At 64.7% G+C, this 56,593-nt stretch carries 51 protein-coding genes (2 of these 51 running past the window's edge); 16 read left to right on the forward strand and 35 right to left on the reverse strand.

Annotated elements, in window-relative coordinates:
* The 10 genes in view from KIH45_RS04420 to KIH45_RS04465 are tightly spaced (at most 57 nt apart) and all read right to left on the reverse strand, a layout consistent with a single transcriptional unit that may run on beyond the window.
* Positions 1–1,650, reverse strand: partial view of a TonB-dependent receptor gene (locus KIH45_RS04420; protein WP_213174804.1) — the 5' portion only. 912 nt of this gene lie to the left of the window's left edge; 1,650 of the gene's 2,562 nt are visible here — the first part of the coding sequence; its start codon is at positions 1,648–1,650; its stop codon lies beyond the left edge, outside the window.
* A gap of 49 nt (positions 1,651–1,699) precedes the next feature.
* On the reverse strand, positions 1,700–2,656 hold the full coding sequence (locus KIH45_RS04425; RefSeq protein WP_225899677.1) for a catechol 2,3-dioxygenase: 957 nt from the start codon (positions 2,654–2,656) through the stop codon (positions 1,700–1,702).
* Complete coding sequence (locus KIH45_RS04430) at positions 2,634–3,062, reverse strand: GlcG/HbpS family heme-binding protein (RefSeq protein ID WP_213174805.1); 429 nt, start codon at positions 3,060–3,062, stop codon at positions 2,634–2,636. The genes KIH45_RS04425 and KIH45_RS04430 overlap by 23 nt, the downstream gene beginning before the upstream one ends.
* Positions 3,059–3,427 carry a 2Fe-2S iron-sulfur cluster-binding protein gene (locus KIH45_RS04435; RefSeq protein WP_213174806.1) on the reverse strand — a complete coding sequence of 123 codons (369 nt, stop codon included), beginning with the start codon at positions 3,425–3,427 and terminating at the stop codon, positions 3,059–3,061. The genes KIH45_RS04430 and KIH45_RS04435 overlap by 4 nt, the downstream gene beginning before the upstream one ends.
* Positions 3,428–3,484: 57 nt before the next feature.
* The gene (gene dmpG / locus KIH45_RS04440) at positions 3,485–4,558 is read right to left on the reverse strand and encodes a 4-hydroxy-2-oxovalerate aldolase (protein WP_213174807.1); all 1,074 of its coding nucleotides are present in this window, start codon (positions 4,556–4,558) and stop codon (positions 3,485–3,487) included.
* A complete protein-coding gene (locus KIH45_RS04445) occupies positions 4,558–5,481 on the reverse strand; it encodes an acetaldehyde dehydrogenase (acetylating) (RefSeq protein WP_213174808.1) in 924 nt (307 codons plus the stop codon). Before KIH45_RS04445 ends, dmpG begins: the two co-directional genes overlap by 1 nt.
* The gene (locus tag KIH45_RS04450) at positions 5,478–5,693 is read right to left on the reverse strand and encodes a tautomerase family protein (RefSeq protein WP_213174809.1); all 216 of its coding nucleotides are present in this window, start codon (positions 5,691–5,693) and stop codon (positions 5,478–5,480) included. The genes KIH45_RS04445 and KIH45_RS04450 overlap by 4 nt, the downstream gene beginning before the upstream one ends.
* A 29-nt stretch (positions 5,694–5,722) precedes the next feature.
* Complete coding sequence (locus KIH45_RS04455) at positions 5,723–6,508, reverse strand: 2-keto-4-pentenoate hydratase (RefSeq protein ID WP_213174810.1); 786 nt, start codon at positions 6,506–6,508, stop codon at positions 5,723–5,725.
* Positions 6,501–7,337, reverse strand: coding sequence for a fumarylacetoacetate hydrolase family protein (locus KIH45_RS04460; protein WP_213174811.1), 837 nt, complete (start codon positions 7,335–7,337; stop codon positions 6,501–6,503). Before KIH45_RS04460 ends, KIH45_RS04455 begins: the two co-directional genes overlap by 8 nt.
* Positions 7,337–8,839, reverse strand: a complete 1,503-nt coding sequence (locus KIH45_RS04465) for a 2-hydroxymuconic semialdehyde dehydrogenase (RefSeq protein WP_213174812.1) — start codon at positions 8,837–8,839, stop codon at positions 7,337–7,339. The genes KIH45_RS04460 and KIH45_RS04465 overlap by 1 nt, the downstream gene beginning before the upstream one ends.
* 127 nt (positions 8,840–8,966) lie before the next feature.
* Between KIH45_RS04465 and KIH45_RS04470 the strand changes: the two genes are divergently transcribed.
* Positions 8,967–9,893 (forward strand): LysR substrate-binding domain-containing protein, encoded by a 927-nt coding sequence (locus tag KIH45_RS04470; protein WP_213174813.1) that lies wholly within the window; start codon positions 8,967–8,969, stop codon positions 9,891–9,893.
* Position 9,894: 1 nt separating this feature from the next.
* On the opposite strand, the gene KIH45_RS04475 is transcribed toward KIH45_RS04470, so the two are convergent.
* Both KIH45_RS04475 and KIH45_RS04480 read right to left on the reverse strand, forming a co-directional pair.
* A complete protein-coding gene (locus tag KIH45_RS04475) occupies positions 9,895–10,617 on the reverse strand; it encodes an NAD(P)H-dependent oxidoreductase (protein WP_213174814.1) in 723 nt (240 codons plus the stop codon).
* A 90-nt stretch (positions 10,618–10,707) separates the two neighbouring features.
* A complete protein-coding gene (locus KIH45_RS04480) occupies positions 10,708–14,295 on the reverse strand; it encodes a hydantoinase B/oxoprolinase family protein (RefSeq protein WP_213174815.1) in 3,588 nt (1,195 codons plus the stop codon).
* Between the two features lie 104 nt (positions 14,296–14,399).
* Here KIH45_RS04480 and KIH45_RS04485 point away from each other — a divergent pair, with 104 nt between their 5' ends.
* From KIH45_RS04485 to KIH45_RS04495, 3 genes are read left to right on the forward strand one after another with little or no spacing between them, the layout of a single operon-like run.
* Positions 14,400–17,771 carry a transglutaminase family protein gene (locus tag KIH45_RS04485; RefSeq protein WP_213174816.1) on the forward strand — a complete coding sequence of 1,124 codons (3,372 nt, stop codon included), beginning with the start codon at positions 14,400–14,402 and terminating at the stop codon, positions 17,769–17,771.
* A gap of 11 nt (positions 17,772–17,782) precedes the next feature.
* Entirely contained in the window at positions 17,783–20,287 is a 2,505-nt protein-coding gene (locus KIH45_RS04490; RefSeq protein ID WP_213174817.1) for a circularly permuted type 2 ATP-grasp protein, read from the forward strand.
* On the forward strand, positions 20,284–21,174 hold the full coding sequence (locus tag KIH45_RS04495; RefSeq protein WP_213174818.1) for a transglutaminase family protein: 891 nt from the start codon (positions 20,284–20,286) through the stop codon (positions 21,172–21,174). Before KIH45_RS04490 ends, KIH45_RS04495 begins: the two co-directional genes overlap by 4 nt.
* A 9-nt stretch (positions 21,175–21,183) precedes the next feature.
* On the opposite strand, the gene KIH45_RS04500 is transcribed toward KIH45_RS04495, so the two are convergent.
* Positions 21,184–22,461 (reverse strand): sulfotransferase family protein, encoded by a 1,278-nt coding sequence (locus KIH45_RS04500; protein WP_225899678.1) that lies wholly within the window; start codon positions 22,459–22,461, stop codon positions 21,184–21,186.
* Positions 22,462–22,589: 128 nt separating this feature from the next.
* On the opposite strand from KIH45_RS04500, the gene serS reads away from it, so the two are divergent.
* The 3 genes from serS to KIH45_RS04515 are packed head-to-tail and all read left to right on the forward strand — an operon-like array spanning position 22,590 to position 25,701.
* On the forward strand, positions 22,590–23,864 hold the full coding sequence (gene serS / locus KIH45_RS04505; protein ID WP_213175357.1) for a serine--tRNA ligase: 1,275 nt from the start codon (positions 22,590–22,592) through the stop codon (positions 23,862–23,864).
* A 4-nt stretch (positions 23,865–23,868) separates the two neighbouring features.
* Positions 23,869–24,642, forward strand: a complete 774-nt coding sequence (surE, locus tag KIH45_RS04510; RefSeq protein WP_213174819.1) for a 5'/3'-nucleotidase SurE — start codon at positions 23,869–23,871, stop codon at positions 24,640–24,642.
* Positions 24,643–24,654: 12 nt separating this feature from the next.
* A complete protein-coding gene (locus tag KIH45_RS04515) occupies positions 24,655–25,701 on the forward strand; it encodes a potassium channel family protein (RefSeq protein ID WP_213174820.1) in 1,047 nt (348 codons plus the stop codon).
* 37 nt (positions 25,702–25,738) lie between these two features.
* On the opposite strand, the gene KIH45_RS04520 is transcribed toward KIH45_RS04515, so the two are convergent.
* Positions 25,739–27,223: an amidohydrolase family protein gene (locus tag KIH45_RS04520; protein ID WP_213174821.1), complete on the reverse strand. Its 1,485-nt coding sequence runs from the start codon at positions 27,221–27,223 to the stop codon at positions 25,739–25,741.
* A gap of 437 nt (positions 27,224–27,660) precedes the next feature.
* Here KIH45_RS04520 and KIH45_RS04525 point away from each other — a divergent pair, with 437 nt between their 5' ends.
* Positions 27,661–28,086: a VOC family protein gene (locus KIH45_RS04525; protein ID WP_213174822.1), complete on the forward strand. Its 426-nt coding sequence runs from the start codon at positions 27,661–27,663 to the stop codon at positions 28,084–28,086.
* 6 nt (positions 28,087–28,092) lie between these two features.
* Here KIH45_RS04525 and KIH45_RS04530 read toward each other — a convergent pair whose 3' ends face one another.
* Both KIH45_RS04530 and KIH45_RS04535 read right to left on the reverse strand, forming a co-directional pair.
* Entirely contained in the window at positions 28,093–28,671 is a 579-nt protein-coding gene (locus KIH45_RS04530; RefSeq protein WP_337925402.1) for an LOG family protein, read from the reverse strand.
* Entirely contained in the window at positions 28,668–29,660 is a 993-nt protein-coding gene (locus KIH45_RS04535) for an adenosine kinase (RefSeq protein WP_213174823.1), read from the reverse strand. Before KIH45_RS04535 ends, KIH45_RS04530 begins: the two co-directional genes overlap by 4 nt.
* 133 nt (positions 29,661–29,793) lie before the next feature.
* Here KIH45_RS04535 and KIH45_RS04540 point away from each other — a divergent pair, with 133 nt between their 5' ends.
* Both KIH45_RS04540 and KIH45_RS04545 read left to right on the forward strand, forming a co-directional pair.
* On the forward strand, positions 29,794–30,477 hold the full coding sequence (locus KIH45_RS04540; RefSeq protein WP_213174824.1) for a queuosine precursor transporter: 684 nt from the start codon (positions 29,794–29,796) through the stop codon (positions 30,475–30,477).
* Positions 30,478–30,580: 103 nt separating this feature from the next.
* Positions 30,581–31,033, forward strand: coding sequence for a Dps family protein (locus KIH45_RS04545; protein ID WP_213174825.1), 453 nt, complete (start codon positions 30,581–30,583; stop codon positions 31,031–31,033).
* Between the two features lie 13 nt (positions 31,034–31,046).
* Here the strand turns inward: KIH45_RS04545 and gspN are convergent, their stop codons facing one another.
* Genes gspN through KIH45_RS04585 form a run of 8 tightly spaced genes read right to left on the reverse strand, consistent with a single transcriptional unit; the run spans position 31,047 to position 39,723 of the window.
* Complete coding sequence (gene gspN, locus KIH45_RS04550) at positions 31,047–31,790, reverse strand: type II secretion system protein N (RefSeq protein WP_213174826.1); 744 nt, start codon at positions 31,788–31,790, stop codon at positions 31,047–31,049.
* The gene (gspM, locus tag KIH45_RS04555) at positions 31,787–32,269 is read right to left on the reverse strand and encodes a type II secretion system protein GspM (RefSeq protein ID WP_213174827.1); all 483 of its coding nucleotides are present in this window, start codon (positions 32,267–32,269) and stop codon (positions 31,787–31,789) included. The genes gspN and gspM overlap by 4 nt, the downstream gene beginning before the upstream one ends.
* The gene (gene gspL / locus KIH45_RS04560) at positions 32,266–33,429 is read right to left on the reverse strand and encodes a type II secretion system protein GspL (protein ID WP_213174828.1); all 1,164 of its coding nucleotides are present in this window, start codon (positions 33,427–33,429) and stop codon (positions 32,266–32,268) included. The genes gspM and gspL overlap by 4 nt, the downstream gene beginning before the upstream one ends.
* A gap of 6 nt (positions 33,430–33,435) precedes the next feature.
* Positions 33,436–33,882, reverse strand: coding sequence for a type II secretion system major pseudopilin GspG (gene gspG, locus KIH45_RS04565; protein WP_213174829.1), 447 nt, complete (start codon positions 33,880–33,882; stop codon positions 33,436–33,438).
* A 22-nt stretch (positions 33,883–33,904) separates the two neighbouring features.
* Complete coding sequence (gene gspF, locus KIH45_RS04570; RefSeq protein WP_213174830.1) at positions 33,905–35,131, reverse strand: type II secretion system inner membrane protein GspF; 1,227 nt, start codon at positions 35,129–35,131, stop codon at positions 33,905–33,907.
* Positions 35,131–36,753 (reverse strand): GspE/PulE family protein, encoded by a 1,623-nt coding sequence (locus KIH45_RS04575; RefSeq protein ID WP_225899679.1) that lies wholly within the window; start codon positions 36,751–36,753, stop codon positions 35,131–35,133. The genes gspF and KIH45_RS04575 overlap by 1 nt, the downstream gene beginning before the upstream one ends.
* Positions 36,737–38,890 carry a type II secretion system secretin GspD gene (gspD, locus tag KIH45_RS04580; RefSeq protein ID WP_213174831.1) on the reverse strand — a complete coding sequence of 718 codons (2,154 nt, stop codon included), beginning with the start codon at positions 38,888–38,890 and terminating at the stop codon, positions 36,737–36,739. Before gspD ends, KIH45_RS04575 begins: the two co-directional genes overlap by 17 nt.
* On the reverse strand, positions 38,887–39,723 hold the full coding sequence (locus KIH45_RS04585; protein WP_213174832.1) for a type II secretion system protein N: 837 nt from the start codon (positions 39,721–39,723) through the stop codon (positions 38,887–38,889). Before KIH45_RS04585 ends, gspD begins: the two co-directional genes overlap by 4 nt.
* Before the next feature lie 207 nt (positions 39,724–39,930).
* Between KIH45_RS04585 and KIH45_RS04590 the strand changes: the two genes are divergently transcribed.
* A complete protein-coding gene (locus KIH45_RS04590) occupies positions 39,931–41,133 on the forward strand; it encodes a glycosyltransferase family 4 protein (RefSeq protein WP_213174833.1) in 1,203 nt (400 codons plus the stop codon).
* On the opposite strand, the gene KIH45_RS04595 is transcribed toward KIH45_RS04590, so the two are convergent.
* Positions 41,130–41,588, reverse strand: a complete 459-nt coding sequence (locus tag KIH45_RS04595; RefSeq protein WP_213174834.1) for a hypothetical protein — start codon at positions 41,586–41,588, stop codon at positions 41,130–41,132. The genes KIH45_RS04590 and KIH45_RS04595 overlap by 4 nt on opposite strands.
* A 143-nt stretch (positions 41,589–41,731) precedes the next feature.
* On the opposite strand from KIH45_RS04595, the gene KIH45_RS04600 reads away from it, so the two are divergent.
* Together KIH45_RS04600 and KIH45_RS04605 are read left to right on the forward strand one after the other, a co-directional pair.
* Positions 41,732–43,051, forward strand: a complete 1,320-nt coding sequence (locus tag KIH45_RS04600) for a replication-associated recombination protein A (RefSeq protein ID WP_213174835.1) — start codon at positions 41,732–41,734, stop codon at positions 43,049–43,051.
* Entirely contained in the window at positions 43,015–43,938 is a 924-nt protein-coding gene (locus KIH45_RS04605; RefSeq protein WP_213174836.1) for a hypothetical protein, read from the forward strand. The genes KIH45_RS04600 and KIH45_RS04605 overlap by 37 nt, the downstream gene beginning before the upstream one ends.
* Here the strand turns inward: KIH45_RS04605 and KIH45_RS04610 are convergent, their stop codons facing one another.
* The 5 genes from KIH45_RS04610 to KIH45_RS04630 all read right to left on the reverse strand — a co-directional run bounded on the left by KIH45_RS04610 (position 43,939) and on the right by KIH45_RS04630 (position 49,031).
* Positions 43,939–44,643, reverse strand: coding sequence for a hypothetical protein (locus KIH45_RS04610; protein WP_213174837.1), 705 nt, complete (start codon positions 44,641–44,643; stop codon positions 43,939–43,941).
* Positions 44,644–44,645: 2 nt separating this feature from the next.
* Entirely contained in the window at positions 44,646–46,136 is a 1,491-nt protein-coding gene (locus KIH45_RS04615; protein ID WP_213174838.1) for an aldehyde dehydrogenase family protein, read from the reverse strand.
* Complete coding sequence (locus KIH45_RS04620) at positions 46,133–47,296, reverse strand: FAD-dependent monooxygenase (protein WP_213174839.1); 1,164 nt, start codon at positions 47,294–47,296, stop codon at positions 46,133–46,135. Before KIH45_RS04620 ends, KIH45_RS04615 begins: the two co-directional genes overlap by 4 nt.
* Positions 47,296–48,210, reverse strand: a complete 915-nt coding sequence (locus KIH45_RS04625; protein ID WP_213174840.1) for a polysaccharide deacetylase family protein — start codon at positions 48,208–48,210, stop codon at positions 47,296–47,298. Before KIH45_RS04625 ends, KIH45_RS04620 begins: the two co-directional genes overlap by 1 nt.
* Before the next feature lie 62 nt (positions 48,211–48,272).
* A complete protein-coding gene (locus KIH45_RS04630; RefSeq protein ID WP_213174841.1) occupies positions 48,273–49,031 on the reverse strand; it encodes a maleate cis-trans isomerase family protein in 759 nt (252 codons plus the stop codon).
* A gap of 212 nt (positions 49,032–49,243) precedes the next feature.
* Here KIH45_RS04630 and KIH45_RS04635 point away from each other — a divergent pair, with 212 nt between their 5' ends.
* Positions 49,244–49,753, forward strand: a complete 510-nt coding sequence (locus KIH45_RS04635) for a VOC family protein (RefSeq protein WP_213174842.1) — start codon at positions 49,244–49,246, stop codon at positions 49,751–49,753.
* Between the two features lie 28 nt (positions 49,754–49,781).
* Here KIH45_RS04635 and KIH45_RS04640 read toward each other — a convergent pair whose 3' ends face one another.
* The 4 genes from KIH45_RS04640 to KIH45_RS04655 form a co-directional block, all read right to left on the reverse strand.
* Positions 49,782–51,338, reverse strand: a complete 1,557-nt coding sequence (locus KIH45_RS04640) for an FAD-binding oxidoreductase (RefSeq protein ID WP_213174843.1) — start codon at positions 51,336–51,338, stop codon at positions 49,782–49,784.
* A gap of 7 nt (positions 51,339–51,345) precedes the next feature.
* The gene (locus tag KIH45_RS04645; protein ID WP_213174844.1) at positions 51,346–51,684 is read right to left on the reverse strand and encodes a hypothetical protein; all 339 of its coding nucleotides are present in this window, start codon (positions 51,682–51,684) and stop codon (positions 51,346–51,348) included.
* A gap of 16 nt (positions 51,685–51,700) precedes the next feature.
* A complete protein-coding gene (locus KIH45_RS04650; RefSeq protein ID WP_213174845.1) occupies positions 51,701–52,918 on the reverse strand; it encodes a class I SAM-dependent methyltransferase in 1,218 nt (405 codons plus the stop codon).
* Positions 52,919–53,028: 110 nt separating this feature from the next.
* Positions 53,029–54,531, reverse strand: a complete 1,503-nt coding sequence (locus KIH45_RS04655) for an aldehyde dehydrogenase family protein (RefSeq protein ID WP_225899680.1) — start codon at positions 54,529–54,531, stop codon at positions 53,029–53,031.
* Positions 54,532–54,752: 221 nt separating this feature from the next.
* Here KIH45_RS04655 and KIH45_RS04660 point away from each other — a divergent pair, with 221 nt between their 5' ends.
* Both KIH45_RS04660 and KIH45_RS04665 read left to right on the forward strand, forming a co-directional pair.
* Positions 54,753–55,040 carry a DUF1330 domain-containing protein gene (locus KIH45_RS04660; protein WP_213174846.1) on the forward strand — a complete coding sequence of 96 codons (288 nt, stop codon included), beginning with the start codon at positions 54,753–54,755 and terminating at the stop codon, positions 55,038–55,040.
* Positions 55,041–55,060: 20 nt separating this feature from the next.
* A complete protein-coding gene (locus KIH45_RS04665; protein WP_213174847.1) occupies positions 55,061–56,260 on the forward strand; it encodes an FAD-dependent oxidoreductase in 1,200 nt (399 codons plus the stop codon).
* An 82-nt stretch (positions 56,261–56,342) separates the two neighbouring features.
* Here the strand turns inward: KIH45_RS04665 and KIH45_RS04670 are convergent, their stop codons facing one another.
* Positions 56,343–56,593, reverse strand: the end of a protein-coding gene (locus KIH45_RS04670; RefSeq protein WP_213174848.1) for an IclR family transcriptional regulator domain-containing protein. The gene runs 556 nt beyond the window's last position; only the last 251 of its 807 coding nucleotides appear in the window; its start codon lies off the right edge, out of view; it ends in the stop codon at positions 56,343–56,345.

A 56,593-nucleotide genomic window follows, 5' to 3' on the forward strand; every position in this document is an offset into this window, starting at 1 on the left:
GAACTTCTTGTTCTCCCACGTGTAACGCGCACCCAGCGTGATGCCGAGCTTGTCTGGGATCACGTCGATGTTGTTGTGCATGAACACGGCATAGGACTTCGTGTCGAAGTCGTTGTCGGGCGAGTTGATCTGGATAAGGCCCGACATGAAGGGCACCTGGTCGGTCAGCGTACCCATCTCGTGGAAATAATAGGCACCCAGCAGGAAGTTCCAGTTGCCGTCCATGGCTTCGCCTGAAAGCTGGAATTCCTGGCTGAACTGCTTTTCGTTCGTTTCGAACGACGGGGCCAGCGTCAGGAACGGCGCGCCGCCGATGTCGGCACCGAACGTGGAATCCAGCTTGCGATAGGCGGTGATCGACTTCACCTGCAGCGCGTCCGACAGGTCGTATTCGAACTGCAGGTTCAGACCCCAGTTCTTCACCTTGTCGAAGTTCGCGCCCGTGGCATAGCTGCGGTCCGGGTTCACGTCGCCGTCGCTGTCGCGGATGACATAGCGGTTGTCATAGGGCAGATGCTGGCCCGCCTCGTCGAACAGCGAGGGCTGCGAGCCTGCGGGCGAAGCCGCATTGCCGCGCATCGAGTTGCACAAGTTGGCAACCCCGCCGCCAAGGCCGGTCAGTGCGCCTACGCCTGCGTAAACCGCCGGATCGCCGGTGATGCAGGTGTTGTAGAGCGCGACGTAGAGTTCCTGGTTCACGTTGACGATGCTGAACGGCGCAGCCGACTGGTTCACGTGCAGGTAGTCGCCGATGACGCGCACGCGGAAGTCTGCGCTCGGCTCGATCAGGATCTTGGCGCGGACAGAAGTCTTGTTCTCGCCGCCGCTGGTCGAATGTTCCGGTCCGTCTACGATCGGGAACGCGAAGTTGTCGTCGGTATTCGTCGTCTCCGGCCCACCGAACGCGCCGCCGGTGGCGAGCAGGTAGATCGGGTTCATGTCGGTCGGGCCGTCATAAGGAATGCGCTTCTGCCAGCCGTCACGATGCTTGGTCGAAAACGCGATGCTGGACGTGATCAGGCCCGGAACGATCGGAATATCGATGGCGCCGCGCACGTCGACGCGGTCGTAGCTGCCGGTCGTGATTTCGCCGGTGGCGTAGAACTGGTCGCGCGGATCGCGGGTGACGATGTTGAGCGCGCCGCCGATGGTGTTACGGCCGAACAGCGTGCCTTGCGGACCCTTCAGCACTTCGACACGCTCGATATCCAGCAGATCGACATTCGCGCCGATGTTGCGGGCAAGATAGACGCCGTCGACGTAGATGCCGACACCCGGTTCGAGGTTGAAGGCGAAGTCGTTCTGGCCGATGCCGCGGATGTAGCTGACGAGGATCGAACTCGACCCACCAAATGCCGCGGTGTTCTTCAGCGTCACGTTGGGCGCCTGCCCGCCGATCTGCGAGATGTCGGTAAGCCCCTTGGCCTGCAGCGCGTCCGCCGTCACCGCGGTGATCGCGATTGGCACGTCCTGCGCGGATTCGCTGCGGCGCTGGGCCGTCACCACGATCTCTGCCAGGCCGCCCTGCTGCGTCTGTTCGACCGCCTGTCCGGCGGGGACTTCATCGCTCTGCGCATGGGCCATTTGCGGCGCAAGCAGGCCGAGCGCCATCGTCAGCGCCGAAGCGCTGTTTTTGAAACCGAACTTCATCTTACTTTCCTCCCCAGGGGACGCGCGCGGCGCGCCCCGCAAGTTGATCTTACGTCAGCACTTCAAGAAAACTCGGCCGGACGGTGTTGTCCTGGCTAAAGGTGGCCTTGCCCAGCTCGGTCGTGTCCCAGACCAGTGTGGGCGTGTCCGGATAGTGGACGTAGCCGCCGGTAAAGACCTCGTTCCGGTTGCCGGACGGGTCGAAGAAATAGATCGTCGCACCGCGCGTGACGCCGTGGCGATTGGGCGCGACGTCGACCGCGATGTTGTATTTCCCGATCAGATCGGCCGCGTGATAAAGGTCGTTCACGCTGTCGAGCAGGAACGACACGTGGTGGAACTTGTTGCCCTCGGGCTGCAGCACGAAGGCGATGTCGTGCGGCTTGTTCGACGTTGTGAGGAAGAGCGCGAGGCTCATCTCGTTCTCGTGCGCGACCAGCTTCTCGCTCATCGTGAAGCCGAAGACTTCCATCATGATCTTCGCATTGGCGTCGATGTCGGTCCCGCCCAGCAGGCAGTGGTCCAGACGCACGGTGCGAAAACCGCGGATGTAGCCTTCGTCGGGGATCGTGCCGGGGTTGCGCAGCGGCATGCCGTTACCGTTCTGCTCTTTCTCGGCATAGACGTGGATTTCATGCCCGCTCGGCAGGTTGAATTTGATGCGCCGTCCGCTGGCGGGATAAGTATTGGCGGGCACGTGCTCCACCTCGATGTCGAAGGCGCGCAGGCGTTCGGCAAAGTCGTCCAGATCGCTATCGCGCGCGGTTTTGAACGCGACATAATCGATACCCGGCTGGTCCGCCTTGCGCAGGACGAGCGAGTAGAGATCATGCTCGTCCGGGCACTTGTAATAGACCTTGTCGTCGTCGCCCTGGTGGGTTTCGATCAGGCCCATTCGCTTGTCGTAATGCTGGCGCGATTCCTCAAGGTCGAAGACCCGGATCGCGACCTCGCCAACTCTCATGATGCCGGTAACGGGCATGTCAGGCTCCTCGTTGCTTTTCATTGGCGAAGGCCGACAGGCAGCTCTTCGCGATCTCTTCATCCTGTGCGGCGCTTCCGCCCGACACGCCGACAGCGCCGATCAGCGCGCCATCCGACATGATCGGAAAGCCGCCGGGCACTTCGCAGACGCGTTCGCGGCGCAGCAGGCCATCGCGCACGCAGCGTTCCTCGCCGTCGAGCAGCGCGCTGAAATCGCGCGTCGCCATGCCGAAGCTGGCCGAGGTGTAGGCCTTGTCCATCGCGATGCCGGTGGAGGCGAGAAACGCGCCCGGCACCCTGACGAACCCGCCCAGCGCTCCGCCCGCATCCACGATGGCGATGCATACGCGGGCGCCCAGCGCCTCGGCCTTTGCAGTCGCACTGGCGAGTGCACCCTGAATGGTATCGGCGGGAAGGCCGGTCATCATGCCACCTTCCTCGCCTTCGTCTTGCAGCGGTCGATCGGCGCTGCCCGCATGGTCAGATTGCCGCGCGGCATGATCCGGCAGGCAAGCGCGAGGCCGTTCAAGGCCTCCTCGGGCGGGACGCAGGCCGTGCTCATCGGGCGGGCGACATATTCGCCGCCCTGCACGCGCACGCGGCACACGCCGCAGCCGCCGCCGCGGCAACCGATGGCCAGCGGGTTGAGCCCGGCACAGCGCATCGCATCGAGGACGGTCTGGTCTTCGCGGCAAGTGAACGGCTGTGACCCGGCGATCTCCACGCGCCACGCGGGCGCAGGGGTGCTGCGCTTCGTGTCGTTTTCAGGGATTTCGCCTGTACTCACAGTCATCACTCTCCTTGGGTCCGGCGGGCCACTTGGCGGGCCCTTACCGGCGCTATCTCGTTCTTATGCGTCCACTTTCGAGGTGGAATTATGGCCGATCAATCCGCGTTCGCGCGCCATCGTCAATGCCGTATCCTCGATCATGTCCTCTTGTCCGCCGATCATGCGCTTGCGGCCCAGTTCGACAAGGATATCGCGCGCCGGAACGCCGTATTTCTCGGCAAACTGCTTCGCGTTGTAGAGGAACGTGGAATAGACGCCCGCATAGCCCAGCGTCAGCGAATCCCGGTCCGCGCGCGGCGGCTTGGGCATCATCGGCAGGACGAGGTCTTCGGCCACGTCCATCAGCGCGAAGGTGTCGACACCGGTCTTCACGTCCATGCGTTCGAGCACGGCGGCAAAGACCTCCAGCGGCGTATTGCCTGCGCCTGCGCCGAACCCTGCGGCACTGCCGTCGATACGCGTCGCACCGGCGGCGATGGCGGCCAGCGAGTTGGCAACGCCCATGCCGAGGTTGTGGTGGCCGTGGAAGCCGATGCCGGTCTCATCCTTCAGCGCATCGCGCAGCAGGGTAATGCGGTTGGTAACCTCGTCCGGCAGCATGTAGCCTGCGCTGTCGACGCAGTAGATCGTCTCCGCGCCATAGCTTTCCATCAGCAGCGCCTGTTCGACCAGCGCCTCGGGCGGGGTCATGTGCGCCATCATCAGGAAGCCGACGGTGTCGAGACCCAGTTCGCGGCCAAGCCCGATGTGCTGTTCCGAAACGTCCGCCTCGGTGCAGTGGGTGGCGACGTGGACGCAGCCCGCGCCGCAATCGGCGGCCATGCGCAGTTCGTCCAGCGTGCCGATCCCCGGAACGTGAAGGACCGAGATCACCGCGTTCTTCATCTCGGGCACGACGGCGCGCAGGTATTCCTCGTCGGTATGCAAGCCCCGGCCATAGTTGAGCGAGGACCCGCCAAGCCCGTCGCCATGCGTGACCTGGATCAGCGGGACGCCTGCGGCATCGAGCCCCTTGGCGATCGCGACCATCTTGTCGACGGGGATCTGGTGCCGCATCGAGTGCATGCCGTCGCGCAGCGACATGTCGTGAAGCTTCACGTTCTTGCCCGCGACTTGCGAATAGAGGGTCGTCATCACGCGGCCTCCTCTGCCGGAATGGGAGTAAGCGTGATCGTGCCGTCGAGGATCTCGCGGGCGAACATTTCCGCCGTGCGCGCGCCAGCGGCCGTCATGATGTCGAGGTTACCGGCATACTTGGGCAGGAAGTCGCCCAGCCCTTCGACCTCGAGGAAGATCGCGACCTTGCGGCCGTCGAACGTCGGTCCGTTCTTCAGGCGATAGCCCGGCACGTACTTCTGCACTTCCTTAATCATCGCATGGACCGAATCCGTGATCGCTTCGCGGTCCGGTTCGTCTGCGGTTTCGCAATAGACGGTGTCGCGCATCATCAGCGGCGGTTCGGCAGGGTTAACGACCACGATGGCCTTGCCGCGCCCTGCGCCGCCGACCTTGGCGACCGCGTTCGATGTCGTGCGGGTGAACTCGTCGATGTTCTTGCGTGTGCCCGGCCCGATGGAGAGCGAGGCGACCGTCGCGATGATCTCGGCATAGTCGACCGGCTGGACGCGGCTGACGGCGTTCACCATCGGGATCGTCGCCTGCCCTGCGCACGTCACCATGTTGACGTTCATCACCTTCTCGCCGGCAAGGCGCGCAAGGTTTACCGGCGGCACGCAAAGCGGGCCGATCGCGGCAGGCGTCAGGTCGATCATCAGCACGCCAAGCGCGTTCAGCTTGCGGCTGTTGTCGGCATGGACATAGGCCGAGGTCGCGTCGAAGGCGATCTGCACGCCGTCTTCCAGAACGTGCGGGACCAGCCCGTCGACACCCTGATCGGTCGTCTTGAGGCCAAGCTCTTTCGCGCGGGCAAGCCCTTCGGACGTCGGATCGACGCCGACCATCCACACCGGCTCCAGCACGTCGGAGCGCAGCAGCTTGTAGAGCAGGTCGGTCCCGATATTGCCCGGACCGATGATGGCGCACTTAACTTTCGTCATGCTTCCTGTCCCTTCAGGGCGACTTCCTCGCGTTCGGCAAACGTCATGCCGCCGACCGCGTAATGTTCGAGCTTCGTTTCCTGGATCACGACGCGGACCTGTTCGGGCCTCACGAGAACCGAACGGACGGCGGCTTCGGTCAGCTGGCGGCAAAGCTCGCGCTTCTGCTCGCACGTGCGGCCTTCACCGAGAACGACATTGATGATCGGCATCTCAGCCCCTCCCCCGCTGCGTCATGATGTCAGCCGATCCGGACACTGATTTCCCCCATGTCCTGGAAACGGGCGAAAACGGCATTGCCGGTCTTCACCGCGATGGCCTCGGTCGCGCCGCCGGTCAGCACGATACTTCCGGCCGGAAGCGTACGACCACGGCCATGGAGCCAGGTCACCAGCATCTGGATCGAACGCGCCGGATGGCCCAGCACTGCGCCCGAAGATGCGGTGGCGACGATCTCGCCGTCGATTTCCATGACCAGGCCGATCGTGCGCAGATCAAGATCGCGCGGACGGCGCGGACGCCCGCCCATCACGAAGCGCGCAGACGACGCATTGTCGGCAATCACGCTTTCGAGGTCGAACTTGAATTTCTCGAACCGGCTGTCCAGCACTTCCAGAGCGGGCTGAACGTAATCGGTGGCATCGAGGATCTCGTCGATCGTGACGTTCTCGCCCGAAAGCTCGTCTTTCATGACGAAGGCGATCTCGGCCTCGACACGCGGGTGGATCAGCTTGTCGGTCGGGATCGTGGAGCCTTCCGGGTCCTGCATGTCGCGCATGAGCATCGCAAAGCTCGGCTCGTTGACGCCCATCTGTTCCATCTTGGCCTTGGACGTCAGGCCCGCCTTCAGCCCGATCAGGCTGCGGCCATCGGCTTCCCAGCGGGCCAGCAGGCGATCCTGCACCGCATAGCCATCGTCGATGGTCATGCCCGGGTGCTTTTCGGTCAGCTTGGCAATCGTGTGCGGCGCAGCCTGCGCCTCAGCCACGATATCGGCCATTTCGTCGAGAACGGCTGCATCAAGCATCGGCGGCCTCCTGCGTTCTGAAAAGCGCGGCGGCGCCGCCATTGGCGAAGCTTACTTCGCAGGTTCCGATGCCGCCGATGTAGGCGGCCAGCCGGTCGCCATGGGCAACCGGGATAAGGGGCGCGAGCGAACCGGAAAGAATGATTTCGCCCGCGCGGAACGGCATACCAAGCCGGCCGAGCGTATTCGCAAGCCACGCGACGGCGTTGGGAGGAGAGCCCTGAACTGCGGCACCAACGCCGGTCGCAACCGGTTCACCGTCCTTTTCCACCAGAAGCCCCGCCAGAGTCAGGTCGACGTCGCGGGGATCGATCTTGTCTTCGCCCAGCACGAAGACGCCGCACGATGCATTGTCGGCAACCGTGTCCTGAATGCGGATATCCCAGTTGTCGATGCGGCTGTCGACGATCTCGAAACAGGCGCGCACGTGATCGGTCGCGCGGATGACGTCGGTGGCAGTGATGCCCGGACCGACGAGATCTTCCTTCAGCACGAAAGCGATCTCCGCCTCGGCCTTGGGCTGGATCAGCTTGTCGAGATCGGCAGTGCCGCCGTTCTCGATCTGCATGATGTCGGTCAGCTGGCCGAAATCGGGTTCGAAGACCCCGATCATTTCCTGCACGGCCTTGCTGGTCACGCCGATCTTCTTGCCGACGATCCGTTCACCGGCGGCATAGCGCCGGTTCATGAAATGCTCCTGGATCCGGTAGGCGTCGACGATGTCGATGCCTTCGTACCGGTCGCGAAGCGGGGCGACGGTAGTGTTGCCGCGATATGCGTCGAGCAGTTCGTCGCCCGCGCGTTCGATCGTTGTCTGGTCGAGTGCCATCAGAGCTTCACACAGATGTTGCGCAGTTCGGTGTAGAATTCGAGGCTGTGGACCCCGCCTTCGCGGCCGATACCGGATTGCTTGGAACCGCCGAACGGGGTGCGCAGGTCGCGCAGGAACCACGAATTGACCCAGGTGATGCCGACATCGACTTGGCCTGCCACGCGGTGCGCGCGCGACAGGTTTTCGGTCCAGATGCTGGTGGCAAGGCCGTATTCGGTGTTGTTGGCTATGGCGATTGCCTCTTCCTCGGTGTCGAAGGGGCGGATGTGGCAGCACGGGCCGAAGATTTCCTCGCGAACGGGGGAGGCATCGTCGGCAAGGCCGGTCCAGATCGTGGGCTGGACCCACGAACCGTTGGCAAGCTCGCCCGGCAAGTCCGGAACGCCGCCGCCGGTCACAATAGTCGCGCCCTCGGCTTCTGCCTTGGCGTAGTAGGACAGCACCTTCTGGCGGTGTTCCTGGCTGATCAGCGGGCCGAAGTTCGTGCCCTTGTCCTCAGGGTGGCCGGGACGCAGGCTTTCGGCGGCCGCCTTCATGCGGGCGACGACTTCGTCGAAGACCGGACGCTCGACCAGAACGCGTTCAGTACCCAGGCAGACCTGGCCGCAGTTGAGGAAGATCGAACGGGTCAGCCCCTCGACCACCTTGTCGAGATCGGCATCGGCAAAGACCAGCGCGCTGTTCTTGCCGCCCATCTCGAAGGAAACGTCGCGGGTGCCGACGGCGGCGGCCTTCATGATCGCGGTGCCGGTGCGAGTTTCGCCGGTGAAGGTGATGGCATCGACGTCGGGGTGCTCGGTCAGGAACGCGCCCGCGCTGTCGGGACCGAAGCCGTGGACGACGTTATAGACGCCCTTGGGGATGCCGACGTCGTTCATCACTTCGCCCAGCAGCGTCGCGGTGCCCGGCGTTTCCTCGCTCGGCTTGACGACGACGGTATTGCCGCAGGCAAGTGCCGGGGCGACTTTCCACGTCATCAGCAGGAAAGGTGCGTTCCACGGGCTGATCACGCCGATCACGCCCTTGGGCTTGCGGATGGAATAGTTGATCGCGCCCGCGCCATCGGGCGTCGGGGTCTGGAAAGCCTCGCCCGCCACCGACTTCACGACATCGGCGAACGACTTGAAGTTAGCAGCACCGCGCGGAACGAAGGCGTGGCTCATCATCGAGCGCGGCTGGCCGGTATCGTTGAACTCGGCCTCGACGAAGTCGTCGAAGCGCTTGTCGATGCCGTCGGCGACGGCGCGCATCATGTCGGAGCGTTCCTCGACCGAGACGCCGGCCCAGGGGCCCTTCAGCGCGGCCTTGGCGGCCTTTACCGCGGCGTCGACTTCGTTACGGCCTGCCTCGCAGACATTGCCGACGAGCGAGTTGTCGAAAGGGCGGCGCTTTTCGAAAGTCTTGCCATCGGCGCTTAGGGCCATGGCGCCGTCGATGAAGTGACGGAACGTCGTCACATCGGCGTTGGCCGGCCTGTCGATCACGGATGCGTCCTTCATCAGCTTTCCCTTCCCTGCCCGCCCTGTTTCGTGACGGGCTTGGCTGTTGGGTATTGCCTAAAGGGCTTGCCAATTGCCGTCCAATATCAATATTTGGGTCCTGCATTACGGGAAAGGTATCGCTTGGATGAGCGCTTCGAACATCGATATCCGCCAGTTGCGCTATTTCGTCGCGGTCGTTCGCAACGGCAGCTTTCGCGCCGCGGCGCAGGCCGTCCACATCTCGCAGCCGCCGCTGACGCGCCAGATCCAGCAACTGGAAGAGGCCATCGGCGCAGAACTGCTCATCCGCCGCAGCAGGGGCGTGGAAACGACACCTGCGGGCGCGGCGTTCTTCGTCGATGCGCAGAACATCCTCGACCTGATCGACCGCGCGGCCCAGCGCGCGAAGCTGACCGGCGAAGGGCAGATGGGGCGGCTCGACGTAGGGGTATTCGGGTCGGCCGTGCTCGACACCGTGCCCAAGATCATCAAGGACTTCCGCGAACTTTACCCCAAGGTCGAAGTCGTGCTCCACAACATGGACCGCGAAAGCCAGATCGAGGCGCTGCGCGAACGCCGCATCGCGGTCGGTCTCAACCGCTTCTTCGAGGACGAGCCGGGCCTGACGTGGGAGCCGCTCCATAACGAGGCGATGATGGTGGCCGTTCCTGCCGCACACCCGCTGGCGAACAAGGCGGCCATCCGGTTCAGCGACATCGCGAACGAGCCGTTCATCTTCTATCCGCGCGTCGAGAAGCCCGGTGGTTTTACCGCCTTCACGATCCGCATGCTGAACGAACGCGGCATCCAGCCCAATGTCGTGCAGAACGTCGACAATGCGATCACCGCGATTGCCATGGTGTCGAGCGGGCTGGGCATCTGCTTCGTCGTCGAAGGCGCGCAGAACCTGCGCCTGCCGGGGGTGCGCTATCTGACGTTCGAGGAAGAGCAGAAAGTCCGCTTCGACCTCTGCATGATCTGGCGCGAGGATGACGATACGCCGCTGACCGAGGCGTTCCTGCAAGTCGCGCGCGACTGCGACAAGACGACGCTTCCCGCCGAAATCCGCTAGCTCAGCCGATCGGCGCGAACGTTTTGTCGAACTGGCCAAGGTCCGGCATCGGCAGCACCGCGCGGCTGTCCAGATCGCGGACCTGTTCGCGCAAGGCTTCGAGCGCGGCAGTCCGGTCCTCCAGCGGCAGGTAGGGCGTGTGATAGGCGGCGAAAGGCTCGATCACGTCCATCCCGACATAGCCGAGACTGCCCTGAAGGAAGTGGCGCAGCATCCCGGTTTCCAGCTCTCCGTGGATCGATCCGGGGCCAAACATATGCTCGCGCCCACCAAGGCTGAAGGCGGCAAAGGCGCGCTTTCCGGTCATGCCGCCCTGCCCGTAAATACCCCGCCCGCGATAGAAGAGGCCCGAGACGAAGGTGCGGTCGATCCAGCCCTTGAGGATCGCGGGGACCGAGAACCAGAACACCGGAAAGGTGAAGACGATCAGCTCGGCTGCCTGCACCTTGGCGATTTCGGCCATGATGTCGGGCGCCAGCGTTCCGCTCTCATACCCGTGCCGCTGTTCCAGCGCGTAAGTCAGGTGATCGCTGTCGCGCCGCTCGGTAAAATCGTCAGGCGACAGGACAGGGTTGAAGCCCATCGCGTAGAGGTCGGAATGGTCGATCTCCCACCCCTCGTCCGTCAGCGCGCCCGCGATCGTGTCGCGCATGGCGGCGACGAAGGAGTCGCTTTCGGAATGGGCATGGACAAGCAATGCGCGTCTGCCGGTGGTCTCAGTCATCCTTCGGTCTCCCTTTGCCCGTGGGCTAGGGTGCGCGGGGTGATACGGCAATTACTTTGCCGGTAGCCGGACTATACCGGACAGGTATCGCTAAGCCTTGCCGAACCCGCCGCCGCCGGGTGTTTCTATGACGAAGACGTCGCCCGGCGTCATCTCGACACTCCCGGTCGAGGGGACCGTCAGCGTGCTGCCGTCAGTGCGCTCCACGCGGTTGAGGCCCAGAGCCCCCGCCTCGCCGCCCTCGAGCCCGAAGGGTGGTACGACGCGGCGGTTGGACAGGATCGTCGCGGTCATGTCCTCAAGGAACCGGATGCGCCGCACGACGCCGTCGCCGCCCCTGTAACGCCCTGCCCCGCCCGATCCTTCGCGGATCGAGAACGCCTCAAGCAGGACGGGAAAGCGCCATTCCAGCACTTCGGGATCGGTCAGGCGCGAATTGGTCATGTGCGTCTGCACCGCACTCGTCCCGTCGAAGTCCGACCCCGCGCCCGACCCGCCGCAGATCGTCTCATAATACTGGTAGCGCGCATTGCCGAACGTGAAGTTGTTCATCGTCCCCTGCGCGCCCGCCAGCGCCCCGCAGGCCCCGTAGAGCGCGTCGGTAATGACCTGACTGGTCTCGACATTGCCCGCCACCACGGCGGCGGGATGGTGCGGCGCTAGCATCGAGCCTTCGGGAATGACCAGATCGACCGGCCAGAGGCACCCGTCGTTCATCGGGATGTCCTCGTCGATCAGCGTGCGCATGACATACAGCGTCGCGGCGCGGCAGATTGCAGGAGGCGCGTTGAAATTGTTGGGCTGCTGCGCGCTGGTGCCGGTGAAATCGATGCGGGCGGAGCGCGCCTCGCGGTCGATGGCGATATTCGCGGTAATCTGCGTGCCGTCGTCGAGCGGATAGGTGAAGCTGCCGTCGGGCAAGCGGTCGAGCACGCGGCGCACCGCTTCGGCTGCATTGGCCTGAACGTGGTGCATATAGGCTTCGACCACGTCCAATCCGAACTCGACCACCATGCGGTGGATGTCCGCCGCCCCGCGCGCGCAGGCCGCAATCTGGGCGGTAAGGTCGCCGACATTGCGGTCGGGGTCGCGGGCGGGCCAGGCACCTTTCGCCAGTTCGGCGCGCAAGGCGTCTTCGCGCAGCTCGCCGCCTTCGACCAGCAGGAAACTGTCAAACAGCACGCCTTCCTCGTCCAGCGTGCGGCTGTCGGGTGGCATCGATCCGGGCGTGGTGCCGCCGATATCGGCATGGTGCCCGCGCGCCGCGACCCAGAAGCGGCACTCGCCTTGCTCGAACACCGGCATGACCACAGTGAGGTCGGGCAAGTGCGTTCCGCCGCAGTAGGGGTTGTTGACCAGCCACGCATTGCCGTCAGCAAGCCGGCCTGTTTCCAGCGCCTTGTCGCGAACAGCGCGGACGCTGTCGCCCATCGAGCCCAAGTGCACCGGCATGTGAGGCGCATTGGCGATCAGCGCGCCTCCACCGTCAAACAGTGCGCAGGAGAAATCGAGCCGTTCCTTGATGTTCACCGAAAGCGCCGTGTTCTGCAACGCCTGTCCCATCTGTTCGGCAATCGCCATGAACAGGTTGTTGAAGATCTCCAGCCGCACGGGGTCGAGCGCGGTGCCGATGCTGGCGTTTTCACGCGGGGTCACGCGGGTCAGCACGATATCGCCCGATGCGCGGCGCAGGGCCTGCCAGCCGGGTTCGACGACAATGGTCGCCGTGTCGTCGTAGAGGATCGCGGGACCGGCAAGCGGCTGGTCGATGCCGAGCGCGGTGCGCGGCAACAAGCTTGCCTCGCGATCCTCACCGCCTGCGAAGACCGGAACGCTGCGCGGGTCTTGCGGCTCATGCTCGGCCCCGCCGCTGGCCGAGGGGCGGTTGGACGGCACGACGAGTTCGACTTGCGCGGCCTCGACCACCAGCGGCGCTTTCGAGACGAAAGTGAAGCGCTGGCGGTAGAGCGCCTCGAACTCGGCGCGCACTTCGGCCTCGCTGCCGTATGCGACTTCCAGCGCGGTGTCGGTGCCGAGATAGCGGACCATGAGCCTGCGCCTGACCTGCATCGCGCCGGTGTCGAAGCCATGGCTTTCCACTTCGCACTCGGCTTCTGCGCGCAAGGTTTCCATCGCCTCGCCCGCGGCGTCCAGCCCGCCAAGGTCGACGCGTTGTTCGATGGCCTGCTGCTTGACTATCCGCTGGTCGGCAAGGCCGATGCCATAGGCCGACAAGAGCCCCGCCAGCGGGTGCAGCAAGACCGTATCCATGCCCAGCGCATCGGCGACGAGACAGGCATGCTGCCCGCCCGCTCCGCCGAAGCACGACAGTGCGTAAGTCGAAACGTCGTGCCCCTGCGCGACAGAGATCTTCTTGATCGCATTGGCCATGGCATCGACCGCGATGGCGAGGAAACCCTCGGCCAGTTCCTCGCCCGACTTGCGCGGCAGGCCTGCTGCGGCGACTTCGTCGGCAAGCTCTGCGAATTTCATGCGCACGACTTCGGCGTCGAGCGGCTGGTCGCCGTCGTCCCCGAACAGCGCGGGGAAGCAATCGGGGCGCAGCTTGCCCAGCATGACGTTGCAGTCGGTCACCGTCAGCGGCCCGCCCCGGCGATAGCAGGCAGGCCCCGGGTCCGCGCCCGCAGATTCCGGCCCGACACGCAGGCGCGTGCCGTCGAACCGGCAGATCGACCCGCCGCCCGCCGCAATGGTGTCGATCGACAGCATCGGGACGCGCAGCCTTACGCCTGCGACCACCGTCTCGTTCACGCGCTCCAGCTCTCCGGCATAGTGCGACACGTCGGTGCTGGTCCCGCCCATGTCGAAGCCGATGAGCCGGTCGAACCCTGCCTCGTACCCCGTCTCGACCATGCCGACGATGCCGCCAGCCGGCCCCGACAGGATCGCATCCCGCCCTCGAAACTGCGCTGCACCCGCCAGCCCGCCGTTCGACTGCATGAAGGCCAGCGGCACCGCTTCGCCCAACGCGCCAGTGACTTGCGCGACATAGCGGTCCAGCACCGGCGAGAGGTACGCATCGACCAGCGTCGTATCCCCGCGCCCGACGATCTTCATGACGGGGCTGACCATGTGACTGGCAGAAACTTGCGCGAAGCCGACATCGGCTGCGATCTCGGCAATCCGCGCCTCGTGCGCGGTGTGGCGATAGCCGTGCATCAGGACGATGGCTGCCGCTGTGCAGCCTGCTTCGCGGGCAGCCCGCAATTCGGCCTGCACCGCGTCTTCGTCCAGCGCCGTCAGCACATTGCCTTGCGCATCGACGCGCTCGTCCGCCTCGATCACGACGGACTCCAGCCGGTCAGGCAGGACGATATGGCGGTCGAACAGACGCGGGCGGTTCTGGTATCCGATGCGCAGAACATCGCGGAAACCGCGCGTCACGACCAGCGCGACCTTTTCGCCCGCACGTTCCAGCAGCGCGTTCGTCGCAACCGTCGTGCCCATCTTCACCGCTGCGATCCGCTCTGACGGCAGGGCCGCCCCCGTCTCCACCCCCAGCACATCTCGGATGCCCTGTATCGCCGCATCGCGATACCGCTCGGGATGTTCGGACAGCAACTTGCGCGTCTCGATCACGCCGTCCGGCGACAGCGCCACCACGTCGGTGAACGTCCCGCCCCGGTCGATCCAGAAGTGCCAGCCGCCTTGCGTCATTATATTCCTTCGATTCGCTTGTGCGCCCGCTTGGCACAGCCTTTACCGCCATCGCAAACGCAAGAATGTTGCATTGCAGCACCAACCATGCGTTAGTCAGGGCCATGATCCGCGCAGCCTTACACCACGCCACCCGCTACACTTACGATCGACCGGTCCAGTTGGGTCCGCAGGTCGTGCGATTGCGCCCCGCGCCGCACAGCCGCACCGCGGTCCCCAACTATTCGCTGAAGATCGAACCGGCGGGCCACTTCCTCAACTGGCAGCAGGATCCGCACGGCAACTGGCTGGCGCGCATCGTCTTTCCCGAACGCGTCACGCATTTCTCGATAGAGGTCGACCTGATCGCGGACCTGACCGTGATCAACCCCTTCGACTTCTTCGTCGAGGAAAGCGCCGAGGAAGTCCCCTTCTCCTACGACGCGGACCTCAAGGAAGAGCTGTCCTCCTATTTCGACGCCGAACCGGCGGGTGAGCATTTCGAAACGCTGGTCAACGAGTTCTCCGGCTGGAAAGGCCGGACGATCGACTTCTTCGTCGCGGTCAACCAGGCGCTGGAACAGAAGATCGGCTACGTCGTCCGCATGGAACCGGGCGTGCAGACGCCGGAAGAAACGCTGACGCTGGGCACCGGATCGTGCCGCGATACCGGCTGGCTGATGGTCAACCTGCTGCGCCGTCTGGGTTATGCCGCGCGCTTCGTGTCGGGCTATCTCATCCAGATGAAGGCCGATGTTGAGCCGGTCGAAGGGCCGAAGGGGCCCGAGGCGGACTTCACCGACCTTCACGCATGGTGCGAGGTTTTTGTCCCCGGTGCGGGCTGGATCGGGCTGGACCCGACATCGGGCCTGTTCGCGGGCGAAGGGCACATCCCGCTGGCCGCCGCGCCGCATTTCCGCTCCGCCGCGCCGATCACCGGCCTTGCCGAACCCGCCGAGGTCGATTTCCATTTCTCGATGAGCGTGGATCGCGTCCACGAGGCGGTTCGCATTACCAAGCCGTTCACCGACAACCGCTGGGAAGCGCTGCTGGCGCTGGGCGACAAGGTGGACGAGGACTTGGTCGCGCAGGACTGCCGCCTAACGATGGGGGGTGAGCCGACATTCGTTGCCGCCGACGATCCTGAGGCTGGCGAATGGAACGGCGATGCCGTCGGCCCGACGAAGGCCAAATATGCCGACCAGCTGATCCGCAAACTGCGCACGCGGTTCGCGCCGGGCGCGTTGCTGCACCACGGACAAGGCAAGTGGTATCCGGGCGAAAGCCTGCCGCGCTGGGGCTTCACGCTCTACTGGCGCAAGGACGGCAAGCCGCTGTGGTCCAACCCCGACCTGATCGCGGTGGACCCCGACGAGGACGCGGAGCCCACGCTCGATGCGGAATCGGCAGGCCAGTTCCTTGCCGAAGCCGCGAGCCAGCTCGGCGTCGAGGGTGATTTTGTCCAGCCCGTCTTCGAAGACCCCGAAAAGTGGATCGAACGCGAAGGCGAACTGCCGGTCAACGTCGAACCGGGCGATCCCAAGATCGACGATCCCGAAGAACGCGAACGCATCGTGCGGACCTTCACTCGCGGGCTGTCGAAGCCGGTCGGCTTTGTCCTGCCGATCCAGCGACAGGAACCGCAGGCCAAACCAGCTCGCGGCCCGCGCTGGAAGTCCGAGCAATGGACTGTCCGCAAGGGCAAGCTCACCGCAGTGCCCGGCGATTCCGCGCTGGGTTATCGCCTGCCGCTCGGCTCGCTGCCCTGGGTATCGAAGTCCGACTATCCCTACATCCATCCGCGCGTGTCGACCGATGCCGAGGAACCGCTTTCGGACTTCCGCCAGCAGGCCAAAAAGGCCGAGGCCGAAAAGATCGAGCGCAAGGCCGAGGGCACCGGCGACCAGCGTTTCGAGCGCGTGGAAACCGCAGGCGCCGCGCATCAGGACCGCGTGGAGCAGGAGATCATCGCCGGCGCCGTCCGCACCGCGATGACGGTCGAGCCGCGCGGCACCTACCTGTCGGTCTTCGTGCCGCCACTGGAATCGATGGAGGATTTCCTCGAACTCGTCGCCGAGATCGAGGCCGTGGCCGAAAAGCTGCAGATGCCAGTGCGGATCGAGGGCTATCCGCCCCCGCCCGACCCGCGCGTGCAGGTCCTCAAAGTCACGCCCGACCCCGGCGTGATCGAGGTGAACATCCACCCGACGGGATCTTGGCGCGAACTGGTCGACGTGACCGAAGGCCTCTACGAAGACGCCCGCGAAGTCGGGCTCACGGCGGACAAGTTCATGGTCGACGGGCGTTCGGTCGGCACTGGCGGGGGCAACCACCTCGTCATGGGCGGGGCGACGTTCCCCGACAGCCCCTTCATCCGCCGCCCGGACCTTTTGAAGTCGTTCGTCCTCTACTGGCAGCGGCATCCGTCGCTGTCCTACCTGTTCTCAGGCCTGTTCATCGGCCCGACCAGCCAGGCCCCGCGCATCGACGAGGCGCGGCACGACAGTCTCTACGAACTGGAAATCGCGCTTGCGCAGGTTCCCCCGCCGGGCGAGCCGCCGAAGTTCCCGTGGATCGTGGACCTGCTCTTCCGCAACATGCTGGTCGACGTGACGGGCAACACCCACCGCACCGAGATCTGCATCGACAAGCTCTATTCGCCCGACGGTCCGACGGGCCGCCTCGGCCTTGTCGAGTTCCGCGGCTTCGAGATGCCGCCAGACGCGAAGATGAGCGTGGCGCAGCAGCTGCTTTTGCGCGCGCTGATGGCGTGGTTCTGGCGCGAGCCGCAGGACGGCTCCCTCGTGCGCTGGGGCACTTCGCTGCATGACAGGTTCCTGCTCGAACACCACTGCTGGACCGATTTCCTCGAAGTCCTGTCCGACCTTCGCCACGCGGGCTACGACTTCGACCCGCAGTGGTTTGAAGCCCAGCGCCAGTTCCGCTTTCCCACCCACGGCACTGTCGAGGCAGGGGGCGTGGTTCTGGAAGTCGGCCACGCGCTGGAACCGTGGAACGTGCTGGGCGAAACCGGCGCGATCGGCGGGACGGTGCGTTATGTCGATTCCAGTACTGAGCGGCTTCAGGTCCGCGCCAAGGGGCTTACCCCCGGCCGCCACGTCATCGGCTGCAACGGCAGGCGCGTTCCCATGCATCCCACGGGCCGCCCCGGAGAGGCGGTTGGCGGCGTGCGGTACAAGGCATGGGCGCCGCCGTCGTGCCTCCATCCATTGCTCGGCGCTGATGCACCGCTCACCTTCGATGTGTTCGATACGTGGAACAATCGCTCGCTGGGGGGTTGTGTCTATCATGTGGCACACCCGGGTGGACGCGCGTATGATGATGTTCCGGTCAACAGTTACGAGGCCGAGAGCCGCCGCAAGGCGCGCTTTCAGGACCACGGGCATACGCCGGGCAAGGTCGACGTGCCGCCTGAAGAACACGGGGGAGAATTTCCGATGACGCTGGACCTGCGCCGCCCGGCGGGACTGCACTAAAGGGGCCGCGCTTGGCTTCGCAGACCCAATCGAGCGACCTGTTCGGGCCTGACCCGACGCAGGATCCGCTTGCCTGGTACAAACCGGAAGACACGCAGGCCGACATGTTCGCCTCTGCGCCCGACGACGTTGGCGCGGCATGGCGCACGTTCGCGAGGGGTCTTGCCCGCCTTCCCGGCGGTTTGCGACAGGCGCAGGAATGGGTCGACCGGCAGGTAGAAGACCTGGGCCTCGCCTTCCGCGTCACCGGCGATGTCGAGGAACGATCATGGCCGCTCGCCCCGCTGCCAATCATGATCGGGGCCGCCGAATGGGCGCAACTGGAACAGGGCCTGATCCAGCGGGCCTGCCTGATGGAAGCGCTGGTCGCCGATATCTACGGGCCCCAGCGTCTGATCGCTGACGGGCACCTGCCCGCCTCCGCCATTTCGGGAAGCGCCGACTTCGCCCGCCGCATGGTCGGCCTGTCGCCTGCCGACGGGCGGCACCTGAAGGTCGTGGCGATGGACCTTGCGCGCGGGCCCACGGGCGAATGGCGCGTACTGTCCGACCGCGTGCGCCTGCCCACCGGTATCGGCTATGCGCTGGAAAACCGCATCGCGCTGTCGCGTGCGACTGGATCGCTTCTGGCCGACATCAACACGCGGCGCGTGTCCGAATTCTTCAACGCCATGCGCGAAGGCGTGGCGGCAAGCTGCGAGCGATCGGACCCGCGCATCGGGCTGCTGACGCCGGGGCGCTTCAACCAGTCCTATCCCGAACAGGCGCACTTGGCCCGCCACATGGGCTTCTCTCTGGTCGAAGGGCGCGACCTCGTCGAACAGGAAGGCCGCCTCTACGTCCGCACGATCGCGGGCTTGAAGCGGATCGACGCACTATGGCGGTGGATCAACACGCGCGACATCGACCCGCTGGCCTTCGACGCGCGTTCTCGCATCGGTGTGCCGAACATTCTGAACGCCTGCGCCAGCGGCGATCTCGTCATGGCCAACTGGCCCGGGGCGGGCGTCGTCGAATCGAGGGTGATGAGCGCGTTCATGCCGCGCCTGTGTCAGACGCTTCTGGGCGAACCGCTGCGCCTGCCCAACGCCGCGACGTGGTGGTGCGGCCAGCCGCGCGAACGTGAACAGGTCCGCGCCAATTTCGACAATCTGGTCGTCAGCCCCGCGTTCCGCCTGCCGGTCGAAGGGCTGGAGGACGGGCGCACTTGTGTCATCGCCAATGCCGACAGCCAAAAGCGCGAGACGATCCTGAAGGCGATGGAACGCCGCCCGATGGACTATGTCGGGCAGGAACTGGTCCGCGCCTCGACCACGCCGGTCCTGAACGGACAGGTCATCGAACCCCACGCCTTTACCGTGCGCGTCTACCTCGCCCGTGACGGCGCAGGGCGATGGACCGCGATGCCCGGCGGCTTTGCGCGCATTTCCGACGACGGCTCGCTGCGCCATGCCCTGATCGGCGAGAATGACCGCAGCGCCGACGTGCTGGTCATCGATCCGGCAGGGTCGGAACACACCGCCAACCCGCCGAAGCTCGACCCGCCGGCCGTGCGCCGCCAGCAGGGCGTCCTGCCCAGTCAGGCGGCAGACAACCTGTTCTGGCTGGGCCGCTATGCCGAACGTGCGAACCAGACGACGCGGCTGGTGCGCGTGCTGCTCGACACCGGCCACGCCACGGGACGCGCGCTGCAACCTGCCGGTGCCACGACATCTGCGCGGCGCATCACCGCGTTGCTGGAAAAATTCGGCGCGGCCTATGGCGGCGATAAAGGCAAGGAGAAGACCCCGGCGGAAATCGCTCAGGCCGCATTGTCCGACATATCACTACCCGGCTCGGTCGCATCTCTGCTCGCCTCGGGCCGCCAGCTCTCGCTACTGCTGCGCGACAGGCTGACGCACGACATCTGGCGCATCGTGAACCGCCCCCTGCCCGCCTGCGGCGACGATGCCGACAGCCTCGGCGCGTCATGTGACCTTCTGGTCGAACGTTTCGCTTCGCTGGGCCGCCTGCTGGCCGACACGATGACGCGGGGGCCGGGCTGGACTTTCCAGCAGATGGGCCTGCGGGTCGAACGCGCCTCGATGATCCTGCAATCGACCATCGCCCTCGTCCCCGGAGAGGCGAGCGCGGAGGATCTTGCCGCCCTGCTCGACCTAGTCGACGGGCAATCGACTTATCGCAGCCGTTACCTGACGATGCCCTATATCGCGCCGGTGCTGGACATGGTCCTGCTCGATCCCGCCCAGCCGCGCGGGCTGGCCTTTCAGGTCGAACAGATAATCAGCCACCTGTCGACCCTTCCCAACTTGCGCGATGACGGGATGCCCGAAACGCCGCTGCGGCTTGCCCGCTCACTGCGCGCATGGCTCGACACCGCCGATGCAAATGATCTGGAGCCTTCGGACCTCGAACATTGGCGCGGTGCGCTGGGGCACCTGTCGAACGAGATCGGCAAACGCTACTTCCTCAACGAACAGCTGCCCGGCAGCGACGGGGCGCCGTTCCTCGCATGATGTACAAGATCCGTCACGACACGAAGCTTTCCTACGGCACGGGCGTTGCGACCGCGCGCCTGAACATCCGGTTGAAGCCGGTCGAATGGCCGGGACAGCGATTGATCGAACATTCGCTCGACGTATCACCCGCCCCGGTGGAGCGGCGCGATGCCTATGGCCCTTACGTGGTCAACATGACCTCGCTGCTGTTCCGCGACGGGGTAAAGGAAGTCGCCGTCAACAACGCGATGAAGATCGAGGTGACGCCCCCGCCGATCCCGAACACCAGCCCGACGATCGCGGAAACACGCGATGCCGCAATGGTGGCGCGCGGGCTCGATCCGCTGTCGCCTGCGCCCTACCTATACGGATCGCGCATCGCGGTGCCCGAACCGCACATCGCCGATTGGGCCGCGCCGCTGCTGTCGCCCGACCGTCCGGTGCTGGAAGCCGCACAGGCGCTGTGCACGAAAATCCACGAGGATTTCACTTACGATTCCTCCGCGACCGACAGCCACACCGCGCCGGCAGAAGCGTTCGAGGACAAGTCGGGCGTGTGCCAGGATTTCGCGCACGTCATGATCGTCGCGCTGCGCGGGCACGGCATTCCGGCAAGCTACATCAGCGGGTACTTGCGCACCCTTCCCCCGCCGGGGATGGACAAGCTCGTCGGCGCGGACGCGATGCACGCATGGGCCGCTGTCTGGTGCGGGCCGGACCTCGGATGGATCGGGCTGGATCCCACGAACGACTGCCTTGCGCGCGAAAGCCACATCGTCGTCGCCATGGGCCGCGACTATGCCGACGTCTCGCCGATCGACGGCGTGTTCACCGGCGCATCGTTCCAGAAGATGTCCTATGCGGTCGATGTGGCAGAGATCGAACAGGACACGCAGGCGGGCTGAACTTGCGCGTCAGGCGGTCCGCCGCTCGCGCCCTTCGACCCTGACGCCGTAAGTCTCGACATAGTCGGACAGCCGCTCGGTCACTTCGCCTTCGTCCAGACCGAATTCGGCAAGGCTGTAGCGATGGGGTTTCCGCTTCAGCGCGCGGCTGCGAGTCATGAAGTCTTCCATGCCGGACAGCGCGGGCGCCATGTCCATGCCGAGGAAGCGATAGACGCGGCCCATCGCCGATTGCCAGTCGCGGTCCATCTCCTCGAAGTGGACGTCGAAGATGCGGGTCGGATCGATCCGGTCGCGAACGCGGCGCATGTTGGCGATCTGCTGTTCGGTCTTGCGCAGCCATTCGCGGCCCACGGCCCCTGCATCGGCATGGTCGGAATAGATGATCGTCTGGTTCCACGCGAGCGAGGCGGCCGAGCCGACGACCGCCTTGGGATCGCGGTGCGTGAAGATGAAGCGCGCATCGGGGAACGTGTCGAGCACGGCATCGAGGTCGAGCATGTATTGCGGGGTCTTCAAAATCCACGGCTTGAGGCTGGACTTCTGCTGCGACCAGCTGACCAGTTTGAGCAGGCGGGCAAGCTGGCGATAGGCGGGGCGTGCATCCTCGCGCTCGCACCACTTGCCGTAGGACGGGACCATCCACTGCGCCTCGTGCTTCATTCCCCAGAACGAATTGACCAGAAGGCCCAGTTCCTCCTCCGGCTCGTAAGGGCCGGTCGGGTGGATGTTCAGCGTGCGCGGATTGGCAAGGCGGGCCATGCGCTGGATCTTGCGCGCGGTGGTGACGCGCTCGTCCTCCTCGTCCCCGCGCTCGAAATCCTGCGGCGGGACGGGGCTGATCGTCTCGAAACTGCGAAGGTGCTGGAACCGGTGATCGGCGGCGAGCAGGCGGTGCATGCGAGTCGTGCCCGACCGCATCGGTCCGACGACGATGACGGGGCGCGGCAAAGCGCGTTCGAGGATTTCGGGATGCCGGTCGAACCAGCGCTGCGCATGGAGCCGGTCGGTCAGGACCTTGCGAAACTGCATCTCGGCCACGAACTCGCCCGACAGGTTGAGGCGGGCCTCTTCGCGCAAAGCCTCGACCAGTGCGTCGTAGGGCTTTGCAAACCACGGATCGCCGAAATCGGTCAGGCCCGTCTCCTTCGAGACTTCCTCCATCAGCGCTTCGCGGTCCAGCGTGTTGCGCTGTTTCAGCCCCACTGCATGGGCGACCTTGAACCAGCGGTTGGCCGCCGAAATGAACGGCGTGCGGCTGGGCGGGCTGATGATCTCTTCGCTCAAAAGGCGGTCCTGTCTCGTGCAATCGGGATTTGATCTTTACCCTTGGGCGGCGGGCTTGTTCCCGCATTGCTTCTGGCGTGTATCTTCACTGGACAGGATGCGGCGGGACCGGCCATAGCGCGCTTGCCATGCACGACATTCGCCTGATCCGTACCGATCCCGCCGCCTTCGACGCCGCCCTCGCCCGCCGCGGGGCAGAGCCTGCGTCCACCGCCATCCTCGCCATCGACGAACAGCGCCGCGAGGTGCAGACGAAGATGCAGGAAGGCCAGTCCCGCCGTAACGATGCTTCCAAGGCCATCGGCAAGGCGATGGGCCAGGGCGACACCGAAACGGCAGAGGCGCTGAAGGCCGAAGTCGCAAAACTCAAGGAAACGCTGCCCGCGCTGGAGGCCGAGGAAAAGGCCCTGTCGCAGCAGCAGGCCGACGCGCTTGCCGCCCTGCCCAACCTGCCCGCAGACGACGTGCCGATGGGCGAGGACGAGAACGACAACGTCGAGGTCTCCCGCTGGGGCACGCCGCGCAGCCTCGATTTCGAGGCGAAGGAACACCCCGATTTCGCCCCCGCGCTCGGCCTCGATTTCGAAACCGCAGCCCAGATTTCGGGCGCGCGTTTCGTGTTCATGCGCGGCCAGATGGCCCGCCTCAACCGCGCGCTGGGCGCCTTCATGCTCGACATGCAGGGCAAGGCCGGCTTCACCGAATGCGTACCCCCGCTGCTGGTAAAGGACGAGGCACTGTTCGGCACGGGCCAGCTGCGCAAGTTTGCCGAGGACCTGTTCCGCACCACCGACGACCGCTGGCTGATCCCCACCGCCGAAGTCAGCCTGACGAACGCCGTGCGCGAACAGATCGTCGACAACGCCGCCCTGCCGATGAAGCTGACCGCGCTCACCCCCTGTTTCCGCTCCGAAGCGGGCGCTGCGGGCAAGGACACGCGCGGGCTGATCCGCCAGCACCAGTTCGACAAGGTGGAACTCGTCGCGATCACCACGCCCGAAACTTCGGACGCGATGCACGAGGAAATGACCGCCGCTGCCGAGGCCGTTCTGCAGGCGCTGGAACTGCCCTATCGCAAGATGCTGCTCTGCACCGGCGACATGGGCTTTTCCGCGCGCAAGACCTACGACCTTGAAGTCTGGCTGCCGGGTCAGAACACTTACCGCGAGATCAGCTCGATCTCGAACTGCGGGGACTTTCAGGCGCGCCGCATGAATGCGCGGTTCAAGCCGGAAGGGTCCAAGAAGACCGAGTTCCTGCACACCCTCAACGGATCGGGCCTTGCCGTCGGGCGCACGCTCGTCGCCGTGCTCGAAAACGGGCAGAACGCCGACGGGTCCGTCACTCTACCGTCCGCACTCGTCCCCTATATGGGCGGGATCGACAAGCTGGAGCCTGCCTGAACCCATGCGTATTCTTCTCACCAACGACGACGGCATCAACGCACCGGGGCTGGAGGTGCTGGAAGGCATCGCGCGCCAGCTTTCGGACGACATCTGGATCTGCGCGCCGAGCGAGGAACAGTCGGGCGCGGGCCACTCGCTGACGCTGACCCGACCGGTGCGGATGCGCAAGCATGACGACCGCCGCTTCTCGGTTACCGGCACGCCGACGGATTCGGTGACGATGGGGCTGAAGAAAGTTCTGGATGGTAAGCCCGACCTGATCCTGTCGGGCGTCAATCGCGGCGCGAACCAGGGCGATGACATCACCTATTCGGGCACCGTCTCTGCCGCCATCGAAGGCGCGCTGGCGGGCGTGCGCTCGATCGCGTTGAGCCAGATCTACAGCCGCGAGGGCGCGGGCAACGACGTATCGTTCGACGCGGCGGAAAAATGGGGCGCCAAAGTTTTGAAGCCCCTGCTCGACATGCCGTTTGCCGCCCGCACGCTGGTCAACATCAACTTTCCTGCCGTGAAGGCAGAGGACGTGAAGGGCATTCGCGTCGTGCGTCAGGGCTTCCACGACTACAGCCGCGGCACCGTGGTCGAAGGGATGGACCCTCGGGGTTTCCCCTATTTCTGGTTCGGCCTCGAACCGATCGAACACACCCCGGGGCACGAGACCGATCTGGAAATAACGCAGGACAACTACATCGCGGTCACCCCGCTGCAGCTTGACCTGACCCACTATCCTTCGCTTGATACGTTGGCAGACCGTTTCGCGAAGATGGGAGACTGACGACACGTGCCGATGCGCAAGCCCATCCGGCTGCAACGACACCGCCCCCTGCGGCGCAAGCTGGGCCTGCCGGTCTGGGCCGATGCCTTCCTTCGCCTGTTCGCGGCGATCTTTCTCGTCTTCATCGTCGTGCTCATCCACTGGAGCGACCGTGACGGACTGATCGACAATCATGACGGCGTCGTCAGTTTCTCCGACGTCGTCTATTTCACGATGATCTCGATCACGACGACGGGCTTTGGCGACATCGCGCCGGTGTCCGACAAGGCCCGCATGATCGAAGCCGTGATCGTGACCCCGATCCGCTTTGCCGTGATCTTCATCTTCGTCGGCACGGCCTACAACTTCATCATCAAACGCAGCTGGGAGAGATTCCGCATGTCCCGTATTCAGGAACGCCTGAAGGATCATGTCGTGGTGCTGGGCTTCGGCGTCTCCGGCTCCGAAGCGGTGGCAGAACTGATCGCGCGGGGCACCAGCCCCGATTGCATCGTCGTCATGGACAGCAGCGAAGAACGCTTGCAGCTAGCCGAGGACATGGGCTGCAACATCATCAACGCCGATGCCAGCCGCGACGAATCCCTGCAGGACGTCCGCATCGCGCAGGCCGCGACCGTGCTGGTTTCGGCAGGCCGCGACGACAGCTCGATCCTGATCGTGCTGACCGTGCGTCACCTGGCACCCGAAGTGCCGATCACCGTCGTCGTGCGCGCGCCCGACAACGAACTGCTCGCCCGGCAGGCTGGCGCGACCAACGTGATCAATCCGGTGCGCTTTACCGGGCTTCTGTTGGCCGGAAGCGCCAGCGGCATGCACACCGCCGACTATCTGTCCGACCTCGCCTCGGTCACGGGCCGCGTGCAACTTGTCGAACGCGAAGCGCGGCCCGAAGACATCGGGCGCTCGCTACGCGAACTGGGTTCGGGCAGCCTCGGCCTCAGGCTCTACCGCGACGGCCGCGCGATCGGGTACTGGGAAGACGACGCGCAATCGGTGCAGGCCGGCGACATGATCGTCGTGATCCGCCCGACGCCTGAATGCGGGCCAGGGGTGCTTTAAGGTTCTGCGCAAGCGGACCGTCAGGCCGCTCACCGCATCACAGATCGCCGTTGACCGAACTGCGCACAAAGCCCCAGACCAGCTTGGCCCAGTTGTGCGGCGCCTTTGCCTGTCCGCGCGCATAGTCGAGCAATTCGTCCAACCGCGCACGATCATAAAGCCGTCCGCCCTGAACGACGGCCCGGATCGATCGCGTATTGGCAATGTCGGTCAGCGGATTGTCGGCGAGCAGGACCAGATCGGCCCGCTTGCCGACCGCGATGGACCCGGCCACGCTCTCTTCCCCGACATAGCGCGCCGCATCGTAAGTGGCGGCGCGCAGCACTTCTGCCGGGCTGAGCCCTGCTCCCGCCAGATGGGCCATCTCGTCGTGATAGCGGAAACCGCCCAATATCGTGTCCGTGCCGATCAGCAGGTTCGCGCCCCCTTTGTAAGCCTGCCCCGACAGACCGCGCGCGTGTTCGAAATATGCGGTGAGCACTTTCCGGCCCTCAGGCCCGGCATAGGCGCTGCGCGTTGCGGACAAATCGTCGTTCCAGGCCCACTTCGACAGGGGATCTAGGTAGGCCAACCGCGGATCGTTCACGAATGCGTGGTCGTCGGCGCGCATGTCCTCTTCGCGGGTCACGAGGGTCGGGACATACCACACGCCCTCTTGCGCCAGCGCCTCTATTGCCGATGCGCAGCGCGCCTCGTCGTATTCGGCAACGATGGCCCGATCCCGCTCCATCGGCGTCATCGCGTCCAGCTTGCCTTCACGCCAATCGCCCGCGCGCGCAAAGCAATGGCGAGGCAACAGGTGGGCATGTTCGAAACTGGTCTGGCCGACCTCGATCGCGTCGATCAGATCCACCTCTTTCGGAAGATGCCCGACGAGGCGCAGCCCCCGCTGCCCAGCCTCTTGCGCGGCGGCCAGATAGGATGTGCGGGGCAGGCGATTGTAGACCTTGATCGCGTTCAGGCCGCGGCTGTCGTATTCTGCGATACGCGACCGCACCTGTGTTGGTGTGACATCTTCGCCTTCGAGGTAATAGCTTGCGGTTTCCACTATGCGCGGAGCCGTCAGCCGGCCGCCCGCAGATGCCGCATTCCAGGCTCGTTTATCGGCGTGGCAGGCGATGAGGCTGTCCTCGATACCGGGACAGTCCATCATGTCGCGGACTGCCGTAACCCCGTTCGCGATCCATAAGGGGAAGTGCGCTTGTGGCGAATGCTGGAACGTGTGGACGTGCATGTCCCAAAGGCCCGGAATGACGAAGGCGCCAGCCCCGTCCATGACCGGCAGACCTTCAGCGGGAAGGTCCGGGCCGATTTCGGTGATGACCCCGCCGCGAATTTCGATGGACGACGGGGGCAGCACTTTGCCCGACAGCACGTCGACGATCCTGACGTCGCGGACGATCCGGCTGTCGGCGCTGTCCGGCAGGGGCGCAGGGGTCAAAGGCCAGATGACCAGAGCAATCAAGCCTAGCGCAAACAGGCCGAGGCAGATCGCCAGATACCGTCCCAGCTTCACCATCATCCCCCAATGCGGCCTTACTGGCGCAAAGCGATACGGGGTGTGGACTGATAAGAAAAGCGGCTAGTTCGAAGGGCGTAATGTTCGGCGTGAAGAGCTATGTCCTACACGCCATCACCCCGTCATGATCCGCGCCGTTCTTTGCCATGGTCGAAATTCGTCGTGCACCTGTCACCCGGCGGGACAGACGCGAAAGGCGCAAAAATGCTGGGCCCACGCCTTGTTGGCAGTGGGTGACAGGGTGTCACCTTTGTCACCCGCGGCAATCAGCGCGATTGCCACTGCTGACGGGTTCGGATAATCCGACAGGGTCGAAAAAGGGGAGACCGGTGCGGTTCAATCGGTCCCTGCCAAGGCGGGCCCTGACCTTCGCTGCGGCGTCGTGCCCCAAGACCTGAACGCTGCGAGCAATCGGGCCGCAGCGATGGAGGCTTTTTGACATGCAACACCGCCTATCCCTTATCACGCTCGGCATCACCGATCCGGCCCGCTCGCGCCGGTACTATTCGGAAGGCTTCGGCTGGTCGCCCGTCTTCGAGGCAGACGGCATCGCGTTCTACCAGATGAACGGCTTCATCTTCGGAACGTGGCTGCGCCCGGAACTGGAAAAGGACATGCAGCTAACCGGTCTAGCCAGCCCCGGTGCCTTTGCGCTGGCGCACAATGTTGCCGCACGAGAAGACGTGGAGCCGATGCTGGACAAGCTGGTCGCGGCAGGCGGAAAACTGCTGCGCCATGCGGACGAGCCGGAACACGGCGGGCTGCGCGGCTATGTCGCCGATCCCGACGGGCATGGTTGGGAAATCGCGTGGAACCCGTTCCTGCCCATCGCCGAGGACGGGACGATCACGTTTCCGGCGATCTAGCAGGTCTCACCAGACCGGCTTGTTCTCCGCAGCCGAGGCCGCGGCGTCGAGCTTGTCGATAGCTTCGCCGATGGTGTCCGCGCTTAAAAGCTGGTCGCGGCGGGCCGCGCTCATGAAACCTTCGTCGCGAACGTGGTCGCAAAAGGACATGAACTTGTCCCAGTAGCCATCGGTGTTGAGCAGGCAGAACGGCTTGGAGTGATAGCCCAGCGCGTTCCAGGTCCATGCCTCGAACAGTTCGTCGAACGTGCCGATGCCGCCCGGCATGCACAAGAACCCGTCGGCAAGCTGCGTCATCTTTGCCTTGCGCTGGTGCATGTCGGCAACTTCGTGAAGTTCGGTAAGGCCGGTATGCGCAACCTCGTGACTGACGAGCGCTGCGGGGATCACGCCATAGACCTTGCCGCCAGCATCCAGAACGGCATCGGCGATGGTGCCCATCAGGCCCAGCTTGCCGCCGCCGTAAACGAGGTCGATCCCGCGCGACACCATCTCTGCCCCAAGCTGCTTCGCGATCTCGGTGTGCATCGGGTTGGTGCCGGCGGCGGACCCGCAATAGACGGCAAGGCTGCGGATCGTGCTCACGCGTGGTCTCCTGTCTCGAAGCCGCCGATGGGGCGTGCGCCGACGTGGGTAATGACGGACGCAGCGGCCCGCGCCCCGCCCTTCAGGCAATGTTCGAGGTCTGCGCCTGCGACGTGGGCGGCAAGGAACCCGGCCGCGAACTGGTCGCCCGCGCCGGTCGTGTCGACGACTTCGGGAACGGGGGCTGCGGGCACCTCGATCCGGTCGGTGCCCGAAACCGCCATCGCGCCTTCGGGGCCCTTGGTCAGGACCAGCGTTTCGACCTGCTTCGACAGCAGTGCGATCGCGGTTTCGCTGTCTTCGACGCCCGCCATCAGCCTGGCTTCGTATTCGTTGGCGAAAAGGATATCGACCGCGCCGTCGGCAACCAATTTGGCAAGGCTCTCGCGGCGGCCCGGAAGAGCGATGGAATCGGACAGGGTGAAGGCGATCTTGCGGCGCTCTGCATGGGCCAGTTCGATCGCGCGGCGCATCGCGGCACGCGGGGTTTCGGGGCCCCAGAGATAGCCTTCGAGGAACAGCATCTGCGCCCCGCGGATCGCGTCCTCGTCCAGCGCGTCGACGGTCAGGCGGTGGCTGGCGGCGGGCGAGGTCTGCATCGTACGCTCGCCATCCGGGCTGACGAGGATGAAGCAGCGGCCCGTCGGCGCGTGGCGGATCGGCGGCGTGTCGAACGCGATGTCGAGCCCGTACATATGCGCGGCAAACAAGGTGCCGAGCCGGTCGTCGCCGGTCTGCCCGATGAAGCGGCACTTCGCACCCAGCGCCGCAGCGCCCGCCAGCGTGTTTGCCGCAGAGCCGCCGGGCACTTCCTCGACATGGCCGCTTTCCGCCATCGCGCTCGCCAGCGCCTCGGCCTCGTCATCGGCAAGAAGGCGCATCGTGCCCTTGCTGACGCCGGCAGCGGTCAGGAAAGCCTCGTCACGGCGGGCAAGCACGTCGACGATGGCATCGCCCAATGCAACAATATCGAACTGTTCGCTGGCCATGGCGGGAAAAGGGAATCCGTGTCGGTTGTCTGGGAGGTTTCGGCGGCAACTATACTCACGCCATCAACGGGTCAATCGAGAGAGGCGTTCCACAGGTCTTGCCCGTGCCCGGAAAGCCGCTATCGCTTGAAAGATGAACGAATCCCCCGCCGATCAGGCCGCTCCGCAGACTCTCGTCGCCGTACCCAAGGGCCTCTTTGCCCCCGGCCTCTTCGCCATCGCGCTGTTCTATGGCGGGATGTGCACGTTTGCAGGCCTGCTCGGCAACAAGCAGGTCGCGTTGGGCCCGCTGGCGGTGGAGGCGGGGATGTTTGCCTTCCTGCTGCTGGTCGCGATGGGCGGTGCCGTGGCCGAAGTCTATGGCCGCTCTGTCGCGAACAAGCTGGTGCTCTGGGGCTTCGTGCCGATCTTCGCCTCGATCCTGCTCTCGCTGCTGGTCGCCGCGATGCCCGCTTCGCCCGAAATGCAGCCCGAACGGCTGGAAGCGATCCAGATGGTGCTGACGGCAACGTGGCGGATATGGATCGCGGGGCCGATCGCCTACGGTACGTCGCAGATCCTCAACATCACGGTGATCAGCGCGCTGAAGACCAGGTTCGGCGGGCCGATGTGGATCCGCGCAGGGCTTGCAGGGGCACTTTCGCAGGCTCTCGACACGGTCATCTTCATTACGGTGGCCTTCTTGGGCGTATTCCCGATCCTGCCGCTGCTGGCCGGGCAGATGATCGCCAAGGTGGTCCTGTCGATCGTGCTGATCCCCTTCCTCGTCACATGGTTTGCCGGATTCGCGCGGAAGCTGGACGGGCGCATTCAGTAATCGATAAATCCGAATACGGTGACCGGTTTTATACCAGAAACGCGATGAGGCTTCGTCCGTTATTAGGGTGAACCAAGGAAATCGAATTACAGGAGTTTAGAACATGGGCGATAACGCGACGAAGGCGCTGGTAGACGGTCTCAACGGCCTCCTGGCCGACCATCTCGCCCTGTACCTCAAGACGAAGAACTTTCACTGGCACGTGAAGGGCCGCGAATTCCGCGATCTGCACTTGCTGTTCGACGAACAGGCGCAGGAAATCTTCGGCAACGTCGACATCATTGCCGAGCGTGTCCGCAAGATCAAAGGCATGACGCTGACCTCGATCGGGTCGGTCGCTGCCAAGACCAAGGTCGCGGATGAGGATGACACCTCGCTCGACGCGATGACGATGGTCGAGAAGCTGCGCGACGACAACGCGACGCTGGTCGCGACGCTGAAGGAACTGAAGGACCTTGCCGGCGAAGCGGGCGACAACGCCACCGACGGTCTGATCGACGACTGGACCGACCAGGCAGAGGAACGCGTATGGTTCCTCTCCTCGATTTTGGGCTGACTTAGGGGCTAAACTACAGGCTACCGTTCGCCGACAGCCCGATCCCGTCGGGCCTGCCTGTGAACCCCATATCCAGCAATGGCGTGCTGACCTCTACCGGAAGCCCGGTCAGAACGAGGTTGGCGCGCCATTTGCCGTTGGGCTCCAGCCAGAAACCGAGATTCTCGGTCCCGCTCGGCCCTTTCATCGGCACGAACAGGGCATCGCCCTCGCACCGCGCGGGGCCGGACATGATCGTCTCTGCCGGAAGCGTGGGGCCAAGCGCAGGGATAGTGAGGCCCAGCGTGCCCGATGCCGCCACGCAGCGACCCTCGCGAAGCTCCACTGCAAAGTCCGCGAAAGTCAGCGAACGCACCGGAAGCGGCGACATCGCCCCCGATAGCGGCAGTTCGCCATTGGCATCGCGCAGCGCGGCCCATGCCTCACCCCCGCGCGCATAGGCGTGGAACTGCGACTGGCCGGGCATGGCGGGCCGGTTGAGCGCGAACTCCGCCGTGCCGGTGAACAGCGGCAGCGGACGCAGCGCGACGTGAAGATTGCCCAGCGGCAGCGAGGCCGCCTGCATGTCCCCTACCTGCCCGTCCCAGACCGTCCCTACGACTTCGCGGGCGGCAAGCGAGCCTTCGCCATTGGCAGCGCCCAGCGCGACGCGCAGCGGGAACATCACGACCAGCGCGATTAGCACCAAGAGGCCCAGCACGATCTTCGTCGTACGCGACAGACGCGCATCGCGAATGAAAATCCAGCGCCCGATCACCGTCCTGCCCTCCGAACGGTGGCGTTAACCGAGACCGAGCCGTCGGCAGCTGGCGTGATCGTCACCTGCTCTGCCACGATGCCCTGCCTGCGCAGCATGTCGAGGAACGCGAAAGCCGAACCCGGCGCGGCGGTCGGGATCACGACCAATGCGCTGTCATTTCCGCGCGGGTCGTTCGATTGCAGCACCAGTCCTTCGGCATCGGCGATCTGCGCGACGGCCTGTGCCACCGGCCCTGCCCCGCCCTTGGCCGCAGGTGCATCGTCGAGCTGCTCCAGCCCCGCCATCACCTGCCCTGCCGCGACAACCGCCTCGCGGTGGCGGACATGGGCCGCGTCATGCGCAGCGCCCAGAGGAAGGATCAGGCCGTAGATGACGATGAGCACGCCCGCGAGCGCGCCCGCCACGCCCACCAGCACGCGTTCGCGCATGGTGAGGCCGAGGAACCAGTCCCGCGCCGGTGTCCAGACCGATTTCATGGTGCCCTCACGGTAATGTCGGCCACGGTCGCGCCGCTGGCATCGGGTGCGACTTGCGGCGGCGCGGTGACCTGCCAGCCGTCACGCTGGAGCGAGATCAGCATCTGGTTCAGCGCCTGATCTGTCGGAGCGGCTGCGCGGATCGCCAGAGTGCCGTCCGCGCGCCAGTTGATGTTGCGCAGCGTGACCGAGGGGTTCGGCTGCATCGCGGCGAAGACTGCAGGCGCGCTGTCGGCAAAGGCCACACCGCCCGCGCCCCGGCGCAGCAGTTCGGAGCGGATCTGAATCTCGGCCCCGGCGAGATCGCCGACACCGGGGAAACGGGCCCGCACAGCCTCGATCGCGGCCTCTTCGCGCGCGTCGGCATCGAGGTTCAGCTTCACAGTCTCGACCGTGAAGATCAGGAAAACGAGCAGCAGCAGGATCGCAGCCATGCGGGCCAATTGCTTCCAGTCGGGCAGGCGGAAATAGGATACGCGCGGTAGGGCATATGGCCCCTGACGCAAGTCGAGTTCGGGCGCGGCGAACGTATCGACCAATCGCGCGGCAAGCCGGTCTTCCCCGATCTCGACCGCGCCTGCTCCGGGTGCGAGCGCGGGGAGCAAGTCGCTCTCTCCGGCAAAGGCGGCAGACGGCGTGCGGGCCAGCGCTTGACCGCCGAGGTCCGCCGATGCGACGGTTCCGGCCTCGGCCAGCGGCAAGGCCAGCGCGGCAGGCACCAGCGCATGGGCATCGAGCCCCGCGGTCGCCAGTTCGCCGAGCCATGCATCCATGTCGGACTTTGCGACGGCGGAATTCAGTACCGCATCACCATCCGGCGAAGCGGCAACCGCGACGTGGGTTTCGGCAATCGGCGCACGCAGGCCCGGCGGGTCGAGACGCGTTGCGGCCAGTGCCTGTGCAGACGTCATTTCGCCACGCGGTGCAATGCGGACAGGCGCGAGCGCGGCAGGTGCGAGCGCGACGACGCGTCGCCCTTCGATATCGCCCCAAGGCGCATCGTGACCGGGCGTGAAGCGGTGGCCGCTACCGAGCCTGCCGCCCTCGACATGCCAGTAACGCCATTCGCCGCCCGGCGCTTCGGGCAGCAGGACGAGCAAGCCTTCCGGCCCGCCGCCAACATCGCCTTCGGGCAAATCGTGGTTCAGTCGCAGCGCCATGCGTGATCAGCCGACGATGTCGGCATCTTCCCCCTCGCCGCCGGGCTGGCCATCGGCGCCCAGCGAGTAGATTTCGAAAGGCGCGCCGTTCTGGCCGGGCGAGCGGAACTGGTACGGGCGGCCCCACGGATCGGTCGGCAGCGCCTTGATATAACCGCCGCTGCGATAGTTCTGCGGCATGGCAAGCGAGGCGGGCGGATTGACGAGAGCGGACAGTCCCTCGCTCGCGCCCGGATAGCTGGCGTTGTCGAGGCGGTACATCTCCATCGCCTGGCCCAGCGTGGCGATGTCGGATTCGGCCTTCACGCGCATCGCCTTGTCCTGACTGGGCAGGACATTGATCGCCACGGCCGTCGCCAGCAGCGCGATGATGAAAAGCACCACCATCAGTTCGACGAGGCTGAAGCCGTTGCGGCGGGCCTTGCGGGCGGTCTTGCGGGTCGGTTCGGTCATGTCTGTTATCCGGTTGGTGTCTTCAAAGGCCGGTCAGGTCCTGCAACTGCAGGATCGGCAAAAGGATGGCGAGGATGATGAGCGCGACGATCACGCCCATGACGATGATGATGAGCGGTTCGAGCAGCGCCATCGCGGCGGCAGTGAACTGCGCGAATTCGCGTTCGAGATAGTCGGCGGCGCGTTCCAGCATGTCACCCAGCCGCCCCGCGCTCTCCCCGCTGGAGGCGAGATAGACCAGCAACGGCGGAAAGGTGCCCGCCTCGCGCAGCGCGGTCGACAGCGAGGTACCGCCGCGCACTTTCTCGGTGATCTGTTCCAGCGCCTCGCGCTGAACCGCGTTCGACACGGTGCGCGACGACAGCTTCAGCCCGTCGACAAGCGGCAGGCGCGCATCGATCATCGTCGCCAGCGTACGGGCGAGCGAGGCGGCGTGCACGTCGCGGATCAAGCGCCCGATGAAGGGCAGGCGCAGCAGGAGACCGTCGAACCGGTACTTGAAGGCAGGTACCGTCAACGCGCGCAGGAAACCCAGCACGGACAGCGCCAGCACCACGCCCAACACCCACCAGTATGCCGACATGAATTGCGAAATGCCGATGACCGCGCGGGTCAGCAGCGGCAACTGGCGCGCGGCATTGTCGAACTGTTCGACGACGCGCGGCACGACCGAGATCATCAGCAGCGTGACGACACCGATCGCCATGAGCGACAGGATAATGGGATAGGCAAGCGCGGCCACGATCTTCGCCTTTGCCGCCGCCTGCTTTTCCAGCATGTCGGCAAGGCGTTCGGCGATCTGCGGCAGGCTGCCGCTCGATTCGCCGGCCGCGATCATGGCGCGGTAGATCGGCGGAAAACTTTGCGGTTCGCGGCGCAGCGCCTCTGCCAGCGGAAGACCTTCGACCACGCCCTGGTGCACGTTCGTCAGGATGGCGCGGGCCTTGGGCTTTTCGGTCTGGCGGCTGATCGTACGCAACGCTTCTTCAAGCGGGCTGACCATCATCAGCGACGAGAACTGCCGCGTGAACAGGGCAAGCTGCTTGGCGTTGAGCTTCGGCGTGCGGCTCGGCAGCGAGATCGAGCCCGGCTTTGCCGCAGTGCTTTTCGCCGCCGCCTCGTCCAGCCGCAGGACATGCCAGCGGCGCGTTGCGAGCTGCTCGCGCGCGGCGGGTAGGCTGGCCGCATCGATCGCGCCGCGCCGTTCCTTGCCCTGCGGGTCGACCGCCAGATAGGACCAGCGCGGCATCAGGCAGCCCCCACACCCAACCCGGAATCATCGCGGCGGGCGATGCGCGCCGCTTCTTCAGGCGAAGTCTCGCCCGCCTGCACCAGTTTTTTCGCCGCCCGCGTCAGGCGCGTGCCACGGCGATTGCCCGCCGCGTCCTTGCCGAAGGCGTAGTCGGCGATTTCCTCTTCCGAGGCATTGGCGTTGATCAGGCGGCGGATGGTGTCGTCGATGCGGATCGCCTCGAACAGGCCGATACGCCCCTGATATCCCGACTGGTTGCAATGATCGCAGCCGACCGGGTGATAGACAGTGCGCCCCCGCTTGATGCCCAGCATCTCGGCGAGCGCCGGATCGATCGTCGCCTCGCGCCGGCAATGCTTGCAGATGCGGCGTACGAGGCGCTGGGCGATGACGGCGCGCAGCGTACTGGCGAGCAGGAAGGGTTCGACCCCCATGTCGCGCATGCGGGTGATCGCGCCGACGGAATCGTTGGTGTGGACGGTCGACAGCACGAGGTGCCCCGTGAGCGAGGCCTGCACCGCGATATCGGCGGTTTCCTTGTCGCGGATTTCGCCGACCATGACGACATCGGGATCCTGACGCAGGATGGCGCGCAGGCCCGCCGCGAAAGTCAGGCCGACCTTCGCGTTGACTTGGGTTTGCCCCACGCCGTCCACAGCGTATTCCACAGGGTCTTCCACAGTCAGGATATTGCGCTGACCATCGTTAAGCCCGCGAAGTCCCGCGTAAAGCGTCGTCGTCTTGCCCGAACCGGTCGGCCCGGTGACGAGCACGATGCCGTTTGGTTCGTTGAGCGCCCGCTTCAGCACCCCTTCGGAATGTTCATCGAGGCCCAGTTCGGCCAGTTCGATCCCCGCGTTCTCCTTGTCGAGCAGACGCATAACGACCCGCTCGCCCGCGCGGTTCGGCAGGGTGGAGACACGCACGTCGACCAGTTTGCCGCCCAGCGACAGCCCGATGCGCCCGTCCTGCGGCACGCGGCGTTCGGCGATGTCGAGGCGGGCCATGACCTTGATGCGGCTGACCAGAACCGGCGCGACGTGCGGCGGCATCCGAAGCTTTTCCTTCAGCACGCCGTCCTCGCGGAAACGCACGACGAGCGCCTGTTCGTAAGGTTCGATGTGAATGTCCGACGCGCCTTCGCGCAGGCCTTGTGCGATCAGCCCGTTGATGAGCCGTATCGCAGGCGCATCGTCGGCGCTGTCGAGCAGGTCCTCTGCGCTCGGCAGGCCATAGGCCAGCGCATCGTCCGGCCCGTCGAAACCCAGCGTATCGGCCTCCAGCGCGCCAGTGTCGCCGTAGACTTCGGTCAGCAGCTTCTCGAACTCGGTCGACGTCGCATTGCGCACCGAAAGGCGGCGCGCGAAACGGCGGCGTAGTTCAAGCAGAACCGTCGCATCCGCCCCTTCGCGCAGGACCAGCGGGATCGCGCCGTCGACATCCTCGTTCGCGACGATCACGCCCCAGTCGCGCGCCTCGGCATATGTCAGAAGCGGTGCGCCACGGCCACCTTCGGGCACGACAACAGCCGCCGCGCCCGCAAGCGCGACGTCGTCCCCGAGGGGGATGTCGCTGTCGAGAGGCGTCGGCTCCGTCATCAGCTTACTGCGCAGCCTCATCAGCGGGCGTGATGATCACGTCGTCGGGGCGGTTCGGCATCTGCGGCGGGGCCGCACCGAGGTAGTCGATGACCAGTTCGTCGATCGACGGTTCGCGGTCAGGCGAGAATGCCTGCTGCGCATCGCGGATCACGCCATAACGGCGCGCGGTGACTTCCTGCCGGTCGGCTGCGCTGCGCAGGATCGTCGGGCGGATGAAAACCATGAGGTTCGTCTTCGCATGGCTCTTGCCGCGCGACTTGAACAGCTCTCCGATGATCGGAATGTCACCCAACAGCGGGATCTTCTGGATCGTACGACGCTCGTTATCGTCGAGCAAGCCACCGAGCACGAGGATCTCGCGGTCGCCGACCGTCACGGTCGTCTTGATCTCGCGCTTGTTGATGATCAGCTCGTTGAAATCGCTGGAAACCGGCCCCGCGATCGAGCTGACTTCCTGACGCAGGTCGAGGCGGACCTGATCGCTCGCATTGATCTGCGGAGTGACGTCAAGCTCGATGCCGACGTTCTGGCGCTGAATCGTACGGAAGGCATTGTCGAAATTGCCCGACAGCGCCTCTCCGGTCGAAACCGGGATTTCCTGACCGAACAGGATCGAGGCGGGCACGTTGTCGTTCGTCGTGATGTGCGGCGTCGACAGGATGTTAGAATTGGAATCGGACTGGATCGCGTTGATCAGCGCGCCGAGATAGCGGTTGTTGCCGATGGACGTGTATCCGCCGAGGTAGCCCCCGCTCGCCCCCAGTGCCGCCGATGCCGCGTTTTCGCGCAGCAGGTCGCCGGTGCCCGAGCTCGACGTGGTGACGACAACGCCGTCGCTGACCGTCGTGGTATCGGCGTCGACCGCATCGGCGATCAAACCGCCGGCAAGGTCGATGATATTGGGCGCGACGTTGGAGAAGTTGGTGACGGCAAAGGGCATGTCTTCGCCGCCGATCAGGAACTGGACGCCCAATTCCTTGGCCACGCTTTCCGAAACCTCGACGATGATCGCCTCGACCAGGACCTGGTCCTGGCGAATGTCGAGCTGGCGGACCAGTTCGGCAAGGCGGCGCTGGATGTCGACCGGCGCGGAAATGACGATGGCGTTCGCGCCCGGATAGCGGGTGATGATTGCAGTGCCGCGCCCGCCCGCCAGTTCGATCGCGCCGCCGCCGATGGAGCCACTGCTGGCCGAACCGCTGGTCATCTGGCGATTGGCGAGGCCCGAACCGATGCTGGCATCATCGCCGCCGCCGGTCGTGGCGGTGACCGTGCTGCTTGCCGCAGGCATGATCGAGCCACCCGATCCGCCGACCAGCATTTCGAGCATCGGCACCATCGTCGCGGCATCGGCATAGTCGAGCCAGAGGACCTTGATCTCCGACCCGCTGGCGGCCCGTTCATCAAGGTCGCGCGCCATGGCGGCCAGCTTGGTCAGCGTATCGCGTTCGCCGCGCAGCAGCAGCGAGTTCGAGCTGTCGACCGCAACGACACTGGCCAGCGCCCCACCCTGCGCGCCCTGCGGCACCAATTGGGTCAGCGCGGCGGCAATCTCTCGCGCGCCGGCGTGGTTGAGGCCGATCATCTCGGTACTCGAATTGTCGGTGTCGATCTGCTTCACCAACGCGCGGATACGGCGCAGGTTGTCGGCATAGTCGACGACGACGAGCGAATTGGCCGACTGGTTCGCGGTGATCGAACCTTCCTGGCTGACCAGCGGACGCAGCGTTTCGACCGCCTGCGACGCCTCGACCGAACCGAGGCGGATGACTTCGGTGACCAGCGCATTGGACGGTGCGCCCGCGCTGCCGAGGCGCGAGGGCTGCGACGCGGCATTGGCGGCAGGCTGGATGCGGAAGGCGCCGTTGCCGATAGGGATGGCGACAAGGCCATTGGCGCGCAGCGTGGCGAGGAAAACCTCGAAATACTCGCTGCGCGACAGCGGACGCTCGGTGACGACCGAGATCTTCCCGTTCACGCGACCGTCGACGATGAAGGTGCGGCCCGTGACTTGCGCTGCATCGGCGACGAAAGCGCGGATGTCGGCATCGCGCACGTTCAGCGCATATTGCGCGAAGGCGGCCTGCGGCGCGGACAGCGACAGCAGCGAGGCTGCCATCAGGCCGACGGAGAACTTGCGCACGAAAGACTTCATTTGGACACCGTGATCTTGACCGGCACGTCGCGACCACCGCGCCGCACGGTCATGGAAACATTCGAACCGGGGCGAACCTGCCCTGCAAAACCCGCAAGGTCCTGCTGGCCCGTGACCTTCTGGCCATTGACCGACACCAGCACGTCACCGGGACGCAGACCCGCGCCAGCAAAGACCGACCCGTCGCCACCGGGGTTGAGCGTGACCCCGCCCCCCTCGGCATTGCCGCCGAAGGAAATCCCCTCGCGAAGATCGCTCGCCCCGATCTGGCCAGTTCCGCGCGCAGGCGCGGACGGCAGGGAGGGCGGCGCGACCGGATTGGACGCCCTGGTAGGTACAACCGTAGGCGCAGGCTTCGACTGGTCGAGATAGAGCAATTCCGACGCTCCGCCCCGGCCCAGCGTCACGTGATCGAACTCTACAGCAGCCAAAGTCACGCCGGGCATGACTTCCTCTCCGATGCGGAACACCTGCTGTTCACCGTCTGAACCGGCGATGATCGCGGTGCCGCCTCCCGAGTAGGGATTGACGCGAATGCCGTAGAGCGTGAGCGGAAGATCGGTGATTGTCGCGGCGCGCGCAGGTCCTGCAACGACGGCGACATCGCGGTTGAAGGGATCGAAACCGGTCATCAAGGCGGACCGTGCACCCTCGTCCATCAGGCGGACGCGCGCCGGTTTCCAGTCACCCAGCGGGCTGACAGGCGCCAGCACCATCCAGACAAGCTGCGCACCCGCAACGACGATCCCGACGGCCAGAAGCCACCAGAGCACATCGTGCAGCCCCGGCAGCGAAAGCCGCCGTCCACCGCCATCGCCGCGAACGAATCGCAAGTTCTTCATTCCACCCGTCTGTTTTGCGCCAGTGGTTTATGACCCCTGCCCGGCCGGTACAACCGCGCGAATCCCGCGCACGACTATGGGCCGCGCAAGTCGCCATGTCTCAAAGATTTGACACATTTATGTCAAAAGAGTGCTGACGAGGCATATTGTCACCGACCCCCTCGCCAAATCGCGCGACGAAAGCTAAGGCGCTTCGCCATGTCGCAAACCGCCGCCTCGACCACGGATACCGCCAAAGCCGCGCCCTTGAAGGGCCTGCGCGTCGCGCTGTTCAGCGGGAACTACAATTATGTACGCGACGGTGCGAACCAGGCACTGAACCGCCTCGTCGATTACCTGCTGCGCCAGGGCGCGGAAGTGCGCACTTATTCGCCGACGGTCGAAAACCCCGCGTTCGAGGCGACCGGGCCGCTGATCAGCGTACCGTCCTTTGCGATTCCGGGCCGCGCAGAATACCGTTTCCCGCTGGCGCTTTCGCCTTCGGTCCGCGCCAACCTCGATGAATTCGATCCCAACATCGTCCACGTGGCCAGCCCCGACGTCGTCGGCCACCGCGCCGTGTCGTGGGCGCGCGATCGTGACGTGGTGGTCCTCGCCTCGGTCCACACCCGGTTCGAGACGTATCCGCGATATTATAACATGGCCTTTCTGGAACCGCTGGTCGTCAAGATGCTGCGCCGGTTCTACAACCGCTGCGATGCCTTGGTCGCGCCGTCGGAATCGATGGTCCGCGTGCTCAAGGAACAGGGGATGAGCGACGACGTCTCGCTCTGGACCCGGGGCGTGGACCGCGACGTATTCAACCCCGGCGCGCGCGACATGGAGTGGCGCAAGTCGCTCGGCATTGCGAACGACGAAAAGGTCGTCGGCTTTCTTGGCCGCCTCGTCATGGAAAAGGGCCTCGACGTCTTTGCCGCAACGATCGCCAAACTGCGCGAACGCGGCGTCGCGCACCGCGTGCTGGTGATCGGCGAAGGTCCGGCGCGTGGCTGGTTCGAAGAGAATCTGGCCGCCGACGATGGCAAGGGCGCCGTGTTTGTTGGCCACCAGAGCGGCGCGGACCTTGGCCGGGCGGTTGCCAGCATGGACATGCTGTTCAATCCCTCCATCACCGAAACGTTCGGCAACGTGACGCTTGAAGCCATGGCCTGCGAACTGCCGGTCGTCGCAGCGGCGGCGACGGGCAGCGAGAGCCTTGTCGCCGATGGCATTTCGGGTGCACTGGTAAAACCGGGCGATGTTACCGCGTTTGCCGACGCGCTACAGGCTTACCTCACCGATCCCGCGCTGGCCCGCGCGCATGGCAAGGCGGGCGAGATGCGCGCCCGCGACTTTGCATGGGACACGATCAACCAGGCAGTCGCAGATACCTATCAGCGACTGCTGGAGGAGCGCGGCTAGGCCAGAATACGCTTTGCGTACATCCGGCGCGAATACCAGATCAGCGCGATCAGCACGGCGAAGATGACGACCGTGAAGATCATCGGCACCAGCATCGACGTCTGCCCCGGCATAGGGCTCGCGATCGTCCAAGCGGTCGTAAATACCAGTCCGACCAGCGAGATCAGGAAAGCGTGAAGCGCGAACCGGCTGCGCAGCAGCAGCAGGACCGACCCTGCCACTGACCCCCACACGCCCAGTGCCCAGGCAGCGTCCATCCACGCGGGAAAGCCGTTGTAGTATTCCATGAGCTGATCGACGGTCAGCCCCGTCCCCTGCGTCATGCCTTCGATGTAAGAGCGGTTGCCGGTCTGCGTCTGGACATAGTCATTGGCGCCAAAGGCGTTCCACAGCAGGCTCAGGAATGCGACGATCCAGAAACTGGTCGGCGTCTTTACTCGATCGGATGCGGTCATGGTCCGTAGTCCCTCCTCGATCCCTGCGCGCGAGGCTATCGACAAGCGTGCCAACAGGCAAACCGATGGACTGCGCGTTACCCACACCCGCAATATGCCGTCCCCTCGCAATCTCATCCGGCGCGCCTAGATTGGCAGGAGCGATGACCGACCTTTTCGAATCCGATGCACCCCCGCCCACAAGCCAGTCCGAACCGGGCGAAGACGCGCCGCTGGCCGATCGCCTGCGCCCGCGCACTCTGGCCGATGTCGTCGGGCAGGATCACCTGACCGGACCGGAAGGCACGATCGGTCGCATGGTCGCGGCAGGCCGGCTTACCAGCATGATCCTGTGGGGGCCGCCCGGCACCGGCAAGACCAGCATCGCGCGCCTTCTGGCGGACAGCGTCGGTATGCGCTTTGCCGCGGTCAGCGCGGTTTTTTCCGGTGTCGCGGACCTTAAGAAGGCTTTCGCCGAGGCCGAGAAGGCGCAGGCCGCGGGTCAGCGCACGCTGCTCTTCGTGGACGAGATCCACCGTTTCAACCGCGCGCAGCAGGACGGTTTCCTGCCTTTCGTGGAGCGCGGCACGGTGACGCTCGTCGGCGCGACAACAGAGAACCCCAGCTTCGCGCTCAACGCCGCACTACTGTCGCGGGCGCAGGTTCTGGTGCTCGAACGGCTGGACGAGGCAGCCCTCGACCAGTTGCTCAACCGGGCAGAGGAATTGGCGGGCCCGCTACCGCTCGACGCTGAAGCCCGCACCGCGCTGGTCGCGAGTGCCGATGGCGACGGGCGCTTCCTGCTCAATCAGGCCGAAACGCTCTACGCGGCGAAGATCGACACGCCGCTCGACACTGATGGCCTGCGCAAGTTCCTGCAGCGGCGACTGGCGGTCTATGACAAGGACCGCGACGGGCACTACAACCTGATTTCCGCGCTACACAAATCGCTGCGCGGCTCCGACCCGCAGGCCGCGCTATACTGGATGGCGCGAATGCTGACGGCCGGCGAGGAACCGCTTTACGTCCTGCGCCGCATCGTCCGCTTCGCCAGTGAGGATATCGGGCTCGCCGACCCGCAGGCACTGGTCCAGTGCCTTGCCGCCAAAGACGCCTATGAGTTTCTGGGCAGTCCCGAGGGCGAACTCGCCATCGTGCAGGCCTGCCTCTACTGCGCCACCGCGCCCAAATCGAATGCGGCCTACAAGGCGCAGAAAGCCGCGTGGAAAAGCGCGCGCGAAACCGGCAGCCTGTCGCCCCCGCAAAATATCCTCAATGCGCCGACGAAGCTGATGAAGGACCTCGGTTACGGCAAGGACTATGCCTACGACCACGATGCCGAAGGCGGTTTTTCGGGCGCGAACTACTGGCCCGAGGGGATGGAGCGGACCGAATACTACCACCCCGTCCCCCGCGGGTTCGAGCGGCAGGTGATCGAGAGGATGGAATGGTGGGAAAAGAAGCGGCGGGAGCGGCAGGGCTGATCCCTGCACCCGACTTCCGGCACTTTGTCGCCATAGACTGGTCGGGCGCAGCGGGCCCGCGACAGAAGGGTATCGCGATTGCCATAACCGTGGCTAATGGCGGGCCGCCGCTGCTGGTGGAACCCGATTGCGCCTGGTCGCGCGCCGATGTTCTGGCTTTGCTGAAGGAAGACCTGCCCGACGATACGCTTGTCGGGATGGACCTTGGCATTTCGCTGCCGTTTGCCGATTGCGGTGCGTACTTTCCCGGCTGGGAAGACAGCCCGGGCGATGCCAGGGCCTTGTGGCGGATGATCGACGAAATCTGCGCTGGTGACGAGCACCTCTCCGCCTCCAGTTTCGTCGACCACCCCGAACTCTCGCGCTATTACCGGCGGCACGGCGGGCGCGAGGGGGACCGGTTCCATGCCCCCGACGCCGACAGCAGGCGCGGGCGTTTCCGCGTTACCGAACGCGCGCAGGAAGCGCTGGGCTGCAAGCCCTATTCGAACTTCAACCTCGTAGGGGCGGCGCAAGTCGGCAAGTCGAGCCTCACGGGAATGCGCGTGCTGCACCGGCTGGACGGCGCGATACCGGTCTGGCCCGTCGATCCCCTGCCAGCTTCCGGCTCGGTCATCGTCGAGATCTACACCGCGATCTCCGCCGTCAGCGCCGCGCGGGCCGCAGGGCGCAGCAAGATTCGCGACATGGGCGATCTAGACGCAGCGCTACAGGTGCTGGGTTCGCCGCCCATCGGCAAGACAGGGCCGGTGACCGACCATGCCTCGGACGCGCTACTGACCGCCGCATGGCTGCGCAATGCCGCGAAAGTCACGGAGCTGTGGTCGCCCGCGGCTTTGACGGACCATATCGCGAGAACCGAAGGATGGACCTTCGGCGCGCCGTGATCAGTGTTCGAACTGGGGCGAGACCATCGTTTCGGTGGTGCCGTACCGGACAAGCTGCGAATCCAGCCCCGAGAACTCCCACGCAAGGCGCAGGAACAGCGCGTCCTCGCCATGCACCCAAAGGTAGGCGGGCGGCCAATGCGGCTGCCAGCGCAGTTCATAGCGATCCGCCTCGAACTCACCCGCAGGAACCGTCACGGTGTCCTTGCCGACGTAAGTCACGCCGATCGCAATCGGCAGCGCGACAAGGCTGGTCTCGCCGTTGATGTCGTAAGAACAGGTGACGCTTTCGATCATCCGCTCGGTACCGGGTTCGTCGGTGCCGCGGGCAAGCGCGATCATGCCGTCGCCCACCAGCGGGTGCAGCCCCAGATACTGCGCCCGCCCCGGCAGGCGCTGGGACGTGCGGCCCATCGATGCGGTCAGGGATTCGCACTCGGTCTCCTCCGCAGTGCAACGATACCAGGCGCTGCCGGTCATCTTGCCGCCCTGCACCACGCGCACATGGCCTTCGACCGGCGCGTGATCAACGCCCAGCGTCCACGATGCATCGCGGGTCAGGTCGTCGTCGTCGATCTCGCAATAGGAGCGGATCGTGCGTCCGTCGGCGCGCACGTCGATGGCGAAGTCCTCTCGCCCGTGGATCGTGCCATCCTTGACGTAGTGGATGCGACCTGCGTGGCGGCGGGGGCTAAAGTCGGCCATGCTCAAAGCGCGACCGTCACGGCCTTGGTTTCGAGGTAAAGGTCCATGCCCTCACGCCCGAACTCGCGGCCCCAGCCCGACTGCTTGTACCCGCCGAACGGAATGTTCGAGGCAACCGCGCCGTGGCAGTTGATCGAGACATGGCCCGAACGGATGCGCGACACCATGCGGTGCGCGTTCGACAGGTCGCGGGTCCAGACACTGCCCGACAGGCCATAGGGGCTGTCGTTGGCCATGGCCGCGATCTCGTCCAGATCGTCGGTGTCGAACGGCTGCACCGCCATGACGGGGCCGAAGATTTCCTCGCGCACGATACGCATCGACGGATCGACATCGGCGAAGATCGTCGGGCGGACGAAGTTGCCCGGACCTTGCCATGCCTCGCCGCCCACGATCAGGCGGGCGCCGCAGGACTTGCCATCCTCGACATATTCCATAACGCGCTGCTGCTGCTTGGCCGAAACCAGCGGGCCCAGCATCGTGCCAGCCTCAAGGCCGTGGCCCATCTGCATGTTCGCGGTGAATTCAGCCAGCCCTGCGAGCAGCGGTTCGTAGATGTCGCGATGCACGAAGATGCGCGTGCCGGCCATGCAGTTCTGCCCCTGAAGGAAGAACGTCGCCATCGCCACACCCGGGATCGCCTTGGCCAGATCGACATCGGGGAAGACCACGACGGGCGACTTGCCGCCTAGTTCCAGCGACACCTTCTTCAGGCTGTCGGTGCATTCGCGGGCGATCATCTTGCCCACCTCGGTCGAACCGGTGAAGGCGATCTTCGACAGGTCCGGATGCGCAACCAAGGCCGCGCCCGCCTCTGCGCCAAGGCCGTTGACGACGTTGACGACGCCATCAGGGAAACCGGCTTCCTTGATGAGCCTGCCCAGCACGACGGCGGAAAGCGGCGTTTCCTCCGCAGGCTTCAGCACGGTCGTGCAACCGGCGGCCAGTGCAGGCGCCAGCTTCAGACAGGCCATCGACAGCGGCACGTTCCACGGCACGATCAGGCCGACCACGCCGACCGGCTCGCGCAGCGTGTAGGTCAGCGCCTCACCCTGGGCGAGCACGTGCGGCGGAGCTTCGGTCGTGGTGCCCTCGATCCGTTCGGCCCAGCCTGCGTAATATTCGAACAGATGCACGCAGTTGCCGACGATCTGATCGGCGAGCATGCGCGGCATGCCGTTGTCGAGCACTTCGAGTTCGGCCAGCAGAACTGCGTTCTCGGCAATCTTGCGCGAAAGGCTGCGCAGCAGATCCGCGCGCTGCATGTTCGACAGGCGCGACCACGGACCGTGGAACGCGGCCTTTGCCGCCGCGACTGCTTCGCCGACGTCTTCGGCATCGCCCAGCGCGAATTCGGCGATTACCTCACCCGTTGCCGGGTCCGTGCTGGCCATCGTGCGGCCCGCATGGCCGGGGGTCTCGCGCCCGCCGATCAGCAGCGGGAAGCCCGCCGCGATGGCGTCACGCGTTGTTTGGCTGGCCTTGTCGATCATACGGGCACCGTCGCGCTGTCATAGGCGAAGAGGCCTAGCGTTTCCTCGTTGCGCAGCTCCTTCTTGTCGAAGGAGTCCGCGTCCTTCGACTGCAGGCGGTTCGCGTTGTCGTTCGATTCCTGCTGAATGAAAGTCGCACGTTCGAGCCGAGCGGCTTCATAGCGTTCCAGCGCGCGGGGCAGCGTTTCTGAATCGGAAATCGCACGGGCAAGGACAACCGCGTCCTCGATCGCGCTCGACGCGCCCTGCCCCATGAACGGGGTCATCGCATGGGCTGCATCGCCCAGCAGCGTGATACGGCCGCCCTTGTTCCAACCCGAAAGCGCGGTGCGGGCATTGATCGCCCACTTGAACAGGCGTTCTTCATCAAGCCGGTCGATCATCTGGCGCACAGGTTCGCACCAGCCGTCGAAGATGCGGCGAAGTTCGTCGCGCGTGGCGGGGATCGTCCAGCCATCTTCGGTCCAGCCTTCTTCGCGGGCGAAGAACACGAGATTGAGCTGCGTGCCGCCACGCAGCGGATACCAGACGACAAGCCGGTCCGGCCCGATGATGTTGCCGGGGTTCTCGGCAAAGTCCTTCATCACTTCGTCCACCGGCACGATGCCGCGGAACGCAATGTGGCCGGTGAAGTGGGCCGAGATCGGTTCGTAAATGCCGCGCACGGCAGAGCGGACGCCATCGGCGCCGACGACCAGATCGGCTGTCTGGCGCGTGCCGTCGGCAAGCTCGATCCAGGCCTGATCACCGTCAAAACCAGCGCCTTCGACACGGGCAGAAGTCAGCGTTTCGCCGCCCAGTTCCCGCACTGCGTCCAGCAGGATTGCGTGAAGGTCTGCGCGGTGGATGTAGAGATAGGGCGCGCCATACTTTTCGCGCATGCCGTCACCGCGGTCGAGCGCCTTGAGCACGCGCCCGTCCTGCCAGTGACGCACGACCTGCCGGGTCGGACTGATCGCCTGCGCCTCGATCTTCTCGCCAAGGCCAAGGGCCTGAAAGCCCAGCATGGCATTCGGGGCCAGCGTAACGCCCGCGCCCACCTCACCGAAATCGCGCGCCGCTTCGAAAACGCGGACCTTGTTGCCTGCGCGCAGCAGCGCAATGGCGGCGGTCAACCCGCCGATGCCGCCACCGGCGACGATGATGTCCAGATCGCGCATCAGCCCAGTTGTCCTTCGATGTGGCTTTCGTGGTTGGCGAGATACCATTCGGCGATTTCCTCGCGCGTGGCCCACCAGACGCCCGGAAGCGATTTTGCATGTTCGATGAATTCGCGCAGCGCCCGAACGCGGTGCGCGCGACCCGTCACGTGGGGGTGCAGGCCGACATTCATGATGCGACCCGATTGCGCACCTTCTTCATACAGCACGTCGAGTTCTTCGATCAGCGCGTCGCGGAACTGGTCGGTGGTGAAGTTCTTGCGTGTGATGAACGTGAAGTCGTTGATCTCGTTCGAATAGGGCACCGACACGATCGGGCCGTTTTCCGTCCGCAGCAGGTACGGCTGATCGTCGTTCATGATGTCGCAGTAAAAAGTGCAGCCCTCACCCGCGAGGATGTCGGCCGTACGCGGCGTGCCGCGCAGCGACGACGACAGCCAGCCCTTGGACTTGCGGCCGGTGTACTTTTCGAACTGTTCGAGCGTGCGCAGAATGACCTCACGCTCCTTTTCAGGATCGTGCGCAAAGTTGGTCAGCAGTTCGCCCTGCTCCCAGTTGTGGGTCAGCAGTTCCCAGCCGCGTTCCAGCACCGCGTCGGTCATCGCCTTGCGGCGTTCGAACGTGACGGCATTCGTCGTGCAGCTGGCCTTCACGCCCAGCTTGTCGAACAGGTCGAACATGCGCCAGATGCCGACACGCTGGCCATATTCGCGCCAGGTGAAGTTCGGGAAGTCGGCGGTATTGCCTGGCAGGATGTCCGGAAGGATCGAGGGACCACCCGCATAATAGGGCTTGTCCGTGTCCTTCGTCAGATCCCAGGTTTCCAGGTTGAAGGTCAGGATCAGGGCCACCCGCGCACCGTTTGGCCACTTTAGCGGCTTGCGTTGCGGCAAGGGGACGTAATCGTATTCCATTTACTCAACTCCTGGATGGCGGACGGCCCGCCGGGGGATAGGGACAGTCTTGGCAGTCGCGATCAGAATTCGCTCAGCAGTCGGCCAAAACCATCCATCTGGTCGGATATACCCATCGTGCGCAGTGCGTGCCAGTAGGTCGCCGTGTTGATGGCGATGACCGGCTTTTCCAGCCAGAATTCTGCCATCGCGGCGACTTCGGCGAAAGCGAGGTTGGTGCCGCACTGAATGATCGCGTCGACGCCTTCGCTGACGGCGATGGCCGTGCGCTTCAGCTTCTGCTTGTCCTCATGCGCGATCAGCATCGGCGACTGCGATTTCAGGCCGATGATGTTCACGACCTCGTATCCCTGGTCCTCGAAGAAACGCTTCACGTTGGCGTCGCCGACAGGGGCGTAGGGCGTCAGGATGCCGAGCTTCTTGATCGGGCCGACCTTGGTTTCATAGGCCTTCACCGCCGCGTCCACTGCGGTCGAACCCATGATGACCGGCACGCCGCCGGTCCGTTCGACCATGCGCTTGTGCAGGCGGTCAGCGCCTTCGGCACCGTCCCAGAATGTCTCTGCCGACATGCCCATGATGACGCAGCCCGGGTCCATCGACATGGCGACGTCGACGGTTTCCTCGGTCGCGGAACGAATGTTTTCCAGCATGACCATGAAGCTTTCGTCGTCCGTCACCTTGGTGTCGGGGATCGAGATGCGGGCGAAGTGGTTCGTTACGCCGCGCGGGCGCATGTCATCGTATTCCGGCTGGACGCTGGTGTTGGTCGACGGGGCGACAACGGCGAATTTCATGCGGTGGCCAAGCGAGTCGGTCATGGTCTTCCGGTCCTTTCGAGGCAATACGATCCAGTCGGAGCCCCCTGACTTCAGGAGCGTCCGGTCATCGTCTTTTCGGCGAGGCAACGCATCGAAAGACAGCAGCCGGAGGCGACCTATCCGCCAGTCGGACAGGGCGCGGCGGCCAATAGCCGCAGAGCGGCAGCGGCTTCAGTCTCCCGTCTTACCACATGGGAGTTTTTGAAAAGCCGATGACCGACGCACAGCCCCGTTCCTCTGCCCTGATCCGCGGCACGATCTTCGTCCGCGATCTCGAACGATCGACCCGTTTCTACCGCGAGATCGGCCTGACCGAGACTTATTTCGAAGGGCGGCTAGACCATCCTTCGGCCACCGCGATCCTGGGCTTTACCGACAATCGCCCCTTCTCCATCCGCATTCTAAAGCGCCCCGGCCCCAATTACGGCATGGTCGGCCTGTTCCAGCTTGAGGGTGAAGCCGAGGAAGTGCCGCCCGCGACCGGCCCTGCCCGCATCGGCGAAGTTACGCTGGTGTTCTACGTCACCGACATCATGGCGACGATGGACCGGCTACGCGCAGCAGGCGCGACCTGGGCGCCCGAGCCGCAGACTTTCGCGATGGACCATCGTTCGCAGCTGGAAGTATGCCTGCGCGATCCCGACGGCATCTTCATCAACCTTGTCGAGACCGATCCGGTCGAACAGGAAAAAACCGGCCCCGAAGTCGACCCCGCCGGCTGATACAGTCAGCAGGCAGGCGCCGGGCTTCTCAATATCCGAGCAGCCCCGGCGCCAGTTTGCGCTGCGGGTCCATCGCGGACTTCACCGCGTCGACCAGTTCGCGCGCCGGTTCGTTCAGCCTGTCGCGATAGGGATAGGCACGGCCCAGCTGGAAATGGATCGCACCGAAGCTGTCGTATAGCGCGACCAGCTCGCCCTTCAGCTTGTCGACATAGGCGCGCGCTTCCGGGTTTGCCGGATATGTCGGCACCGTCGCGAGGTAATCGGCAGGCACGTTAGCCTTGTGATAGGCGGTCTGCTCGTCCGGCCAGTAGAGCGCGATTTCGTAGAGGAAACCGCTGGACCCGACTGTCGAGAACATGCCGCCGGCCCAGACGCCGTGCTTGTCCATCTCTGCCTTGCGTTCGGCGTAGAAGGCTTCCAGCGCGTCGTGGAATTCGGCAGCCTTGCCGTGCGGTAGGATCCCATGCAGCGGGACCCAGCGTTCCCCCTGCGGACCGAGCACGTTGTAAAACGGTGCGAAGGGCATCGACCGGACGACAGCAGGAACGGTCGCCGCCATTTCACTGCCGAGACCACTGACGAGTTCGCGCAGGCGGTGAAGCTTGGCCTTGCACTCACCGTCGTCGAACCCTTCGACGATATAGTGCGTCATGAAAGCCGAACGCGCGATCTGCCCGCGGGCGAGAAGCCCGGCGGCCATGACCTGTTTTGCGCCCGATACGAGCGAGGGGGAGCTACGCAGCACCGAAAGCGCCATCTTCAGCGCGCCGCCCGCACGGTCCTGCCGCGCGATCTGGCCCTGCGAAAGCGCAGCGTCGAGCGAGAAGTGCGATTCCTCGATCCGCTCGATCGCGATGCGGCGCATCGATTCGTGCATCGTGGCAAAGTCGGGGAACGAGAACGAGATGACGCGGTGCGCCTCGCGCATGGCGATCAACGGCAGAGTGATGCGCGCCTTGACGCCCAGCATGCCACCGTCGCCCGTGAACAGGCCGGTGACGTCGGGGCCGCAATGGCGTGCGAACGGTGCTTCGCCGAATGCGCCCGAACCGGTGCGCAGCAAGGTGCCGTCTGCCCGCACGATATCGAACGCGAGCGCCGATTCAGCCGAAATGCCATAGGCGCCCGATCCGTGGCTGATCGAGTTCTGCGACATCGACCCGCCGATGGTCGCTTTCAGACCCGAAAACGGCCCGCGGAACGGCGTGCGCATCCCGTGCTTGGCCAGTTCCTCGGACAGCGCAGCCCAAGTGACACCGGCCTCGACCGTGACATAACCGTCCTTCACGTCGATCTCGACGATCCGGTTCAGGTTGCCGGTATCGATCAGGACGTGATCGGCCGAAACCGTATTGTAGGCATCGGTATAGGACGCCCCGCCCCCGCGCACAGTAAAGGACAGGCCCTTTTCCGCGGCCAGAGCGACGACTTTCTGCAGTTCCTCGACCGAAGCGGGCCGCACGACTGCCGCGGGCAGTTCCTTGGCCCGATAGACGTCGGTCGCCCATGCGGTGACGTCTTCGCCAGACAGGGCATTGGGCGCGCCGACGATTGCGGCGAAGGCTTCGGCAAGGTTCGACATGATGGCCTCAGCCCTCCGCGATCGCGTCGATCGTGGCGAGATAGCCTTCGCGCGTTTCGCTGGCCGCGGCTTCGGCCGCTTCCTTGCGCACGAGGTAGAACATGCGGTTCAGCAGTTCCTGCCGCCGTGCCTCGCGCACTTCGAGCGCGGCATCGTCGAGTTCAAGCTGCGCGATTTCCGCAGCCGTATCGATGCCCTTGGCCTTCAGCACGCGGTGCGTGGAATCAAGCTCGTCGGCAAGGACGGACACTTCACCGGCCAGGACCATGATCATCGACATCATCTGGTCCAGCGAGGGATCTTCATAGAACGAAGGGCGCTTGCCCTGTGCTTCACGCTTCATCATGTCTCGTCTTTCGCCTTCAACCGGCTTTCTGCGCGATAAGGACTTCCCAGCCGCCGCCGGGTGCGAATTCGCCTGCCGTAAAGTCACGATCGGCAACGCCGGAAGCGGTCTGTTCGTTGTAACCGCCCTGCGAGGCAGCGGCGAATTCCATCACCGCCATCGGCGCGGTATCGAACTTGATCGCATCGGCGGGGAAACCTGCGTCCTTGGCCAGCTTGATCTGGTCCAGATCGCGCATCGCGCCCCAGAACGGCTCGTTGTTGTAGTACGTCTCGTTGTCGAGAATGAACTGCGTGAACGGGTCCATCAGGTCGAACGGCGGAAGATCGGCGTGGATCATCAGCCCGCCCGGCTTCAACAGGCGATGGCATTCCTTGAAGATACGCGGCATCGCCTTGCCGCTGGTTTCGTGCAGCAGGATGTGGCTGACGACGAGGTCGAAGCTTTCATCCTCGAACGTGGTCTCTTCCGCGTTCATGACGCCGTAGTTGACGTCCAGACCCATCGCGCCTGCACGGGCGTGGGCATAGCGGATCATCGGTTCGCCTACGTCGATGCCCCAGATTTCCGCGTCCGGGAACAGCTCCTTGTAGGGAAGCGTCGAGTGACCGACCGTGCACCCCATGTCGAGGATCCGCTTCGGCTTGAAGTCGGGCATGTTGCGCTTCAGGTAATTGCAGACCGAGCGTCCCATGTCGTCGTTGAACGGGCCGGTATAGCCCATCGAGTAGAGGTACACGCCGCGATCGTAGAGCACGCCCAGTGACACGTCGTCGCCGGTCTCTTCGTCACCGCAATAGCCGCCCGGCATACAGTGGATGTCGAGCGCCGAGACATAGCGCGGCGGCACGAAATCTTCGGGAACGACAAGCTGGCCAGCGTTCTTCGCCGACAGCTCCGACGCGCTCTTGTTTAAAAGCTCCTGCTCGCGCTCGATCGAATCGATCACGCTATCCCAGAGCATTTCCTGGCTGATGCGGTTTACCGCCGCGTAGTGACGGAAATAGGGGTCGGTCACCATCGCCTTGCGAATGTCGTGGCGGTTGGCCGGAACCTTGCCGGTTTCCTTGGAATAGGACGGAGCGGCGCGGCCTTCAAAAATCGGGCCTAGGCCGGGCAGAAGACCCTTTTGCACAAAGTGCTTCAGGCTCTTGGCGAATTCCTGGCGCGATGCCTCCTGCGGCGTCGGCGTCGGCAGCATGTCGTGCCGGATCTGCTGGAAGGTGTTTAGCATGGTCAGAGTATCCTGAATCGTGTCTGGCAGAGCATAACTCACGAGCGCCCTGTGGCGCGAGCAGGCCCTGCATTATCCGCATTGCGGAGAGGCCCGGTGCGGCATGCGCGTCAAAGGACGGCGCACACCGTCTTCGTTTCAAGGTAGTTGTTGAGCGCCTCGATCCCGCTGTCACGGCCATAGCCCGACTGCTTCATGCCGCCGATGGGCAGCGAGGGATCGTACATCGAATGGCTGTTGATCCAGACCGTGCCGGCCTTGATCCGGCGCGACAGGCGGTGCGCGTTCGAAAGCGATTCCGTCCAGATGCCGGCGGCCAGGCCGTAGATGCTGTCATTAGCCGCAGCGACGACTTCCTCGACCTCATCGAATTTCTGCAGGGCAAGGACGGGTCCGAACACTTCCTCGCGCACGATGTCCATGTCGGCGGCAACGTCGGCAACCACGGTCGGGCTGATGAACGTGCCCGCAGGGCCGGTGCGCTGGCCGCCCGCGACGATGCTGGCGCCCTGTTTCGAGGCGCCTTCGATGAAACCGCCGACACGCTCTGCCTGCTTGGCCGAAACCAGTGGGCCCATCTGAGTCGCGGGATCGAGGCCGTGGCCCATCGACATGCCGCCGGCATATTGGGCCAGACCCTCCACCACGCGGTCATAGACCGATGAATGAACGTAGGCGCGCGATCCCGCGACGCAGACCTGCCCGGCGTTGAAGAAAATCGCGTTGGCCGCTCCCGGAATGGCAAGATCAAGATCGGCATCGCCCATGACGATGACCGGCGATTTACCGCCCAGTTCAAGGCTGACGCGCTTCAGGTTGCCCTTGGACGCATCAAGGATCGCACGGCCCGTCTGGGTGCTGCCGGTAAAGGCGACCTTGTCGACACCGGGGTGTGCGGCAAGCGCCGAACCGCATTCGGCCCCGCGTCCGGTCACGACATTGAGAACACCTGCGGGAAGCCCCGCCTCCTCGATAATCTCGGCAAGGCGCAGCGCCGATAGCGAGGTATCCTCGGCAGGCTTAAGCACGACGGCGCAACCTGCGGCAAAAGCGGGCGCGAGCTTCATCGCGGTGAGCACGATGGGCGAGTTCCACGGGACGATGGCAGCCACGACACCCACCGCTTCACGATAAGTCCAGGCCTGCACTTCCTTGCCTTCGGGCTGGTAGGTGATTGACGGCGTGATCGTCTTGCCCTCGATCGCCATCGCCTGCCCTGCAAAGAAGCGGAACTGCGAAATCGCGCCCGGAATTTCGGCCCAGCGCGCAACGTAAAGCGGCTTGCCCTGATCAAGCGATTCGAGCTCCGACAGTTCGTCGATGTTCGACTCGATCAGGTCGGCAATCTTCCAAAGGATAGCAGCGCGCGCAGCGGGCGTGGTCTCGGCCCAGAGCGGCTGTGCCTTGGCCGCAGCAGCAACGGCGGCATCGACGTCGGCGGCGCTGGCATCGGGAACGGTGGAAATCACATTGCCCGTTGCAGGGTCGATGGAATCGATCGTCCGGCCGCCTTCGGCACCGGTCCATTCCCCGCCGATCAGCATCTTCGCTTCACCGGCCCGGTCGAGCAGCGCCTTGACGGCTTCGGAGGTGGGTTGGGGGGCAATCTGCATGATCGTTCCTGTCTCTCGTTTCGGTAGGACGGGGTTTTCCGCCCGGCCCGGGCGCGCCTGCACACCGGGCGGACGCTCGTTCCTTGCCGAACCTGTTTGCCACGCATGGCGCGCGCCGCCGCCGATGGTCCGCCGTTTCTCCGCAGCGCGGACACCGCGTTCATCGACGGGTTACGAGCGGCAAAGCTGGCTTATGCGAAAGGGGAATAACAGGAGTTGCCATGCCCGCATATGTCGTAGCCACGGTCACGATCTCGGACCCGGAAAAGTTTGCCGCCTATGGCGCGGCGATCAAGGGACTTGCCGAGGAGTTCGGTGGTGCATCCGTCGTAAAGGGCGCGGTGGCCGAAATTCTCGAAGGTGACGTCGACCCGAACGAACGGGTTGTCGTAACGCGCTTTCCCGACGCGGAAAGCGCCCGCGCCTACCTGACATCGGACCGCTACCAGCATGGCAAGGACCTGCGTGAAGGCGCAGCGGATGCACGCATCCGCCTGCTGATCGATTGAGCGAACGGGGGTATTTGAAGATGGCTTTTGACGACGTTCGTTCCGACGTTCTGATCGCTGGCGGCGGGCCGGTCGGCATGACGCTGGCCTACTCGCTCGCGCTGAAGGGCATTTCTGTCCGCGTGATCGAAAATGCGCCGGGTTGCCTTGAAGACATGCGCGCCTCGACCTTCCATCCGCCGACGCTGGAAATGATGGAATCGCTCGGCCTGCTCGACGACCTGATGGCACAGGGCCTGAAGGCGCCGATCTACCAGTACGGCAATATCGGAACCGACAAGTTCTACAGTCTCGACATGACCGAGCTGGAGGACAAGACGCCCTATCCCTTCCGCATGCAGTGCGAGCAGTACAAGCTGACCCGCCTGATCGCGGCCAAGCTGGACGCGATGCCGAATGCCGAAGTGCTGTTCTCGCACCGCGTCGCAAATTTCGACGAAGGCGCCAACGGCGTACATGTCTCGGTCGAAGGGCCGTTCAACATTCGCCTGTTCCACGCGGATTACCTCGTGGGCGCGGATGGCGGCAATTCCACCGTGCGCAAGTGGCTCAACGTCGGCTTCGACGGATTTACCTATCCCGAAAGCTTCCTGACGCTGTCCACCGACTACCCGATCGAAGAACACCTCCCATGGCTGCAGCAGGTCAACTACGTGACCGATCAGCCGAAATGGTGGGTGCTTTTGAAGGTGCCGGGCCTGTGGCGCGTGCTTGTCCCGCAGGATGCCGATGCATCTGATGCGGACGTCACCAGCGACGAACGCAAGGACGCGGTCTTTGCCGAACTGCTGGGCACGAACGAGAAGGTGCCGACCTATCACCGCACTTGCTACCGCGTGCACCAGCGCGTGGCCAAGACGTTCCGCCGCGGCCGCGTGATGTTGGCCGGCGATGCGGCGCACCTCAACAACCCGCTGGGCGGTTTCGGCATGAATTCGGGCATCCACGATGCGATGAACCTGTCGGACAAGCTGTGCCAGATCTATCTCGACAACGGCGATGCCGATGCCCTGCTGGACCGGTACGACCGCCAGCGCCGCACCATCACCCGCGAGTTCGTCCAGAAGCAGACCATCGCGAACAAGCACGCGTTCGAAGACGCGGTCACCGCCCGCGAAGCTCAGATGGAAAAGCTGCTGCAGGATGCGGACGCTCGCCGCGAATACATGCTCGAACAGGCCATGTTCAAAAGCCTCGAGCGGGCCGAAGCCATCGACTAGGCGCCGATCCCTCGCGCCTTAAGGCCCGGCCGGGCCGCTTTCGTACCCTTCTACGATCGCGGTCCGGCCGGTTACTTTTTGCTTATTCCGCTGCCTCGAGCAGGTAGTCGTCCCCGCCCTCGCGAAGCTCTTCCGAGATCTGTTCGGCGCAGGTCTTGAGATCGTCGATATAACGCTCGATCGCCTCGCCCTGCTTCATGGCGGCGGCGAAGTAGATCAGCGTCAGCGCCGCTTCGAACTTGCCATCGACGAAGATCGGAACCGCGATCGACGACGTCTTGCCCGGCGTCAGGTTGTGCTGGCCCCAGCCGATCGCCGCGTAGCCTTCTTCGC

This window comes from Croceicoccus gelatinilyticus, assembly GCF_018398395.1.
Classification (GTDB): Bacteria; Pseudomonadota; Alphaproteobacteria; order Sphingomonadales; family Sphingomonadaceae; genus Croceicoccus; species Croceicoccus gelatinilyticus.

What these genes read in the sequence shown, in the direction of transcription:
- KIH45_RS04625 (WP_213174840.1), bottom strand. Translation starts at nt 48,210, where the DNA reads ATGGAATACGATTACGTCCCCTTGCCGCAACGCAAGCCGCTAAAGTGG.
- KIH45_RS04600 (WP_213174835.1), top strand. Translation starts at nt 41,732, where the DNA reads ATGACCGACCTTTTCGAATCCGATGCACCCCCGCCCACAAGCCAGTCC.
- KIH45_RS04535 (WP_213174823.1), bottom strand. Translation starts at nt 29,660, where the DNA reads ATGGCCAGCGAACAGTTCGATATTGTTGCATTGGGCGATGCCATCGTC.
- KIH45_RS04450 (WP_213174809.1), bottom strand. Translation starts at nt 5,693, where the DNA reads ATGCCGATCATCAATGTCGTTCTCGGTGAAGGCCGCACGTGCGAGCAG.
- KIH45_RS04445 (WP_213174808.1), bottom strand. Translation starts at nt 5,481, where the DNA reads ATGACGAAAGTTAAGTGCGCCATCATCGGTCCGGGCAATATCGGGACC.
- KIH45_RS04615 (WP_213174838.1), bottom strand. Translation starts at nt 46,136, where the DNA reads ATGATCGACAAGGCCAGCCAAACAACGCGTGACGCCATCGCGGCGGGC.
- KIH45_RS04485 (WP_213174816.1), top strand. Translation starts at nt 14,400, where the DNA reads ATGATCCGCGCAGCCTTACACCACGCCACCCGCTACACTTACGATCGA.
- KIH45_RS04455 (WP_213174810.1), bottom strand. Translation starts at nt 6,508, where the DNA reads ATGCTTGATGCAGCCGTTCTCGACGAAATGGCCGATATCGTGGCTGAG.
- KIH45_RS04660 (WP_213174846.1), top strand. Translation starts at nt 54,753, where the DNA reads ATGCCCGCATATGTCGTAGCCACGGTCACGATCTCGGACCCGGAAAAG.
- gspL (WP_213174828.1), bottom strand. Translation starts at nt 33,429, where the DNA reads ATGGCGCTGCGACTGAACCACGATTTGCCCGAAGGCGATGTTGGCGGC.
- KIH45_RS04515 (WP_213174820.1), top strand. Translation starts at nt 24,655, where the DNA reads ATGCGCAAGCCCATCCGGCTGCAACGACACCGCCCCCTGCGGCGCAAG.
- KIH45_RS04665 (WP_213174847.1), top strand. Translation starts at nt 55,061, where the DNA reads ATGGCTTTTGACGACGTTCGTTCCGACGTTCTGATCGCTGGCGGCGGG.
- KIH45_RS04650 (WP_213174845.1), bottom strand. Translation starts at nt 52,918, where the DNA reads ATGCTAAACACCTTCCAGCAGATCCGGCACGACATGCTGCCGACGCCG.
- surE (WP_213174819.1), top strand. Translation starts at nt 23,869, where the DNA reads ATGCGTATTCTTCTCACCAACGACGACGGCATCAACGCACCGGGGCTG.
- KIH45_RS04605 (WP_213174836.1), top strand. Translation starts at nt 43,015, where the DNA reads ATGGTGGGAAAAGAAGCGGCGGGAGCGGCAGGGCTGATCCCTGCACCC.
- KIH45_RS04630 (WP_213174841.1), bottom strand. Translation starts at nt 49,031, where the DNA reads ATGACCGACTCGCTTGGCCACCGCATGAAATTCGCCGTTGTCGCCCCG.
- gspD (WP_213174831.1), bottom strand. Translation starts at nt 38,890, where the DNA reads ATGAAGTCTTTCGTGCGCAAGTTCTCCGTCGGCCTGATGGCAGCCTCG.
- KIH45_RS04620 (WP_213174839.1), bottom strand. Translation starts at nt 47,296, where the DNA reads ATGCGCGATCTGGACATCATCGTCGCCGGTGGCGGCATCGGCGGGTTG.
- KIH45_RS04520 (WP_213174821.1), bottom strand. Translation starts at nt 27,223, where the DNA reads ATGATGGTGAAGCTGGGACGGTATCTGGCGATCTGCCTCGGCCTGTTT.
- KIH45_RS04525 (WP_213174822.1), top strand. Translation starts at nt 27,661, where the DNA reads ATGCAACACCGCCTATCCCTTATCACGCTCGGCATCACCGATCCGGCC.
- gspF (WP_213174830.1), bottom strand. Translation starts at nt 35,131, where the DNA reads ATGCCGCGCTGGTCCTATCTGGCGGTCGACCCGCAGGGCAAGGAACGG.
- KIH45_RS04465 (WP_213174812.1), bottom strand. Translation starts at nt 8,839, where the DNA reads ATGAAGGACGCATCCGTGATCGACAGGCCGGCCAACGCCGATGTGACG.
- KIH45_RS04645 (WP_213174844.1), bottom strand. Translation starts at nt 51,684, where the DNA reads ATGATGAAGCGTGAAGCACAGGGCAAGCGCCCTTCGTTCTATGAAGAT.
- KIH45_RS04460 (WP_213174811.1), bottom strand. Translation starts at nt 7,337, where the DNA reads ATGGCACTCGACCAGACAACGATCGAACGCGCGGGCGACGAACTGCTC.
- KIH45_RS04495 (WP_213174818.1), top strand. Translation starts at nt 20,284, where the DNA reads ATGATGTACAAGATCCGTCACGACACGAAGCTTTCCTACGGCACGGGC.
- gspM (WP_213174827.1), bottom strand. Translation starts at nt 32,269, where the DNA reads ATGAAATCGGTCTGGACACCGGCGCGGGACTGGTTCCTCGGCCTCACC.
- dmpG (WP_213174807.1), bottom strand. Translation starts at nt 4,558, where the DNA reads ATGACGACCCTCTATTCGCAAGTCGCGGGCAAGAACGTGAAGCTTCAC.
- KIH45_RS04425 (WP_225899677.1), bottom strand. Translation starts at nt 2,656, where the DNA reads ATGAAAAGCAACGAGGAGCCTGACATGCCCGTTACCGGCATCATGAGA.
- gspG (WP_213174829.1), bottom strand. Translation starts at nt 33,882, where the DNA reads ATGACCGAACCGACCCGCAAGACCGCCCGCAAGGCCCGCCGCAACGGC.
- KIH45_RS04475 (WP_213174814.1), bottom strand. Translation starts at nt 10,617, where the DNA reads ATGACTGAGACCACCGGCAGACGCGCATTGCTTGTCCATGCCCATTCC.
- KIH45_RS04575 (WP_225899679.1), bottom strand. Translation starts at nt 36,753, where the DNA reads ATGAGGCTGCGCAGTAAGCTGATGACGGAGCCGACGCCTCTCGACAGC.
- KIH45_RS04635 (WP_213174842.1), top strand. Translation starts at nt 49,244, where the DNA reads ATGACCGACGCACAGCCCCGTTCCTCTGCCCTGATCCGCGGCACGATC.
- KIH45_RS04430 (WP_213174805.1), bottom strand. Translation starts at nt 3,062, where the DNA reads ATGATGACCGGCCTTCCCGCCGATACCATTCAGGGTGCACTCGCCAGT.
- KIH45_RS04470 (WP_213174813.1), top strand. Translation starts at nt 8,967, where the DNA reads ATGAGCGCTTCGAACATCGATATCCGCCAGTTGCGCTATTTCGTCGCG.
- serS (WP_213175357.1), top strand. Translation starts at nt 22,590, where the DNA reads ATGCACGACATTCGCCTGATCCGTACCGATCCCGCCGCCTTCGACGCC.
- KIH45_RS04480 (WP_213174815.1), bottom strand. Translation starts at nt 14,295, where the DNA reads ATGACGCAAGGCGGCTGGCACTTCTGGATCGACCGGGGCGGGACGTTC.
- KIH45_RS04640 (WP_213174843.1), bottom strand. Translation starts at nt 51,338, where the DNA reads ATGTCGAACCTTGCCGAAGCCTTCGCCGCAATCGTCGGCGCGCCCAAT.
- KIH45_RS04540 (WP_213174824.1), top strand. Translation starts at nt 29,794, where the DNA reads ATGAACGAATCCCCCGCCGATCAGGCCGCTCCGCAGACTCTCGTCGCC.
- KIH45_RS04655 (WP_225899680.1), bottom strand. Translation starts at nt 54,531, where the DNA reads ATGCAGATTGCCCCCCAACCCACCTCCGAAGCCGTCAAGGCGCTGCTC.
- KIH45_RS04545 (WP_213174825.1), top strand. Translation starts at nt 30,581, where the DNA reads ATGGGCGATAACGCGACGAAGGCGCTGGTAGACGGTCTCAACGGCCTC.
- KIH45_RS04590 (WP_213174833.1), top strand. Translation starts at nt 39,931, where the DNA reads ATGTCGCAAACCGCCGCCTCGACCACGGATACCGCCAAAGCCGCGCCC.
- KIH45_RS04595 (WP_213174834.1), bottom strand. Translation starts at nt 41,588, where the DNA reads ATGACCGCATCCGATCGAGTAAAGACGCCGACCAGTTTCTGGATCGTC.
- KIH45_RS04610 (WP_213174837.1), bottom strand. Translation starts at nt 44,643, where the DNA reads ATGGCCGACTTTAGCCCCCGCCGCCACGCAGGTCGCATCCACTACGTC.
- KIH45_RS04435 (WP_213174806.1), bottom strand. Translation starts at nt 3,427, where the DNA reads ATGACTGTGAGTACAGGCGAAATCCCTGAAAACGACACGAAGCGCAGC.